Genomic DNA, 54,742 nt, shown 5'->3' with positions numbered 1-54,742 from the left:
TCACGCGAGCCTCAAGCTCTTGTATTCTCTGCTGCTCTGGGGTCATCGCCTTACCTTTAGGCGTTTGACCGCTTTGCTCACTGTTTAACTGCTGAACCCATTTTCGGAGGGTATTGTCATGGACATCTACGGCTCGGCTTGCTTCCGCATAACTGTAGCCTTGTTCAAGCACCAAACTCACAGCATCTCGTTTAAACTCCGGACTGAATGACCGACGTTGTCTTCTTCTTACCATTGAACACCTCTTTGTTAAGGGTAATACTACCACTTAAAAGAGTGTTCGGGTTTAGTCTGCCACTACACTGCTTCCATATACAGGAGTGAATATAAAGAATAATGAGACATCTAATGAGGTATCGAATGACAGGTCACCTACTTTATTTTTTATATGACTCAATGAATCCTCAATAGTTTTGTCATATCCACCCCTCTTTTCGTCATACAAGATGAGTATTGGGTAAACCAATTTAATATTATGCTTTTTTGACAATTCAGAAATTTTTAAATCAGGGTTCGCTTTTATGTCAGCTAATATTGGCACTAAAGAAGAACTCCCTTTAGCTAAATCATTTGTCCTCTCTGAAATTGCGATTAAATTTCTGTTGAGATAATCATCTGAAATGGCTTTCTGAAGGTTAGTTATGGCGCCATTAGGACCGGTTGTAGCAGAGCCAAATTGAGAAAAAAACTTAACTTCACCAAACCACAATTCCGTTGTTCCGTTATTATCAATAAGATGGTATGCATCGTACCCTTTTGTTTCACCATTCTCTAATACTTGATATAAGTGACCTCTAGCAATCACAGGTGGAGCTCCGTAGAAAATATAGAGCATGCAATAGAGAACAACCTCCCCATAAAAACCATACTTTAGTTTTTGCTCATCTGTAGCATCATCGTTAAATTTCAGCTTTCTTGTCAGCGCTCTTCTATGCAAAGTATCGAAATCGTAATCGGATAATTCATATTCGTTGAAGGCATATTCAATTACCGCATTATAGATAAGTAATGCAAGCTTATCGTTATTATCTGATGTATAACATGAGTCTTCTTCTGTTGATATCTTCGTATTAGAAAAGTTGAGGTTAGTGTTCGGGAGCTTATACTTAAGCAGTATTGTATTTTTTATAAGATCCCTTAAAGACTGCCTCATTGTTAACTATTCCTAAAAATTGTTCTAATCATAATGGTTTATGTACACTTTAAGTCGAAAGCGAACTTACTAAACCCTTTGTATAACGCCCTAAGGAGGCCCGACCCGAAGGGGCAAGCCTGCCTTTGTTTGTTAAATGTTTACCCGGCAACTGCATTGATAATTGCACCAATAATCACACCAGCAAGGCCGACAGCACCACTAATCCACCACCTAGAATCTCGCTTATGATCTAGTTCGCTTGAATGTAAATTTATGGCGGTTTCAATTAATGTTGAAATATCTGAGTTGGTTAGCGGTGTTCGTGAAAATCTCTTCTTTTGTTCATCATTTAGCTGTAAATATTCCTCTCTGGATATTTTTTCCTCTTTATCTACATCGTATAGCTTCTGATAATTCCGACGCCAAACGAGAGAGGCTCGTTCTTCCTTGCTATCCAATCTAAAAAATTCTGGGTGCTGCTGAAAGACCTTCTTCCAATGAGGTATTTTCTCAGCTTTTCCCTCAATTCGATCAGCCCAGCCAGAAAAGTCCAATTTATAGAACTTGTACGTTGCCATAACTTGGATGGCTGCGATTACATCAGAGAGCCGTTTATCATTTTCTGTATATGGGTTTTTCATTTTTGGCACAATCCTTTTTGTGCATTTAACACTTTATTATACGAATTCGTTTGTAACACTTTATTGTTCTTGATGTTTTTTTACAAGTGTCTATTTTCCAGATATTGAGAGGATTAGCGGACCATCAGGCCGCTATATCCAGTATATTTCAGACATAATAGGTATTTTTATCAGTAATTTGTCACCGCTTTTTGCGAATAATGATATTTTTTTAAAGTTAGTGCTTACTTTTGGTTAAGTTTTTTAGGCACAAAAAAGCCGGCAGAAGCCGGCTTTCTTATATCACGAAAAGTGTGATTAGTAACGATAGTGTTCAGGCTTATAAGGGCCTTCAACTTCTACGTTGATGTAAGCTGCTTGCTTGTCGGTTAGCGTGGTTAGGCTTGCGCCGATACGCTCTAGGTGGAGCTTAGCAACTTTTTCATCGAGGTGTTTCGGTAGGATGTAAACATCGTTGTCGTACTTGTCACCGTTTTTCCAAAGTTCGATTTGCGCTAGAACCTGGTTAGTGAACGAGTTTGACATAACGAAGCTTGGGTGGCCTGTAGCACAGCCAAGGTTTACCAAACGACCTTTGGCCAACAGCGTAATACGCTTACCGTCTGGGAATACGACTTGGTCAACTTGGTCTTTAATGTTGATCCACTCGTAGTTTTCCAGGCTGGCGATATTGATTTCGTTATCGAAGTGACCGATGTTACAAACGATAGCCTGATCTTTCATGCGCTCCATGTGCTCATGACGGATAATGTCGTAGTTACCGGTTGCTGTAACAAAGATATCAGCTTGTTCAACAACGTTTGGATTCTGTAAATCAACGACGCGGTAGCCTTCCATCGCTGCTTGTAATGCACAGATTGGATCAATTTCTGTAACCCAAACTGTAGCGCCAAGACCACGAAGTGATTGCGCCGAACCTTTACCTACGTCGCCGTAACCACAAACGATAGCCACTTTACCGGCGATCATAACGTCTGTTGCACGCTTGATACCGTCAACCAGCGACTCACGGCAGCCGTACAGGTTATCGAACTTAGACTTAGTTACTGAGTCGTTTACGTTGATCGCTGGGAATGGTAGTTCACCGTTTTTCTTCATCTGGTACAAACGAGCAACACCAGTGGTGGTTTCTTCAGTCACGCCCTGAATCTCAGCCAGTGTACGTGAGTAGAAAGTGTCGTCTTCAGCAAGTTTTGCTTTGATTGACTTGAATAGCGCAACTTCTTCTTCGCTGCCCGGGTTATCCAATACGCTGATGTCTTTTTCAGCGCGAGTACCCAAGATTAGAAGCATGGTCGCGTCGCCGCCGTCATCAAGAATCATGTTTGGAGAACCACCGTCGCCCCATGTCATGATGCGATGCGTGTAGTCCCAGTACTCGTCCAATGTTTCGCCTTTATATGCGAAAACTGGAATACCCTGATCAGCCATTGCTGCTGCGGCGTGATCCTGTGTTGAGTAGATATTACAAGAAACCCAACGAACCTCGGCGCCAAGGGCGATTAGCGTTTCCATTAACATGGCCGTTTGAATCGTCATGTGTAATGAACCTGCAATGCGTGCGCCTTTCAGTGGCTGTTCGCCTTCGTATTCTTCGCGAATCTGGATCAAACCAGGCATTTCGCTTTTTGCCATTTCGATTTCTTTGTGACCCCAGGAAGCGAGGTTAATATCTTTTACAATATAATCTGTCATGTTGTTCCCAATAATTGGTTACGATGAATTTACAAACTAAAAAACGGTTTAAAGGCCAGCAGCATCACGAAGCGCGTCAGCTCTATCGGTGCGCTCCCAGGTGAAAGTATCTTCAGTTCTACCGAAGTGACCATAAGCTGCTGTGGCTTTGTAAATAGGGTGTAGTAGATCAAGCATTTTGATCAGACCGCGTGGACGTAGATCGAAATGTTCGCGAACCAGCTGTACCAGTCTATCTTCACTGATTTTTCCAGTACCGAACGTATTCACGCTGATCGAGGTCGGTTCAGCAACACCGATAGCGTAAGAGATCTGGATCTCGCATCGATCAGCCAAACCAGCTGCAACGATATTTTTCGCCACATAACGACCAGCGTAGGCTGCACTGCGGTCGACTTTTGAGGGATCTTTACCGGAGAATGCACCGCCACCGTGACGTGCCATACCGCCATAGGTATCAACGATGATTTTACGACCTGTCAGGCCGCAGTCGCCCATTGGACCGCCGATAACGAACTTGCCGGTTGGGTTAACGAAATACTTGGTATCGCCTGTTACCCACTCAGAAGGTAGCACAGGTTTGATGATTTCTTCGATAACCGCTTCCTTCAACACTGACTGGCTGATATCCGGGGTGTGCTGAGTCGATAAAACAACCGCATCAATACCTACTGGCTTATCGTTTTCGTAGCGGAAGGTCAGCTGGCTTTTGGCGTCTGGACGTAACCAGCTCAAAGTACCATTTTTTCGTAACTGTGCCTGGCGCTCTACCAGTCGGTGAGCGTAAGTGACAGGAGCCGGCATTAACACATCGGTTTCATTACTGGCATAGCCGAACATTAGCCCCTGATCACCAGCGCCTTGCGCGTCTGGATCATCACGGTCAACACCCTGAGCAATATCCGGGCTCTGCTTACCGATGGCGTTTAACACTGCACAGGAGCTAAAGTCGAAGCCCATGTCGGAACTGGTGTAGCCAACGTCTTGAATGGTTTTGCGGGCGATATCTTCAATATCAACCCATGCCTTGGTCGCAACTTCACCAGCAATCAGAACCATGCCGGTTTTCACTAAAGTCTCGACTGCAACACGCGCATTGGTATCCTGTTTCAGGATGGCGTCGAGCACAGCATCGGAAATTTGGTCAGCGATTTTATCTGGATGGCCTTCTGAGACTGACTCAGAGGTAAAGACTGAATAATTGCTCATTGTGTAACTTATACCTTAATCTGTGTGATATACACTAAAATATAGACCGTCAGGTCGTCCTCGACGGTCAAAAAGTAATCGAATTTTACATCTTTTGGACGTCTAAAACACCTATTTTTACATCTTTCGTTGTGAAAAACACATGAATATAAATAAAAGGGCTTGTTGAGCTTTCATAATAGATGTTTCTGTTAAGCTTAAAATAGCTTTATTGGGATTGAGAAACTGTTTTTAAAGTATGTGTTTTGATGAATGCTATTTTAGCTTACCCAGTGCTGGGGCTGTTTTCCTCCCCAACGTTGTTATTAAAAGCAATCAATAGCACTACTATTAATTGCTTTTAATGCCTAGTTGGACAAAAAAATAGCTCCCAGCAGAAACACTTTATGAAAGCTCAACAAACCAATCATAGTTTTAATATTACAAGTATCCGTTTATGATGCAGTAAGCAATCTATTTCAATCAATTTGCAGGACGAAAATCTATTCATGGGTCGAGCACCAATACGTAAAAAACACAATTTCGATGATGGTGAACCGTTAGCACCGTGGCGCGAGAAAATACACGAAATTATTTTTGAGGCAGATACCGGCTGGGGTAAAGCCTTCGATGTGGTCCTGATTATCAGCATTTTTGCCAGTGTTGTCGCTGTGATGCTGGATAGTGTGGATTCGATATCGGCTCAGTATCAAACCGTTTTGTGGCTGGCGGAGTGGAGCTTTACCATACTTTTCACAATCGAGTATATCTTGCGATTAATTTGCGTTCGCCGGCCTATGCTTTACGCAAGAAGCTTTTATGGCGTCGTCGATCTGCTATCGGTTTTACCGACCTACCTGGCTCTGTTCTTAACCGATGCCAAGTATTTCCTGGTGATTCGAATTCTGCGTGTCCTACGAATCTTCAGGATCTTTAAACTGGCCAGTTATATTGGCGAAGCCAGTCTGATGATGAAAGCGTTGCGCAATAGTCATGCCAAGATCAGCGTTTTTCTCTATACCGTTATACTGCTGGTCGTGATTTTTGGCTCATTGATTTACGTCATCGAAGGCGCAGAAAACGGCTTTACCAGTATTCCGACATCAATCTACTGGGCAATTGTCACTTTAACCACCGTCGGTTATGGCGACATTTCACCACAGTCGCCACTCGGTCAGTTTTTAGCTTCCTGCATCATGGTTATGGGTTACGGATTAATTGCCGTACCAACGGGTATTTACAGTGCAGAGATCACGCGTCAGGCGATCAATGAACATAGAACAAAAGAAGTCACTAACAACGCCTGTCCGGTTTGTGCCTATGAAGGACACGATGCCGATGCAGAATTTTGTAAGAAGTGTGGGGCAGAGCTTTAAGTTATTGCTCTGCCTCAGGAAAGGGATGTTACTTTTCGGTATAAAAAGAGACGCCTTCCAGATATAGCTGTCCGTAGATTTGGGCTTTGTCGGTTTTCATGGTTTCTGATGACAAGTGCAGTTCTTCCAGGTTGCGCTGGGTGATATTCAAAGAACCCTCGAGGATTTCCAGAGCATTTTCCATGCTGTAGGTCATTTGGTGGATCTTGGCCATATCCTGAGCTTTGAGTTCCTCAGCTTTAAGGAGCTTCTCCAGTTCAGTATTATACTTCTTCAGCACCGAGATGGCTTCTTCTACCGTATTGACGTCTTCGCCCTTGTAGTGGCGTATTTCAGATGCCGATACTGTTGCTACGATTAGAAAACTTAGCGCGATAAAGCCGAGTTTTAATAATTTCATGTTTGCTGTGTCCTTTTGGTAAACAATAATCATTCACATTATAAGACGAAAGTTGTCAAGGTTGAATGATTTATATCAATGAATGCTGGGTTGGCTGCTAAATATAGTAAACGCTAGTGGTCATAACTTTAGACATCGCTTTCATGCCAAGTTTGATTGGTGCAGGGAGTTCTGCTGCACCATTATCGATAGCGGTAGTGGCGTGCTTGAGTTCTTCGGTGTGCATTTGTGACAGAATGGCTTTGCTTCTGTAGTCCTGCTCTGGCAGCTTTTCCAGGTGACTTTCCAGGTGCTTACAGACCTGGTTTTCGGTCTCTGCGACGAAGCCCAGGCTCCATTTATCACCAACCAGACCGGCGGTGGCACCGATGGCAAAAGAACCAGCATACCAGATCGGGTTTAGGTAGCTCTCGTGGCTATTGAGTTCGATTAAGCGCTCGCTGCACCAGGCGAGATGATCAACTTCTTCCTGTGCGGCCTGCTCCATTTCTTTACGAATATCAGGTAATTTGGCGGTGAGTGCCTGACCCTGATAAAGTGCCTGTGCACAGACTTCACCAGTATGGTTGATACGCATCAGGTTGGCAGCATGCTTCTGTTCATCATCCGTTAATTCCTGCTCGGCTATGCCGTCAGACGGGCTCTTGCGAGGTGCGGAATCGTAGATACCTTGAGTTGTTTTTAGTGCTGAATCCGCTACCATACAGAGTTGGTCGAAAAAGCTATACTGGCGCATATAAAATAACCTGATTGCGTTTTTGGTTATTTTAGCGCTAATTGATAAAAATAGAAATAATGGAGATGCTGCGCAGTTTATGGGAAGTAAAACAGAACAGAATGATCTAAAAATTCTCATCGAGTCAAAAAATCCGATATTGGTGATTGAAACGCACGAAGAGCCACGAGCTGTCGGTTTAATCAATCAAGTCGCGATGTCGCTCAATCAGCCGGTGTTCGGCTGGCATGTAACCGAAGGGTTACGTCGCTTTGAAGTGGATGGCGACAACTTTGCTGCATTAAAAGATACCCAGGATCCGGCCAAGTGCTTGCAGCACATTAAGCGCATGGAGCGCCGTGGTATTTATGTTTTATGTGACTTTCATCCTTTTATCGGTCAGGATCACCCGCAAACGACTCGTTTGTTACGGGATATTGCACTGGATTACCCGGACAATCGACAGACTCTTGTCCTGATCAGCCATAAAATGGAACTGCCGGAAGAATTGAAGCGCTTATCACGCTCTTTTTCCTTGAGCCTGCCTGACTCGGCAGAGTTGGAGTCGATCATTCGAAAAGAAGCCGCGCGTTGGGGTATGGAAAACCCGGGAAGGAAGGTGCGCACCGACAAGAAAGTGATGAGACGGCTGATTAAGAACTTAAACGGTTTGACCCGAGCGGATGCCGCACAGATGATCCGTAATCTGATTTATGATGATGGTGCCATTACCGAAACCGAAGTCGAAAAAGTTAATCAGGCTCGTTATGAGCTGCTCGATCTGGATGGAGCGGTGCACTACGAGTATGAAACGGCTCACTTTGCCGAAGTGGGCGGTATGGAGAATCTGAAACGATGGTTGGAGTTACGTCGTAAAGTATTCTTAAGCGATTCGGATATCGGCTTAGATCGCCCTAAAGGCATTCTAATGATGGGAGTGCAGGGCAGTGGTAAGTCACTGGCAGCGAAAGCCGTGGCAGGTATGTGGCAGTTACCCTTATTGAGACTGGACTTTGGTGCGCTGTACAACAAGTGGCATGGGGAAAGTGAAAAGAATTTGCGAGAAGCGTTAAAGTTATCACAAACCATGTCGCCATGTGTTTTATGGTTGGATGAGTTAGAGAAAGGCCTCAGCACATCGGATAGCGATGGCGGTACTTCGAAGCGAATGCTGGGAACATTGCTTACCTTTATGCAGGAAAATGATGCTTCGGTATTTTTTGTGGCGACAGCCAATGATATCAGTGCCCTGCCACCGGAGCTGATCCGCAAAGGGCGTTTCGATGAATTGTTCTTTGTTGATTTGCCGGATGCTAAGGCGCGACAGGATATTTTTCGCATCCATTTAGAGAAGCGGAAACAGTCGGGCTTAAACTTTGATTTAACCGCTTTGGCGCAAAAAGCTGATGGATTCAGTGGCGCGGAGATTGAACAGGCGGTGGTGGCCGGTTTGTATGCCGCCCATTATCGCGAGTGTGACTTAAGTACGGAGATGATTCTGGACGAGCTCTCTCAGACCAAACCTTTGTCGGTGGTGATGGCTGAAAAAGTTTCGTCATTACGCGCTTGGGCTGACCAACGAGCCGTCAGGGCAAATTAGAGGAGTGATACCATGAAATTGATTTATTCTACCGCGTCACCTTATGCAAGGGCGGCACGCATGGCGATAAGGGAGCTGGGATTAACAAAGACAGTTGATGAAGTTGAACACCATCCTTTTGATAATCCGCGGGAGCTTATCGATGCCAATCCGCTGTGCAAAGTCCCCTGCCTGATAGACGATGAAGGCATGTCTATTTTTGATAGTCAGGTAATCTGTGAGTACCTCGATCAGTTCGCCGACGATTCTTCTCGCTTGTTTAAGGATATTGATAATAGCTGGCAGCTAAAAACTCTGTATTCTCTGACAAGAGGGTTATTGGATACCGCAGTGGCATTGCAGCAGGATAAAATGCGTGGCGAGGGACAATCCGAGTTCTGGCAGGAGCGTTTTAACAAGGCGCTGGACCGGGGATTGGCTTACTTGCAGACGCATCTGGCAAGCTACCCGAAGCGTTTTGAAATCTTAGCCATTAATACCGTAGCGTTAGTTAATTATATGGAGTTTCGTCACCCAGAATATCGAGTGCTGGAGAAGTTCACGAAACTGCAATTATTGTATGAGGAACAACAGAACCGTTCAAGCGTTGCTCAAACGGTTCCCAAGTAGTTTCCAGCAGGCTTGGCAGACTATTTTTTCTGCCAGGCGCCTCGGATTTTAATGTAATGCCCTGACTGGGTGCGATCGATATTACGACGTGCAGCAATAGCCTCGATCTCTGCGATGGTTTTATTGTTTTTCTTGGCCTGTTGCGCGTAAATATCACGACGTTTGTCATTCACGCTTTCAACCAACGCTTTGACCTCGTCCGTGGCTTTGGCCTGCGCGACAATACCAACGTAACCTGTGTCGAGCTCACCAACGATCCCCTGATCTTTGAGCTGTCCTAAGTTGGCAGCAAAGACCTGGGCTGTTAGTAGTAATCCTGTGGTTAAAGTCAGTAAATATTGAGTTAGAGTCTTCATATTACTCTCCTGATTTTAGGGTGTCCTAAAATATGTCTTTCCGTTTATTCGATGGTGTTTAAAACAGTCCAGATTCTTCGGTCAGAGCTTGGTCTAACGCTTTTTCAACCTTGACTACAACTTCATGCTTAATGGTGAAGTCACCAATAATATGAATTGGTTTTTCAGGCGCTTCCAGTTTTACAGTACACCCGCTTACAGCCAGTAGAGCAATACAGGAAGCACACAACGTAATGTTTTTTGGCTTGGTCATTACCAATTCCTTATGTTCGTAGCAATACCTTACAGTGTAAGACAATAACATGAATTATGGCTGAATGTTGAGCATTTGTTTTTGTTCCAGATCATCCAGTATCGGTTTTGTCATATCACCGCTAATCAGCATTGAATAGAGTAGCTCAGGCAGTTGGCCGCGTAAGGTCAGATCCAGCTTTATAGGGAAACCATTGTACAGTTCCGGGTTGGAACCGAGCACATGCAACTCGACGACATAGTCGCCTGCCAAGTTATAGTCGAGCGTACCGGAAAATTCCTGGTAGTGGAAATTCTCTAATGCCTGGAAGGCAATATTCGCTTGCTCCCCTTTATCCGATTTGAGTTGAATAACACCTTCTTCCAATGCATTAAACTTGCCGGCGGTAATTTGTTGGCCTTCCGTACTGAGCGTTAATGGCAAGGTAAAATCAAAGTGTCCGGTGAGTGTGAGTTTTTCGCTATCTAAGGCTTCTAACAGAGCTCCCACATCAATGGATTTCAAATATACGGTAAAAGGTGGCACGTCACTGTCGTTGATGGCGAGCCTGGGGATTTCAATACTACCATCGAGCAACTGCCCCTTGAGATTAATAATGACCAGGCTATTGATGGTGTGCGGCATTAAAAAGCTGACATCGGTAATAGCGATATCGGTTGCCAGCTCTATACTATCGACGTGATTTCTTGTGGTACCTCCCAGTTTAGAGCTTGGGGATAACGTATCTTCAATGGTCCAATTCCTGACATAAAACTCATCGTAATTAAGGTTAAAATTATCGAGTTGAATTGTTCCATCAAACAGCAGGCCAATCGGATCACCATCCAGTGAATCAATTTCGACTTGCCCGGAGTTAAAGCTAAGTTCTGGATAATGTTTTAAAATATTGAGCCAACTTGTGATGGTAGAAACCGGTAGCGAGGACTGGTCGACTTTTAACCTGTGTTGTGACTTTTCCAGATCAAAAGAATAATCAAAGGGGACTTTGGATTTGTCATGTTTTAGAACACCGTTAGCGATGAACATTTGCTGTTTCTTTTGCCAGTGTAAATCCCCTGATATATTTGAAACGCCGAGCTGCTCGCTGTTATAACGAGCATTATCAAAATGGAGTTTCCCTTTGGGATTTTTGCTCAAGACATAATCAAAGTTGCCGGTGATTGAGTCTAGCTGCAGCGGCTGTTGCTGCAGGGCGAGGCTAGAGACCGAGTAGCTGCCCTGTAGCTTGCCTTTGGACAGCTGCTGATTTTTTGTGAGCTGCAGCTTGGTTGACAAACCTGTAGCCTTGAACTGTTCGTTGCTAAAATTTAAAGTGCCGTTGAGATTTGGTTGGCTTTTAACGAGCCATTTATGATGACTCTGTGCAGGTTTTTTGAAATCAAGCAGCGATGATCCAGCTAACGACCATTGGCTTGGGCTGAGCGACCCCGTCGAGTTATTGCCCTGATAGCTTATTTTTCCTAATCCGAGCTGACCCTCTTGTGTGATAATCGATAGCTTAGATGAGCCTAAGCTCAGGTCACTATCCAGATCCAGTGTTATGGCGTTGGTTGCTGCCGTATGTTCGGGTGAATCATAACTGCCCGATAAGTTTTTAATCGATAATTGAGCAGTCAGTTCTGCCGATTGTGCTTGATGGGTTAATGCCTGTTTCAGGTCGAGTCTAAGCTGCGATAATTGAATATCCGTGTTTATAGCAGGGTTATCAAGCTGTAGGCCAAGTTGTCCCTGTAGCATCTGCAGCGTGGACTTAGATGCAGAAAAACTCAATTGACTCGGTGTGAGTGGTTGTATGGTTAACTGATAGGTAGACTCGAACTCGTCGATATTGGTTTTAAGATGATAGTTCGTCAGAAGCGTTTGTAGGGTTTTCTTCAGCTCGAAGTCGTCACTGAGTATTTCTGTTGATAAGGTCGTCGTTGGCTCCAGCTCTAACATGATTAGCTCGTCTGAAAAATCGGCAATGCCATCTAAAGTCAATTTGACTGGGCCAATACCAGGTTGTGGGTAGTAGTCCTGTGGATTGATCATACCATCAGCGTTAAGTGTCCAACGCTTGCTGTTGTTGGGCCTTGCCATCAGGGTTAGCTGGTTCTCATTGTGCACAATCGTGGCATTAAGACTCGAAAGCGTTTCCTCATGCCTTTCTGCGCTGGCTTTGATGTTAAACGTTTGGTTGAGAAACTGAACGATGGTTGTTACTTCCGCAGAGTGTTCAGCTTCGGTAACTTGAATTGCTTGCGCAACGATGGGTTGCAGCGCCAGATCCTCAATCGTTAATCGTTCAATGCTGACTTCAGCAACGGGTAGCTGTGGCAATGGAATCGATGGCAGTCTTTCTGACTCTGCAGTGGGACTGGTTTTATCAGGCCATTGCAGGGTTGCCGACTCAGCATGAATAGCAGTTAAGCGTCTTTGCCACAGAGAATAACCAAGCTCAACACCAGTCAGCTTAACTCGGTATTGTGGGCTATCGCCGATAGTCAGGGTTACACGGTCAATGTTAGTCGAGGTCAGGCCGGGATGTTCGAGCTCCAGAGTTTCAAGCTGGATCGATGGCGGTAAGAATTTTTTTACCTGGTTCGGAACCCAGGAAGGAGCTGTCCAATAAGCAACGCTGAGCACTAGCATGAGTACGGCAAGTATCCATAATAAAATTTTGGCGATTGTTTTTAATGAACTTTTCTTTTGCACGATGCCACCAGTAAGTCCTTGTTATGTCTCGGCAAGTGTAACATGCTCAGTGTAGCGGATTAGACTGAATCTGTAATGAATCGTTTCAAGTTTTGTCATTCACCACGGGCACTTCCTGCGGTCGCCCGAGTAGGCGGTAACCATCAATATAGCAGTCTGTAGTCACTGTTGTTTTTTGTGATAAAGAAATTTATAAGAGATTTCACATCACAGGTGGCAGAAGGGATGCTAATAGGAGTGACGAGGCCTTTTCTGGGGAAGTATAAAAAAATACCGCTCAGTTGAGCGGCATTTTGCAGGTCGGATTAATTAAAGTCTATTATGATTGTTCACGTGTAATCGCACGATGACCAATATCGGTACGGTAATAGACCTTGTCCCAGCTGATTTTTTCAACCGCCTGGTAGGCTTTTTTTTGCGCTTCGGTAACGTTATCACCCAGTGAAACGACGCAAAGGACGCGCCCACCGTTTGTCACAATAGCGCCATCTTTCTCTGCGGTACCCGCATGGAAGACTTTACCGATAGTGTTAATGTCATTAACCGCATCTAAGCCTGAAATGACATCGCCTTTTGGGTAGCTGTCGGGATAACCGCCGGCAGCCATCACCACGCCGATAGCAGCGCGTGGGTCCCAGTCTGCTGTAGCGGTATCTAGCTTACCGTCGATAGCTGTCAGGCAAAGCTTCACTAGATCTGAGTTCAAACGACTCATGATCGGTTGCGTTTCTGGATCACCAAAGCGGCAGTTGTATTCCAGCACTTTTGGCACACCGTCACTATCGATCATCACTCCAGCATAGAGGAAGCCCGTGTAAGGGTGACCTTCTGTAGCCATGCCTTCAACTGTAGGAACAATCACTTGCTCCATAATACGGTCATGCATTTCTGGTGTGACGACAGGGGCTGGTGAATAAGCACCCATACCGCCGGTGTTTGGGCCTGTGTCACCATTATCACGCGCTTTGTGATCTTGTGATGAGGCGAGTGGAAGAATGTTTTTACCGTCAACCATCACGATAAAGCTGGCTTCTTCGCCCTGTAAGAACTCTTCGATCACCACGCGATGACCGGCATCACCAAACTTATTACCAGCAAGCATATCATCAATCGCCGCATCGGCTTCGGCTTCAGTTTGCGCAATAATGACACCTTTACCCGCAGCAAGACCGTCGGCCTTGACTACGATCGGTGTTCCCATTTCACGCACATAAGCTTTTGCTGGTTCGATTTCAGTAAAGTTCTGATAAGCCGCCGTTGGAATATTGTGGCGTGCTAAAAAGTCTTTGGTAAAAGCTTTTGAGCCTTCAAGTTGTGCCGCACCTTTGGTTGGGCCAAAGCATTTTAATCCGGCGTTGTTGAATGAATCGACCACACCGATGACTAAAGGTGCTTCTGGACCAACGATCGTCAGTTCAATCTGATTGTCTTTAGCGAAAGCAATCAACTCGTCGATAGCTTCGACACCAATGGCAACATTCTCAACCTTGTTTTCCAAGGCCGTACCCGCGTTACCCGGCGCTACAAAGACCTTGGTGACTTTATCTGACTGGGCGGCTTTCCACGCCAGCGCGTGTTCGCGACCGCCACTACCGATAATTAATACGTTCATTATCTCAATCCTTACCTTGTGGTATTAATGACGGAAATGACGCATGCCGGTGAAGACCATGGCCATATCGTTTTCATTCGCTGCTTCGATGACTTCGTCATCACGAATCGAACCACCCGGCTGAATCACTGCAGTGATCCCAGCTTCGGCTGCTGCATCAATACCATCACGGAACGGGAAGAAGGCATCTGATGCCATCACGGAACCACGAACCTCAAGGTTCTCGTCCGCTGCTTTAATGCCGGCAATTTTAGCACTGTAAACGCGGCTCATTTGACCGGCGCCCACGCCAATCGTCTGGCCTTTTTTGCAATAAACGATGGCGTTCGACTTCACAAATTTTGCTACTTTCCAGCTGAACAGCAGGTCACGCATTTCTTCCTCAGTTGGCTGACGTTTGGTTACGATACGTAAATCATCTTCAAACACCATGCCCAGGTCGCGATCTTGAATTAAAAGGCCGCCGTTAACGCGTTTGTAGTCGTAAGAAGGGGGCGACTGTTCCCATTGACCGCATTCTAGTAAACGGACATTTTTCTTCGAAGCAACGATAGTTTTTGCTTCATTACTAATGCTTGGCGCGATAATGACTTCTACAAACTGACGATCGACAATCGCTTTCGCTGTATCAGCATCCAGTTCGCGATTAAAGGCGATAATGCCACCAAATGCCGATGTTGGATCGGTGGCAAAGGCTAAATCGTAAGCCTGGCCGATGGTGTCAGCAATGGCAACACCGCAAGGGTTGGCGTGCTTGACAATAACACAGGCAGGTTCCTCGAAGCTTTTCACACATTCAAGGGCTGCGTCAGTATCGGCAATGTTGTTGTATGACAGCTCTTTACCTTGAAGCTGTGTCGATGTCGACACGCTGGCTTCTTTCGGATCATGCTCAACGTAAAAGGCAGAATTTTGATGTGGGTTCTCGCCGTAACGCATATCCTGTGCTTTTTTATACTGCACAGAATAGGTCGGAGGGAAGTCGCTGTCATCGTCAAAAGCCTGCACGCCAAGGTAGTTTGAAATCGCAGCGTCGTAACGCGCGGTATGTGCAAAGGCTTTCGCTGCTAGACGGAAACGTGTGTCTTTATTGACGGCGCCTTTGTCTTCGATTTGCTCCGCCACTTGTGCGAAGTCTTCATTTTCGACGACGATCGTTACGTCCTGGTGGTTTTTTGCCGCAGAACGGACCATGGTTGGGCCACCGATGTCGATGTTTTCAATCGCGTCTTCCAGTGAGCAATCGTTACGCGCGATAGTGCTTTCGAACGGATAAAGATTGACCACGACCATATCAATACCAATGATATCGTGCTCTTCCATCACTGTGTCGTCCATACCACGACGACCCAGGATGGCGCCATGAACTTTCGGGTGAAGGGTTTTTACGCGGCCGTCCATCATTTCAGGAAAGCCGGTGTAATCGGCAACATCGGTAACGCTAATGTCGTTATCACGTAACAGTTTAGCAGTACCACCAGTGGATAAAATTTCGATACCCTTACTCGCTAGAGTTTGGGCAAATTCAACTACTCCAGTCTTGTCTGAAACGCTGATCAGGGCGCGTTTCACCGGACGATAGTTAGGCATGTTGTAGCTCCTTAAAAATTAAGGGTTCTGATAAAAAGAACCCTTATTTTAATTCGAAAGGTTTACAGTAAGTTGTAACGTTTTAACTTTTTACGCAAAGTTCCGCGGTTTAATCCAAGGACCTTGGCCGCTTTCGTTTGGTTGTTACGAGTGTGCTCCATAATGGCACGCAGGAGAGGTTCTTCGACTTGAGTTAACACCAAATCGTAAACATCATTCAATGGCTGACCTTGCATCTGCTTGAGGTACTGTTGCATCGAAATTGCAACGTGTTCACGCAAAGTAGGGTTTGATTGGAAACTGGCAGAGTCAGTCTGCGCACTTGCTTGGTTGTTAGTTGTCGTGTCAAAAATAGTCATGCTGCTATAGCCTGTTGCTTTTGTTCAAAATAACGGTTTAAAACGTCTATTTGCTCTGCACCGTCATCAATACGGTTGAAGGTGCTGCGGAACGCTTTGCCATCCGCCTGTTCCTGCAGGTACCAGGAAACATGCTTCCGCGCAATTTTGGGCCCCATGTGATCCCCATAGAACTGATGGAGGCCTTTGACGTGACGAATCATTACGTCCTGGACTTCATCAATACTCGGCGGATCAAGAAGCTCGCCCGTTCGCAAATAGTGCCAAATTTCTCGGAATATCCAGGGGTTCCCCTGGGCCCCTCGACCAATCATCAATGCGTCAGCCTGAGTATGTTGTAAGACATACTGAGCTTTTTGCGGACTGGTTATATCCCCATTTGCAATCACAGGAATCGAAATCGCCTGCTTGATTGCGGCAATAGTGTCGTACTCCGCGAAGCCCTGGTATTTACAGGCACGTGTTCTGCCGTGGACGGCGAGTGCTTGAATACCGTTGTCTTCAGCAATTCTTGCAATGTCGACACCATTACGGTTGTCAGGGTTCCACCCTGTTCTTATTTTTAATGTCACTGGAACATCGACAGCGTTGACGACGGCTTTCACAATGTCCTCGACCAGGTCGGGATACTGCAGTAAAGCGGAGCCAGCTGCTTTTTTACAAACTTTCTTGGCCGGGCAGCCCATATTGATATCAATGATTTCGGCACCGTTTTCTACATTATGTAGAGCGGCCTGTGCCATCATCTCAGGTTCTGCACCAGCAATTTGAACCGAACGAATGCCAGGCTCCCCCCTATGGTCGCTACGCATTAAGCTTTTCTTGGTGTTCCAAAGCTTAGGGTTCGATGCGATCATTTCTGAAACTGTCATGCCGGCACCAAGCTCTTTACACAATAAACGGAAAGGACGATCCGTCACGCCAGCCATAGGCGCAAGAATCAGTGGATTGTCCAGTTGGTACTGTGCGATTTGCATGGTTTTGAATTCAGTTTCTTCGGGAGTGAGAGATATAGTCTCCTAGCACGGGCTTATTGCACGACCGGTGTCGCAAAGCCGCCGTGAACTCCTGTATAACTTAAGTTGGGTTCAAATTAAGGTCGCCGATCATACACCTTTTGCCACAGCTTTTGAATGAAAATTGTTTAAAAAACCATCAATTTTTAGCTTGACAAATGGATACAGTGGACGAATATGAGTTGTGATCGCTGTTATTTAACTAATTCTACCTGATAGCCGCTGTAATCGCTGATTTCATTATTGAAAGTGAAGGCGATATGCACTGACTGGCCCGGTTTAATAAGATCGTTATGATTGAGCTCCGGTAGGTAGTGCTGTGGCTTGTAGACTGGGCTCGCGAATTGGTTGCCTTTGATGTCGCTTAAGATAACCTTGATTTGAGGGTATGGTTGTTCAAAGTCAGCGGTATTTTTTAATACCATGCTCACTTCTTTCTGTCCTGTGCGGGTAATGGTGACTTCAATGGCGTTAACGCGGTATTGCTCCAGATCCTGACGTGGTGCAATCTGGCACCCAAACATGGAACATGAAAATTGGTAAATTGGACGCCAGCCAGTATCCTGTGACAGCACAGCTTTATTAGGCCACAGGTAGAAAAACCAAAAAGCTAAGTAAATGAGAAGCACAGTGGCGAAACCATAAAAAGCCCACTTCAGTGTACCCATATGATCTCGAGTTTTATCAGGTGCTTCATCGACTTCAAGCTCGTAATGATCTGATTTATCAATCTCGGTTAATTCGGGAATTTTCTGTGAAACGACCTGTTCTTCCGCTTCTTCTACCGTTTCAGACATTTGAGCTTTCTGACTTTCTTTTTCCAGTGAAACCAATGAATCCGTGGCCAAAAACAAGGAATGACAGTTACCACAGCGAACATGCCCCGAGGCGACCTCAAGGTGTTCTTTACGCAGTTTAAACACTGACTTGCAATGCGGACAGTTCGTTAAAAATGTTTCGCTCATAAAGTTTCAGATCAAAAGCTAAGCCAATAACAAAATAGTATAGTAATTATTAAGAGTGTTTTTTCCCTGAAAGTCGTGCCCAGTCTTCTTCGGTAGCTACCGGGTCCATATCAAACCATTGACTGTAAAGTGTTTTTAATTCTTGTGCCTGACTTTCAAGAAGCCCCGATAATACCAGATTTCCATCCGGTTGCACGGCATTTGCAATGGATTCTGCCAACTGGCGCAAGGGTTCGGCTAAAATATTGGCTACCAGTATATCAGCCTGGGGTAAATCAACGTGTTCGGGTAGCCCCAGAACCAGTCGCTCACTGTTGATTTCGTTACGCTCCAGGTTCTGTTTGGTCGCTTCGATAGCCTGCGGATCGATATCGACCGCGTAAACTTTTTCTGCTCCTAAAAGCAGCGCTGCGATAGCTAAAATACCCGAACCACAGCCGTAATCGATAATGGTCTTGCCTGTCAGTTCGGCGCTATCGAGCCACTGTAAGCATAGTGATGTCGTTGGATGAGTTCCGGTACCGAAAGCCAGTCCAGGATCGAGTCTGATGTTCACCGCATCAGGTTCAGGCGCTTCGCACCAGCTTGGCACGATCCAGACCTTGTCGCCAAACTGCATCGGCTTAAAATTATCCATCCAGCTGCGTTCCCAGTCTTGATCGCGAATGATTTCCCACTCATAACTGTCACCAAAATACTGGTAGAAGTCGCTATGTTGCAACAAGGTGTCTATTTGTTGAGTATCAGTATCCGCATTGAACAGGGCTAACACAATTAAGTGTTCCCACAAAGGCGTCTCACCCGGAAGTGGCTCCAGGATTGGCTTATCTTCCGCATCAAGAAAAGTCACCGCCAGCGCGCCGAGCTCCATCAAATGATCGCTCAAGGTGTCTGCATCGGAATGTTTGTAGTCGAATTTAAGCTGAATCCAGGCCATTAGAGTCGTGGTTTTACAATTTGGGGCTATTATAAGGGGAAAGGAGGGGAACTACTAATTTGGATTTCATTTGGTTAGTGGTTTCGCTTTTCTGCGAGTTACTTTTCTTACGTGCCTAAGAAAAGTAACCAAAAGAAGGGCATCCCAAGATTAAGACCTCGCTTTGCTCGGTTTCCTTCATAGTAACCAAGTCACTTAACGTACCGTGACATACATTCCATCCTTGGCCTGTATGTCACTATTCAAAACGTCCTGTTTTGAATTACTATGACTCGCTGACTCTTCAGCTCAATCTTATGGAATATAGGGTGCTAAGCTGTTAGCTTGATAAATAAAAGTACTTTCTAACTTAGAAAAGGGCTACATAGTGATGAATAAACCACCAACAGATTTAAAAGTATTGAAAACAATATATAAGAATTACTATGATGAGTTTATCAAATATGAGAAGAGTAAATCATCTAGATCCTCTTGGAACTATATACCGATTGATATTGATTCATTAGCTACTGAGCTTAAAACAGATCCAGACCTTTTATTTGGACGTTTATATTATTACTTAGATAAGAAGCATAGGTATGAACAAGACGATGGAAGTATTGTGTACCTTTTTTTCGAAAAAGGTAGGAGATGACTGTAATGCTATAAACTTTACGATGCTGGCCGGTGTTTTAGCGGACTTGCAACAAAGTCATTTTAGGTTTTGGCTACCAATGACATTCTCAACAATTGCTATAACAACTTCTATTTTAGGTTTGATTTATTAGGGAACAAAAAGCCGGCATTTGCCGGCTTTTTGTTTACTTTTAACAGTAACTTACTCTTTCTCACCAAACATATGTTCCTCCAAGTAGTGGATGTTAGTTCCACCTTTTTGGAAGTTGGCGTCGGCGAGAATGCGTTTTTGTAGCGGTATGTTGGTTTTAATACCGTCGATAACGATTTCTTCAAGCGCCATTTGCATACGTTGGATAGCTACTTCACGGGTTTCACCGTAGGTAATCAACTTACCGATCATTGAGTCATAGTAAGGCGGTACCTTGTACGACGCGTAGATATGTGAGTCGATGCGGATTCCTGGCCCACCTGGTGCATGGAAGCGTTCGATCGTTCCTGGCGATGGGATGAAGGTATCGGGGTCTTCGGCGTTAATACGGCATTCAATAGCATGACCTTTCAGCTCAATATCTTCCTGCTTGAAGGATAATGGCTGGTTGCTGGCGATACGCAGCTGCTCTTTAATGATGTCCACGCCTGAAATCAGTTCTGATACCGGGTGCTCTACCTGAACACGGGTGTTCATTTCGATAAAGTAGAACTCGCCTTTCTCGTACAAGAATTCGAAGGTACCTGCGCCGCGGTAGCCTAATTGTTTACAGGCTTGCACACAGCGTTCACCAATATGCTTGCGCATCTGGTCGGTAATACCCGGTGCTGGGGCTTCTTCTACTACTTTCTGGTGGCGACGCTGCATCGAGCAGTCTCGTTCACCAAGGTGAATGGCGTTACCGTGGCTATCGGCAAGAACCTGAATTTCAACGTGACGTGGTGTCTCCAGGAATTTTTCCATGTACACCATGTCATTGCCGAATACGGAACCTGCTTCTGACTTGGTTAAAGATATCGCTTTTAACAGCTCTTCTTCCTTACGTACCACACGCATACCACGACCACCGCCACCGCCGGCAGCCTTGATGATTACGGGGTAACCGATACGTTTTGCCATTGCCAGGTTTTCTTTCTCATTATCACCTAGAGGACCGTCAGAACCGGGAACGCAAGGTACGCCTGCTTTTTTCATTGCCGCAATGGCGGAAACTTTATCGCCCATCAGGTTGATTACTTCCGCGCTTGGGCCGATGAAAGTAAAGCCACTTTGTTCAACCTGCTCAGCAAAGTCAGCATTTTCCGCCAGGAAACCGTAGCCCGGATGGATACCTACTGCATCAGTAATTTCTGCAGCAGAAATAATCGCTGGAATATTGAGGTAGCTTTCTGTCGCTGATGCCGGTCCGATACAGACCGACTCATCAGCAAGACGCACATGCATCAAATCTTCGTCAGCTGTCGAGTGAACGGCAACGGTTTTGATCCCAAGTTCACGACAGGCGCGAAGAATTCGCAAGGCGATCTCGCCACGATTGGCTATGACCACTTTTTCTAACATAATTTTACCTACTCGCAGTTGGGAATTTATTCAATGATGAACATTGGCTCGTCATATTCGACAGGCTCACCGTTTCTCACCAGAATCGCTTTGACGGTACCGGCAACATCGGCTTCAATCTGGTTCATCATTTTCATTGCTTCAACGATGCAGAGTACGTCACCAACGTTTACCTGCTGGCCGACTTCGACGAAATCTTTAGCGCCAGGTGATGGAGCGGCATAGAAGGTGCCGACCATTGGTGAACGAACCTGATGACCGCTCACCTCTGCTTCTGCTGGTGCTGCTGACTCGGCTGCAGGGGCTTCTGCAGGCGCCGGTGCTGGTGCTGCATGAGGTTGTGCCGGAGCCGCCATATATTGAGCTGGTGCCGGAGCTGGGTTACTGGATGAGCGAGAAATACGGACCGACTCTTCGCCCTCCTGAATTTCAAGCTCTGCCACACCTGAGTCTTCAACCAGCTCAATAAGTTTCTTAATCTTGCGTAAATCCATAGTTTTTACCTACGTTAATCGTTAATTTTCTGAATGATGTTAATGGCTGCATCGAGTGCATAGCGATAACTGTCTGCACCAAATCCTGCTACCACAGCTTTGGCGACATCACTGAAATAAGAATGATGGCGGAAAGGCTCACGGCGATGAGGGTTGGAGAGATGCACTTCGATAAATGGAATGTCTACGGCCAGTAGAGCATCGCGAATAGCGACGCTGGTATGGGTATAAGCCGCAGGATTAATAACAATTAGTGACACATTGTCTGATTTTGACTGCTGAATAATATTAATGAGTTCACTTTCAGCGTTGCTTTGTTTCGTTTCAAAGTCAATTCCTGCCTTTCTCACTTGTTGTTGGGCGGCAGAATTGATGGCATCCAGAGTTAGATCACCGTAAATGCCGGTTTCTCGCTGACCAAGCAAGTTTAAATTTGGGCCGTGCAGCAGTAGTATTTTTGACATATTGTCGCTAAGAGCCTATAAAGTTAGTATAAAAGTTACCAAAATCTGGCAACTTCCTTAGTTTGCTGTTTTGTTGAGTATCAAGGAGCTCTAAGGCTCTAAAATCAACGTTGGCGTATTTTACAGTAAGTTACCAACAAATAACTACTTTTTGCAAGCGTGGTCGGACTTGATTGATAAATTCATCAAACGGTTCTCAATAGAGCCGTTCTCATTTTACATTTGTTTAAAATCTGATAGCTTTAAACAAGATAAGATATGCGAGGTAATCAGTTAGCCATTAATTGATAGTTGTTATTGTGAAAATAATAAAAAGCATTTAGTAGGAAGGAGACACCATGTCCGATGATTTGAAACTGCTCTACCTCGAAGACGATCAAAATCAAGCAGATGCGTTGCTCGCCATTTTGCAAGACTCAGGTTATGAGTGCACGCATCGTGAGAATGCTGAATCGTTTTTGGAAACATTGAAAACCGACGACTTTGATGTGCTCATTTTGGACTGGGAGTTGCCAGATATGTCTGGGATCGAAGCATTAGAAAAAGTTCGAGCATTTATGAATTGGAGTGGTCCCGTACTTTTTGTTACGAATCGCGATGCTGAGCAAGATATTGTTGCTGCCCTAGAAAAGGGTGCGGATGACTATATGGTCAAGCCATTCAGGCGCTCTGAATTATTGGCTCGATTAAGTGCTTTGGTTCGTCGAGCTGGTTTATTGGATGAACAGGACAAAATTGATGTTGGCCCCTTTACGATCGAACAACAACACCGCCGTGTGTTAGTGAATGGAGACGCGGTGACTCTAACCACGAAAGAGTTTGAGCTAGCGCTATTGTTATTTAAAAATGTCGGGCGCTTATTTTCTCGAAAATATTTATTGAAGCACATTTGGGGGATTGAGTCGGAAATTAGTACTCGGACCGTTGATGCCCATATCAGCTCGTTACGTAGAAAACTGAATATACGTGCCGATAGTGGTTATCGAATTAAAACCGTTTATCAGCATGGTTATCGTTTAGAGCAGCTTGTCGATTCTGAGGTAATGGCATAAACGCTAATACATATATCAATTACGCGGAAACTTCTATAAAACCAAGTTTTTCTCAACCGAAGGATTTGTGATGAAACGCATTTTTTCTTTTTTGATGGCTTGTCTTGCCGTATTCTTCTTAATGGCCTTTTTGGCGCCACAGTCTGTCGCAGAGGACTGGCTTTATACTGTCAGGAAGGGCGACACTATCTGGGGCTTGTCTCATAAGTATTTAAAGGAACCAATGCGCTTCAAGGACATTCAGCAATACAACGGTGTGGAATATGATCGCCAGATCCCGCCCGGGGTTACCTTGAAATTTCCCATGGAGTATCTGAAGTTCGCTCCAGCTGAAGTAGAAGTTAAAACCATAAACGGTACAGCACACTATATTCGTCGCGGGGTGAAAAAACCTTTAGCATTGAATGTTAAGTTAGTGTTGGATGATATTTTATTGACGGCGCCGGACTCCAGCGTTGCCTTGTTGTTTGCCGATGGCTCGGAGTTATTGCTGGGGGAAAATTCAGAATTAATATTCGACGTGCAAACCAAATGGGGTGAGACCGGTATGGTCGATAGCCGAATGCGTTTAATGAAAGGTTCGGCTGAAGGTCGAGTGAAAACCCTGATTGGCCCTGGTGCTCATTTTGAAGTACAGACCCCTTCTGCGGTAGCCACTGTCAGGGGGACAGCCTTCCGCGTAAGATTGGATGGGGCGGATTCTAACGTGGTATTTAATGAAGTTGATGAAGGGACTGTTGGGGTCCAGTTGCACGAAGACCAGAAACTGGTAAAACAGGGGTTTGGTCTGAAAACGTCAGCCAGTTCCCCCGCCCTTGAGCCTAGAGCCTTGTTGCCGGCGCCGACATTCGTCAATGCCCAGTCAAATTATCCCGGGTTACCAGTCACCCTGACTTGGCAGCCAATTGATGGTGCTAAGCACTACCTGGTCGAGCTATTTAAAGATGCGGCTATGACTCGGTTATTGGATAAGTCAACGGTGAGACAACATCAGTTTACGCTGTCATCGGTTGAGCTGGGCGAGTATAGCGTTCGTGTGCGGGCGGTGGACGCCGAGGGGTTGCAGGGCTTGAATAATTCTATTCGTTTTACAGTAACACCAGTCCCGATGAGTCCTGTTACCAAGACCCCCCCCCAGCAATTACTTGCAGGCAAGGCTATATTAATGACGTGGCAACCTGCCGAAAAAGCCCTGCATTACCGGTGGCGTTTGTTAGAGAGTGATGCCGAGACCGTGATTAAAGAAAAAGAAACCAGTGAGACCTCGGTTAGGTTGGTAGAAGGCTTAGCCGCTGGAGAGTACTTCTGGCAGGTCGCTGCGGGGAATGATAATGGTTTTGGTCGTTATTCTAAACCTACTCGTATCCGTTCTGTGCTTCCGTCTCCGCCAGTTATCGAGCCCGTTGAAAAAGAGCTGGAGTCGGATCAAAGTTTATTACTGCAATGGTCAGAGGTACCACTGGCTAAACAGTATCATTGGCAGGTTTCTTCTTCTGCCAACTTCGATTCTGTGGTTGCAGAAGGGCACTCATTAACCACCAGAGCCGTACTGAATAGTTTGCCACAACGAGAACTGTATATCCGGGTTGCGGCTGTCGGTCCTTATAATGATGAGCGTTATTCAGAGAGCTTGAGGCTGGAAGTCGTAGAGCCTGATAATGGTAAAACTGCATTTAGTCTTGGCTCAGTGCTATTATTCGTACTTTTATTATAGGGTAGTTTTGAGTGGTTGAGAGGCGAAGGTTTTTTACGAAAGGTGGCTTGGTTTTTGCCACCTTTCTTGCTGTTATAGTTTTTGCCTTGTCCTACTTTAAGGTTCTTGAGCCTGTTGAGCTATTAATCTATGACCGCCTGTTAAGGGCCCAGCCTACCGAGTACGCTTCGGATGTGGTGGTTGTCGCCATGGATGAAAAGAGTTTACGCGCTTACGGCTCCCTCCCGTGGAAACGACAAGTCCATGCTGAAGCGATTACTCGTCTGACAGAGGCTGGAGTTCGTGCTATCGGTTATGACGTCTTGTTTGATAAACCCAGAGACGATGGTGATACCGAGCTGACACAGGCTGTCAGGCAGAGCGGTCAGGTGGTGTTCCCCGTGGTTATTGATGAACTGAAGCAAGACGGTCAGTTGATTGAGTTACAGCCATATCCAGAACTATCTCAGGCCAGTGCAGAGCTGGGCCTGGTCCATTTTGAACTTAGTAACGATAATATCGCGCGTAGCGTTTATCTTAAAGCAGGTTTAGGAGAGCCCTATTGGCGGACGTTTGCGGCAGAAGTACTGGAGGTAGCAAACGGCGATCCTACTTACGAGTTACCATTCAAACCAAGAGAAAAAGCTGAATACTCCTATAATTTATCGAATATTGAGAAGACACATTATGCGTTAATCCCGTACAAAAAAAACAAAGACTACTTTCCCAAGATCAGTTTTGTGGACTTGGTCAATGGAGCGTTTGACCCCAAAGCTCTCGAAGGCAAGGTCGTTTTTGTTGGGGTGACCGCGACAGCAGCACGGAATGCAGATTTCTTGCCAGTGCCTGTTAATCGTGATGGACAGATTATGTCGGGAGTGGAAATCAACGCGACCCTCTATGAAGCGCTGGAAGGGAACACTATTATCCGTCCGGTAAATCAATTAGCCGTGAGTGGTATATCGGGTGTGCTGGTCCTGTTATTGTTCATGTTGATCCCCCGTTCATTACCACGTCACAACGTTTTGCTTCTTGCCGTTATGGCGTTGGGCCTACTGTTTATCAGCTGGTTTATCCTGCACAGGTATAATTTTTGGTTGCCTTTGGCTACTCCAGGTGTCGTTATGATTCTTGGCTACCTGCTATGGGTATGGCGAGTCGTTGTGACGAATATGGCCTTTTTCAGAAAAACAGTACGTCGATTGCAACTTGAAGTAAGTAATAGCTTTGAGCCGGATGTTAAGTCCTCCCATGAACAGCACTTCAAATTCTGGCAACGGTTACACATTATTCGTGACTGGAGCAAAGCTACGAAAAATATAGTCGACAGTGAACGTAGCTTGCCTTTGACAATAGATAATGAGCGCTGGTTATTAGAGTTGGAGAATCTGAGTCAGGAGGAGCAGCGTTTATTTTATCGACTCTACCGACAGTCGACGATGAAAAAGCAGAGTGACACCTTAAAGCAAGGCAGTGTCATTGAAGCTAAAGTTGCGCAGGTACAGACCGCCATCACCAAAATCAACTTCCTGCGGCGGTTTGTTGAAAAGACCATGGACAAGATGTCGGATGGTGTCATGCTGCTGGATACTTCAGGTGTGGTTTTTTACGCAAATCTCGAAGCCAGAAAGTATCTGAATATTGGAGAAGGGCAAGACGCATTTGATATTTTTAAGCAGTTAAACCTACAGTTTAATGCAAGTTGGGCTGATGAGATTAAAGCATTGCTTCTCGACGGCGTAGGAAGAGAGGTTCAGGCGCTTAACCGTACCAAGCATTACTTTAAGATTGGTCTTTCGCTATTGGACAATATTGATGGCCAGGATTTCATTATCGTCAACCTGACAGATATAACCTCGGTTAAGCGCGAGCAGCAGCGCCAACTCGAAATGATTGATTTTATTTCGCACGATTTGCGCTCTCCGATGACGTCCGTTTTAGCATTAATCAGCCGCTACCGGACGAAGCCGGAAGAAGTCTCTGTGTCAGAACTGAACTCCGAGATCGAGCGTTTAACCAAGAGTAGTCTATCACTTGCTGAACACTTCCTGATGCTGTCTCGGGCAGAAAGTGACTCGGAAATGCCGCTTTATCCGGTAGAGCTGCTGAACAGTATTGATAATGCTTTGGTTGTCGCGAGGCCTCTGGCTGATGAAAAAAGCATTACTTTGCGCTTCGAATTTGCAAAATATTATGATACCTGGATTCAGGCTAATGAAGACTTATTGGAGCGAGTCATACTGAATTTATTAACCAATGCCATTAAGTACTCGCCTGCAGAGAGTCAGGTTGATATTCGAATAGAACAAAGTAATCACGGAGTGAAGGTTCTGGTGTCGGACCAGGGAGAGGGAATTGATAAAGAACAAATGAATACTATCTTCAAACCCTTTTCCAGAATTCGTCGTCATGAGATGGAAAAAATCAAGGGGATAGGACTGGGTCTTCGCTTTGTTAAAGCGGCAATGGAGCGTTTTGGTGGGACCGTCGGGGTGGAAAGCCAGATTGGCAAAGGAAGTTGTTTTATTTTATCTTTTCCAGCCGAATCGCTGGTGGATGATTGATGTTTTCGCATTACATAAACTAATCAAATCAATGAGAAAAGATCGTTTTCTTTATCTTTTGTAGGGGCATAGAATGACCTTCTTCCGAATTGAATTCACCTTGGAGGCAAGGCATGTACAAAAATATTCAGCAACATTTCGCGATGATTGGTTTAGTTTGTGCCATTGTCTTGTGGGCTGCTTCTTTCGTCGCCATGAAATACGCAATTGCAGAACTGGGTCCGATATTGACAGTATTTTTGCGTATGATTCTAGCGGCAGGGGTTTTGATTTTTTTCTTGCCGAAAATGGCGAAAAAGCAACAGTACCAAAAAGGTGACTGGTGGCTACTGCTCTTGTTGGCGCTGTGTGAGCCTTGCCTGTACTTTATCTTTGAGAGCTATGCGCTGACTTACACCACGGCATCAGAGGCGGGTATGGTGACGTCCTTGCAGCCGATTATTGTCGCAGTTGCAGCTTTTTATTTTCTAAAAGAAAAGTTAAATAGCCGTTTAATCGTAGGCTGCTTAATAGCGGTCGCTGGTGTTATCTGGCTAACGGTCAGTGGTGAGAGCAACGAGCATGCAAGTAACCCTATGTTGGGGAATGCGCTGGAGTTTGGTGCCATCAGTGCCGCTGCGGCTTATTGCTTGTTGGCCCGTAAATTATCACAACGTTATTCGCCGGTCTTTTTGACATTACTACAAATGATCATGGGTACTCTGTTCTTTCTGCCATTTTTACTGGTACAGGATACGGTTATTCCGACAGACATTTCGGCGGAAGGCGTTATGGCCATTTTATTCCTGGCATTTGGTGTTAATATTTTCGCCTTCACCTGTTATAACTTCGCTTTTAAAACGATGCCGGCAAGTCAGGTCGGCAGCATGATGAATCTATTGCCGATCGGAACTCTGTTCTTCGGCTGGTTGGTGCTGGATGAGCAGTTAAGTGGCATGCAGTATTTGGCGGCTGGTTTGGTTCTTTTTGGGGTTATCTGGTCACAAACCAAGCCTCGCAGCACTGTCTTCATTGAACATTATGTGGTACGTAAATCGATGCGTGAGAGAGCCAAGCAAAGGCTGAAAAGAAGGTTTAGGATGTCAAAAGCGAACCCTTAGTTTTGATAGACGTTTTGAGATAAAAAGCCCTGAGTTTGCAGGGCTTTTTTATATGCCTTATCGATTGAAGGCTGCTTTGATTCGTTTTTCGAAGGCGTCGGATTCTTCAAATCCGGTCGCCCTGAATTGGCTTAGTTCGTTGCCGTTCAAGTCAAAAAACATAATACTGGGAAGACCTAGAACGTTATAGGCTCGCATCAATTCAACGTCGACGGGATCATTGTCAGTGACATCGGCCTGCAGTAACACCGTATTATTTAAGGCCGCGATAACTTGAGGATCGGTAAAAACTTTCTCTTCAAATTCATAACAGGAGGCGCACCACTGGGCAAAAAAGTCGAGCATAACGGTCTTGCCCTGTGCATTGGCCGCGGTTACTTCCTGCTGTAAATCGGTAAGGCTTTTTATTCGTTTAAACTCAAGGTGGCTCGACTGAGCGGATTGCTCGTTCATCATCGCCATGGCATTGGCTGTGCCAATATGCCCCAGAGGTTGCAACAAGTTACGCTGACCCTGCGCGCCGCCAACAATTAACAGCGCACCGTACAGTATTGCGACTATACCCAGGCTACGAATAAAGGTCTTCCAGCCATGGTGGCCCAGTTTATTATTCAGCAAATAAAAGCCCGGTATTATCGCCAGTAACCCCCAGCCATACATATATAACGAGGCAGGTAACAGGTGTTTGACCAAATATAAGGCTACGCCAAGCATGGCAACACCAAAGGCCGCCTTGATACCGTTCATCCATGGGCCGGCTTTTGGTAAGAATTTACCACCGGTGACACCGATAATGATCAGTGGAATACCCATACCGACTCCGAGGCCATACAAGGAAACACCGCCGAGTACGACATCGCCGGACTGAGCGATCACCAGCAGAATGGCGATCAGCGGCACCGTGACGCAGGGCGAGACGATCAACGCTGAAATGGCACCCATGATTGCGGTACCGATATAGGAGCCTTTCTTTTGCTGGTTACTTTTCTCAGAAAGCTTGGCCTGTAAGCTCGCTGGTAACTGCAGCTCATAAAAGCCGAACATGGACAAAGATAATAAGGCGAAGATAACGGCAGCCGTGATAACTACCCCGGGACTTTGGAAATAGCCTGAGATTGACTGACCCGCAAGAGCTACGACGATACCCAGAATAGTATAAACAATGGCCATTGCCTGGGTATATGTAAGCGATAAGAAGAAGGCTTTACGCGTGGTGATATTGTCGCCCTGGCCAGCAATAATCCCCGAAATGATGGGAATCATCGGGAAAACGCATGGTGTGAAAGTTAAAGCTAATCCAAGCAGCAAGAAGTAGAAGAAGTTAGATATCAGACTCTCTTCTGTCAGGTGCTCGGTATGCTTCTGTTGCTCGCTGACAAATGCTGGGTGCGTGGACTCCACCTCTTTAGCACGCTGCCCCTGGAAAGTACTTGGACTACTTTCACTGGAAGATGGTGAGGTTGTCCCGCCGACTTTGTAAGATAAAGTAACTTCCTTGGTGGTGGGCGGGTAACATAAGCGATCTTCGGCACAACCCTGATAACCGACCACTAAAGTGAAGTCGCCAGTGGCCTGTAGAATTTCAGCAGAGGCTTCTAGAAAATGGTAGTGAACCTGAGTCAGACCAAGATAAGGATCATCTTTTTCTTTACCTTCGGGAATGTAAATCTCACCCAGGTTGGCATCGGGGCTGGATACATGGAGACGTTCCGAATACATGTAATAGCCATCAGCGATCTCAAACTTGATCAACGCCTTATCATCGACCAGATCGACCTGTAGCTGGAAGGCTTCGTCGACTTTCAGTAACTCTTCCTGCTCGCCCATAATGTCATTAAGATCTATGGTGTTAGTCGCGAGGGAGCCTGAGTTCATAAAGAACAGTAAAAGTACGGTTACTGACAGCTTCACTAGATTTTTCATAAGTAGTAATTGATTCATTGATTACAAATCCACCGATATAATACCAGTTTGTAGGCCAAAATCTGAGTATTTACAATGACTTTACAAAGTGTCATTGAGCCAGCTTAAATAAGCGGTTGAGGCCTGTTCTATACTGCAGCTAATGAGCTCATAGACTTCATAGGGATGCTCTTCGTCTAGCAACTCACCTAAATCAGCCATTAAATCCGCCTCGGTTTTGATAACCATTAAGACTTCTGGATCTTTTTCGGTTTTGTCCTGCCACTGATAGACACTGGTTATTGCTGGGATGATATTGACGCAGGCAGCAAGCGATTGTTTCACCATTTTTTCGGCTAACTGCTCCGCGGTGGTAACGTCAGGCACAGTGCATAGCGCAACCTGAAATTCACGGTTTGAAGAAGATGAGCGACCAAATGCCATGATGGGTTCCTTTTCTGAACTTGTTATTCATTCAACTGTCCCCATTATAAAGGTATCATCGACAGAGTTCAGTCCCGTGTGAATGACACCGGACAACAATTTCCAACAATCAGGCACATTTTATGTGGTTTCGAAATTTTCTTATTATATTTATCCTGCTAGCCATTGCAGAAGTTTATGTCTTAATCGGTGTCGGTGGTGTTATCGGTGTTGCGCCGACTATCGGCCTGATTTTATTGACTGGTGTCATCGGCGTTTCCATGCTGAAAAAACAAGGGTTCAGTGTTTTCACGCGCCTGCAGGAAAAAATGCAACAAGGCCAACCGCCGGCGCAGGAAATGGTCGAAGGGATCTTATTGATTATTGCGGGAGCCTTTTTGGTGACTCCCGGTTTTGTCACGGACACCCTTGGTTTTTTATGGCTGATACCGCAGACAAGAGAGTATTTTGCGAAGCTGTTGATTAATAAGGGTATGTTTAAAGTACAGGCGATGGGTTCCGGTGACTTTCATGCCGGTACTCGAGATCCGTTTGGGCACTCTCAAACGCCACAGGATGACAATACCATTGACGGTGAGTACGAGCGTACCGACGATAAAGCTGATAAACGGCTCGAAAAATAGCAAAAAAGTGAAAAATTTAGCACTTGATCCCCTTGAGTGCTAAAAAAGTGTCCCCATATCTTCCCCAAACAATTTTTCATAGTAAGTAAAACACTTTCTATCAGGAGAAAAAAACATGAGCTTACGTCCATTACATGACCGCGTCATTGTGCGTCGTTTAGAAGAAGAAACAACAACTGCTGGCGGCATCGTCATCCCAGACAACGCTAAAGAAAAACCAAGCCGTGGCGAAATCATCGCTGTTGGTAACGGTAAGCCGTTGGAATCTGGTGATGTGCGTGCCCTAGATGTAAAAGTCGGTGATAACGTTTTGTTCGGTAAATTCGCCGGTACAGAAGTTAAAGCCGATGGCGAAGAGCTTCTAGTATTACGCGAAGACGACATTATGGCTGTAATTGAAGGCTAATAAGAACACATTTAACGAATTTAGAGGAATTTAATCATGGCAAAAGACGTACGTTTTGGTGATGAAGCCCGTAAAGGTATGCTGAAAGGCGTAAATACGCTGGCAAATGCAGTACGCGTTACATTAGGTCCTAAAGGTCGTAACGTGGTTCTAGATAAGTCATTCGGCGCTCCAAACATCACAAAAGATGGTGTTTCTGTAGCAAAAGAAATCGAGCTTGAAGATAAGTTCGAAAACATGGGCGCGCAAATGGTCAAAGAAGTGGCGTCACAAACTAACGATATTGCTGGTGACGGTACCACAACAGCGACTGTATTAGCGCAATCGATCGTAAGCGAAGGTTTAAAATCAGTAGCTGCCGGCATGAACCCAATGGATCTGAAGCGCGGTATCGACAAGGCGGTTGTTGCAGCGGTTGAAGAACTGAAGAACATTTCGGTTCCATGTGAAGATCACAAAGCGATTTCACAGGTTGGTACCATCTCCGCTAACTCTGACGAGAACGTCGGTAAAATCATTGCTGAAGCAATGCAAAAAGTAGGCAAAGAAGGCGTTATCACTGTTGAAGAAGGTTCAGGCCTGCACAACGAGCTGGACGTGGTTGAAGGTATGCAGTTCGATCGTGGTTACCTGTCTCCATACTTCGTAACCGATTCTGAAAACATGGTCGCAGATCTGGAAAACCCATACCTGCTATTGGTTGACAAGAAAATCTCAAACATCCGTGAATTGCTTCCAACGTTAGAAGCGGTAGCTAAATCAAGCCGCCCGTTATTGATCGTAGCTGAAGACGTTGAAGGTGAAGCCTTAGCGACTCTAGTTGTGAACAACATGCGCGGTATTGTTAAAGTAGCAGCGGTAAAAGCTCCCGGTTTCGGTGACCGCCGTAAAGCTATGCTGGAAGATATCGCTATCTTAACCGGTGCGACAGTAATCTCTGAAGACCTTGGCATGAGCCTGGAGAACACTGAGCTTACTCAGCTGGGTGAAGCGAAGCGTGTCCAAATTAGCAAAGATAACACGACAGTGATCGACGGTGCTGGTGACAAAGGTCAAATCGATGCTCGCGTGAAGCAGATTCGTGCGCAGATGGAAGAAACATCTTCTGACTACGACAAAGAAAAGCTTCAGGAGCGTGTCGCGAAACTCGCTGGCGGTGTTGCCGTCATCAAAGTTGGCGCAGCGACAGAAGTTGAAATGAAAGAAAAGAAAGACCGTGTTGACGATGCATTGCACGCAACTCGTGCCGCAGTAGAAGAAGGCGTTGTTGCTGGTGGTGGTACTGCTCTGGTACGCGTACTTTCAAAACTGGAAGACCTGCGCGCCGATAACGAAGAGCAGAATGTAGGTATTAAAATTGCGCTACGCGCAATGGAAGCACCACTACGTCAAATCGTTTCTAACGCTGGTGCAGAGCCTGCAGTGATCGTTGCTAAGGTTAAAGAAGGCAAAGATAATTTCGGCTATAACGCAGCAACAGGTGAGTTCGGTGACGTGATGGAAATGGGTATCCTTGACCCAGCGAAAGTAACGCGTAGTGCGCTACAGAATGCATCATCTATCGCAGCCTTGATGATCACAACAGAAGCGATGGTATCTGAGCTACCTAAAGACGATGAACCAGCTGCCCCAGATATGGGCGGTATGGGTGGTATGGGTGGCATGCCAGGTATGATGTAATTTAACTTGCCTTCTTGTCCGCTGGCGTTGTTATGAAGTTTAGCTGCGTGTGCTCACTTACTATTAGTAAGCTTCGCTACTCGCAAACTCCATGCCTAGCCAGCGAACAAAAATACGAAGTTAAAATTTAACTTGTTATTTTGCTTCACTTCTTTGTTAATTTGGTTTTTTCGTTGGGTCATTTGCTTGTTGCAAACTCCCTCACTTAAAAATCAAGTTGCCTCGAACTGAAGCAAACTAACTGCGTTAAATACTATTAAAGAGCCTCGCGAAAGCGGGGCTTTTTTGTTGAAATAAAAACAATAGGTTACAGTTGAATGGTTTGTGAGCAGTTGGCCTGCAGGCCTTGTTAAACAAGTGTTTAAATAAAAAATTGACTCATTGGACCTCTATAGGTAAGGTAGGGTTAGATTCAAAATTAAGTAAGGAGTTTTTCTTGCAAACATTTTTGAATTTCCTCGATGCAAATACTCTCTGGTCTTAGAGTAGTCTTAACTGAGAGAGGCAAAACAGGTAAACGGAAGAGGTTATGAGAAGTATCTCGTTTTAGCAGAAGCTGAAACAAGCCTCGATTTGCGGAACCAGCCGTAGATTTTGACGCTATAGTTATTTGGTCAGTTAAGTGAAAAATGAACCCGAATAGCTCCTAAATTGAATAAAGCCCTGCTGACGAGCGGGGCTTTTTTATGATGGAAATAATAAATCAAAATGATAATATAACTCCGCTTATTTACTAGGGAACACAATGAGAATATTAATTATAATTTTTGCATCTATTATTTTATCGGCCTGTGTGGAGATTAAAGCGCCTGAGCGTTTGGTTTCTGATACCTACCGTACAGGAAAAGAGATCTATCATGACATTGCTGATTCAGATGAGGAGCAGCATTTTGTGCATGAGATCGTCGTAGCAGAAGGAGCCGAGCTCGATTCTGAGAAAAGGCGGTGTGTTGATGAGTTAGTTGCAACGACTCGTGCAAAATACAATCTCGAAGGCTATAAAGTCGCTAAGATGGTGCACACGGAAGGCAGTACGGAAACGGTTTACTGTGAAATTAAGGCGGCAGTACTCTAAGCGGCTTTTGAAGAGAGTTGCCTTCGCGGCATTGAACGTATAGACACTAACAGGATGGGTTCCGGCTATTGTCTAACCCATCCTATCGGCTGGGATTTTGGCTTGTTATTGGTAGAGTAATGCTGAGTATTTATGATGGAAGAGAGCTTATGGATACGATAATTAAAATCATTGCTGGGATTATTATTGGAAGTTGCGCAACATGGTTTTTATTAGAGTCTCAGCTCACTCCTCAGGAAGTACAGAAAAAGCATACCGGCTCACCACAAGTAATCAGTAATGCTACTGATTACTTGCGGCAAGACTCTAAAGGAATAAGAGAGCAAGAACTGGAGGCAAAGGTAGTGGAGCTGACCGAGGAGTTACAAGAATCCAGACAGGAGCTTGCAAAAGCCGAGAAGACAAAAAAGGCTGTCATCAATAGACTGCAACGTCAGCAGGAAGCTAATGTGTCTCAACAGCAAGGTGAGCCTGAAGCTGGGAAAAAGAATGAAAAGTATTTAGCTGAAGCTCCTGAAAGTCATCGCAGGCTTATTGAACCTCCAAAAGGTCAAATGAAAACATCATTTGACTTCCACAAAGATTTTGTTGATGAGGAGATGGATATAAGCTGGGCTCTTGAGAAAGAGCAGCAAATTACCAGTTATATCCAGCATCATAAGCGTGGTTCGGAGGTTTCACTAAAGCGGGTTAAGTGCAAAAAGACCATATGTGAGATTTATGGAGAAACCTACAGTCAGAAAGGTGAAGCCTGGAGTCAGATTACGGAAGGTATGAGGGGGCAGCCCTGGTGGGATTTTTTAGGCTCGAGTTCAAGTACCAGTGGCAGTGCTGTGAATAGTGGTCAGTACCTGTTTGCCTCAATTCTCTATAAGAATTTTTAGTATAAATTGAAGTAGTGTTTGTACAGAACCGACGGATCACCAGAAGAGCACGGGAAGAGATGAGTTCTGTCTTGCTATGTTTAACCGGAGGAAATTGGGCTGTTTTCTTGGTCGGGCTTCTGTAATCAAATAAACATGGTATGATGAAATTCTCCTTAACCTGTAAATAAAAGACCTCATGAGTGACGTAAAGAAGCTAATTGAGAACAACCGTAATTGGGCAGCTAAAACTGTCGATGAACAACCCGATTTCTTTAATGAACTTTCAGAGCAGCAGGCACCAAAATACTTCTGGATCGGCTGTTCCGACAGTCGAGTTCCGGCGAACCAGATTACAGGCTTGATGCCAGGCGAAGTTTTCGTTCACCGCAACGTGGCTAATGTGGTTTCCAGCACAGATCTGAACTGTTTATCGGTGATGCAGTTCGCCGTTGAGGTGTTAAAAGTAGAACATATTATCGTCTGCGGCCACTACGGGTGTGGTGGTGTCAATGCAGCGCTGGGTAATCAACAGTTTGGCCTAATCGACAGCTGGCTCTCTAATATCAAGGATGTGTATATTAAAAATGAAGCCAAATTTAAACCCATCAAAAATGACGAAGAACGCTCGAACCTGATGTGTGAATTAAACGTTATGGAGCAGGTGCAGAATGTGTGTAACACTACCATTGTGCAAAATGCCTGGGTCCGGGGACAGAAGCTGAGTGTTCACGGCTGGTGTTACAGTTTAAAAAATGGTCATATCAAGGACTTGGAAGTGACCAAGGACAGCACTGCCGGTAACCATAAGGTTTACCAATACGACAAGTAAGTAGGAAAGAGCAAGGCTGTCAGCATGGAGTCTGGCAGCCATTTTAAGGAGGGAATAATGGCGAGTTCTTACAGCCAGCGACAAATTCAGCACCAATATCGCTTAATGTCGCCTTTAGGAACCTATCCAAAATCCACTATCTCGGTGGATGAGGCTACGCTCTTCGTTGATGATGATGTGGTGGTGTTATCGACGACCGATGATATGGATGAAGTCGAAACCTTGTTCAAAGCGTCTATTTTAATCTCAAGCCAACAAGCCAGCGACTATATTCGCTTTTATGCATTTCCTTATTTACACCTAATTGATACTAAGCAAGGGGCGTCGGTTGATTTAGGGACGATAAAGGAAGAAATTCAGCGGAAACAGGAAGATCTCTTTTGTGTTAAAGGGGATACGGTCCCGGAATTTGACTGGTATGAAAATGCTAGAGGAGCATCTTTGCCGCCGATTTTAGGTGGGGCGTTATATAACTGGTTTCAGTTCGACGTGGAAAAAAACATAGTAAGAGAGTTATTTAACCAGTTGCGGCAGCACCGTTGCGGACGGCTGAGGAGTGCTTTGGCTGCACTGGTCAGCAGCAATCAAATGAGTTGCCACTTTCAATTCCATCAGCAGGCGGTGGGGTTGTTGCTGGATGCGCTGAGGCTGGCTCAGGAAGTAGATAATTTACGTTTAGACAGTGCGCAGTTAAAAACCGTATTAATTCAACTTGGCGACAGTGCCGACGATTATTTGATCTCGCGGCATCAGATGAGTCAAAAGATTGGCCCAATAGACTTTCATCGTTTGTTCGTACAAACCTGCACACAATTCAGGAAGTTCCTATTGGACCATTAGGACAACTGTTATCGAGTAACCCAAACTTCGACTCGCTGATTTTTGGCTTGACCGTTAGTGGTTGCGTTGGATGCTATGGCACCGCGGCTGCCGTAGCCTTGGGTGTAAAAAGGGTTAATGCCGCTTTGTTCTAACCTAGCCGTGATTCGATCGGCCAATTGCTCGGATAGTTCTTTATCTTTTGCCTTATCGCCGCTATCTGCACTAAAGCCAAACACGAATAAGTTTTTCAAACGATGGTTTTTGACGTAATCCGACAGGCGCTCTATATCGCGCTGGCCTTTATTATCCAGTTTCAGATTCTGATCGAAATGGAAGGTGATCGATAGGCGTTTTAATCCTCGGATCATGTTCAGGTAGCGTGGTGGATAATTACGGTTAAAGCGGACGGTTGCATCATTAACCTTGAGCGAAATCAGGTTATTCTCTTCTACCGTAGTTTGTGCCTTATTCTTCAGTACGAAATCCATGAACTTTCGAGCATGCGGGTTGTTGTTATTGCTCGGATAATAAAGATACAGGCGGCGACTTAATACATAATCCTCAGTGCTTACCGTAAAACGATTAGGTTTAAAAGATAGAGCGACACCCGGCTCCGATATGGCAATGGCTTTTGATTCATTAACATAAGGCAGGGCGACAAAACCTATCGCGCCGAAAGTCGAGCTGACCTGCTGTGATAGCTCACCTGAGGATTCGTACCGCTTTGCGAATTCGGACAACTTGACGTTATGACGTTTTAATACCAGGGATTTGAAGGTGTCGTAGGTACCTGAGTTGTCATCTCGAGCAAAGACACTAATAGGCAGGTTATCACCGCCCAGCTCTTTCCAGTTAGTGATTTCGCCAGAGAATATTTTTGCCAACTCTTTGGTCGTTAATTGTTTGATGTTGAGTTGCGGGTGTACGATCACAGCTAAGCCATCCACCGCTACCGTATATTCATTTTGAATAGCACGTAAATCACCGTAATGACTTTTAAGTTTCTGCCGCTCTTTGTCTTTAATGCGGCGAGAGGACATGGCGATGTCGGTATTTTGCTGAGCTAATGTTTTAAAACCTGTTGATGAACCATGCGCCTTGATATCAACGGCATGTACTGTTCCATCGGGCATATAACCAACGACTGTTTTCTCGACAGTATGGGTTTTGATTATCTGGGTTTTCGTGGCACCTTGCTCCTTTAAAAATTCTGCGGCCAGGGCAGGCGCCAGCTTCTCACCGATGGTGTTAGAGCCTTTCATAGTGAACAGGACTTTGGCTGAGTCCAGCGTTTCGGAGTCTTGTTGGCTGAGCGTGATTTGTTGGGCGTTAGATGTGATTGCGACAAGCCATAAAAAAAATGTCGCGAGGGTGCGACTGAATATTCTGGGAAGCATCTATGGTTACCTCGGTAAGGTATGTTTTTATTCGGGCAATGTAGGCGCCAATTATAAGGAGTGCTTTGGCGCCCAGTGTGACACTTTTGTGACAGCTTGTTTAACTTATGATAGTTAGAAATATACTCTGAAAACAGTTGCTTGGACGAGCGACCCTCAACTGACCAAGGCGAAGTTTGCATTCAGTATGGCTTTAGTAACTCCATCTTCTCTTAGCTGGATAGACAGGTTGATACGGGCGCGCTTTTTACGCTTAAACGAGGCAACGAACTTATCAAAAAGCTGATGATCATCCAGAGCACACTCTGCGATAAGGTCGCCATTGATAGGTTTTTTGTACTGAATATCGGCTTTAGCTAGAACCACAGAGCCTTTTAGCTGGTTGTTGGCCGCTATGCTACTGACCAGGGACCAGCCAGCGATGGTACCGACGGTATAAATACTGCCGGCGAAAGCTGTGTTATGGATATTCTTGTTGGTCTCAAACGGTGCTGTGACCCGAATAGACTGCTGTGTTAACTCGGCAATATGAATACCGAGTGCTTTGGTAATAGGGATCTCTTGGTGAACTAAGGTTTCAAGCTGCTGCGCATTCATAATGGTTATAGGGCTGGAGATTCGAATTGCTTCACTGTATCAATTTTTTTAAAAAAGTTAACCCTTTTTAGGTATGACCACGTTTATAGCAGTATACCGAATCAAACATTCAAGTATGGAGAGGGTTATGGAAAAGCAGAACAACAAGCAGTCATGTAAATACGGTGTTATCGCAGGGCTGGTGATTGTAGGTTTAGCAGCCTGCCAAAATCATAGCGAGCAGGATAAACAGAGAGAACAGTTCAGCGTTGAACAGCAAAAAACTGAACAGCGACAGAAAAATGTCCAGCTGAGAGCACAGCAGAAGAGAGCTGCTGAGGAAGTGGAGCAGGTTGTGGTTACTGGTTCACGGATCAGTTCAGCAGACATGGCTGCTAGCCCGCAGGTTCAGGGTTTTATCGCACCTGCCCCTCGGGAGCCGGTCAATCGCGAGCAGTATCAAACGATTGAGCCCTCGGATATCCACTCAACGCTGGAGCAGCCTGTATCAACATTTAGTATTGATGTGGATACTGGCTCCTATTCCAATGTGCGTCGTATGCTGAACGATGGTTTCCTGCCACCGAAAGATTCGGTACGGCTGGAAGAGTTTGTGAATTACTTTAATTACGACTATCCGGCGCCTGACAGTCAGGATATGCCGTTCTCGGTGTCAACCGAAGCGATGAAGGCTCCTTGGAACGCCGATGCTAAGTTAGTACAAATCGGTATTAAAGGCTATGAAGAAGTCAATACCGAGTTGCCGCCGTCTAATCTGGTGTTTCTGGTTGATGTTTCGGGGTCAATGCAAAGTCCGGATAAGTTGGGGCTGGTTAAGAAAGCCTTAAAGTTGTTGGCAAAAGGTAGCCGTGAGCAGGATACCATATCGCTAGTGGTCTATGCCGGTGCTTCTGGCGTGGTGCTCGAACCGACTGCGGCGAATGATCGGGTTAAGATCGAACAGGCATTGGATAGTCTTGCTGCTGGTGGCTCGACGAATGGTGGCGCAGGGATCGAGCTGGCTTATAAAATGGCGGAAAAAGCCTTTATCAAGGATGGCATAAATCGCGTGATTCTAGCGACGGATGGTGACTTTAATGTAGGCACGGTGAACCGTGAACAATTGATCGATATGGTCGAGCGTAAACGAAAAACCGGGATTAGCTTCAGCGCCTTAGGTTTCGGTTCAGGAAATTATAACGAGCATCTGATGGAGCAGTTGGCGGATAAAGGGAATGGGAATTACGGTTATATTGATAACCTGCAGGAAGCCAAAAAATTACTGGTGGATCAGCGTGCCGGTACCCTGATGACCATTGCGAAGGATGTAAAGATCCAGGTGGAGTTTAATCCGGCAGTGATTGCCGAATACCGCTTGCTGGGTTATCAGAACCGCATGCTGGAGCGTGAGGATTTTAATAATGACAAGGTTGATGCGGGTGAAATCGGTGCCGGCCATACGGTAACGGCCTTGTATGAAGTGGTGCTGCAGGACTCGGATGGTAAGCGGCTGGAACCATTACGCTATGCTCAAAAGGAACCTGATGCTGGCAACGCCAAGTTAGACGAAGCGGCGATGATTAGTTTGCGTTATAAGCTGCCACAAGAAGATAAGAGTACTCTCTACCGTGATTACCTGACAGCAAATACTTTAGAGGCTGCCAATGGCGGCGATAACATTCGCTTTGCCGCCAGCGTCGCCGGCTTTGCCGAGTTGCTTCGAGGTGGTCAGTTCCTTAAAAAATGGAGCTGGGATGATGCCAAAAGGTTAGCTCAGAACTCCAAAGGCAGTGATCGAGGCGGATATCGGGGTGAACTGATTCAGTTGATTGGTATGGCCCAGCTGTTGGACAAAAGTGCGACCGCTGGTCGTTAGTCGCTGGAGAGAAATTGTGTTTAAGGCTCTTGCACAAACTGATGGCAACCGTCAGTATAAGGCTGTTAATGACAGTTTATATGTGAAGGCCCGATCGGTGAAAGAAGACGCAAGTCATAGTGCAGCCATGGAACAAAGCGCCGTCAGTGATGAAGCACTGATGGCGGGTTTTGCGTCTGGTAATGTACGAGCTTTTGAGCAGCTTTACGGTCGACACAAGAATCCATTACTGCGCTTTTTTATACGTCAGGTTTCTCGTCGCGAAGAAGCCGAAGAGTTATTTCAGGATACCTGGCAGCGTTTGATCAAACACAGCAGACACTATAAGAGCAGCGCTAAGTTTACTACTTATTTATACCACATAGCGCGAACGCGCCTCATTGATCATTATCGGAGCTTAGGTCGCCAGCAGGAGTTCACACAGGATGTGGAGGGATGGGAAGACGGTAACAGTGGCCATCAAGCTTTAGAACCAGAGCAGATAATGACGCAGTCAGAGAATAAAAAACAACTGTTATTGGCTGTCGAACAATTACCCGTACTGCAGCGAGAAGTGGTGATTCTGAAGCTGGAAACGGCAATGACGATTAACGACATTGCTGAAGTAGTGCAGGAAAAGCCGGAAGCGGTGAAAAGTCGACTGCGCTATGGATTAGACAAGTTAAAGCACTATTTGCGTGAACTTGACCCGGCAGCGGTTGAGGGGGCGTCATGAGTAAGACGATGAGTGAGAAAGAGCTAGAGCGAAAGTTGAGTCAAGCCTACAAAGAATCCGGTGGTGAAACGACGTCACCAGAGCTGGACAGTTCTATTATGGCGATGGCACAGCAAGAGGTGGATGCACGAGAAGGCCGCCGCTCGGATAAAAGCTGGTGGCAGCGTCTACGCATGCCCGTTTCAATCACGGCAGCGTTGGTGGTGACCGTTGGAATTGCGCGCTTTATGGTGGAACTGGGTTATTATCACCCTGACTCCATTGCTGATAGCGAGAATCAAGCACAGACAGCAACTTACTCTAGCGAAGTGACTCTGCAGGATGATGCTGTGGTCTTACAGGCACCGCCTGTCCCTGAAAAACCGGCTCCGGCAGCAAAGAGCCCGGAGCAAAGTATTGAGAAGATACGGGCTACTGGCTCAGAGATTGCGGCGGAAGAAAAGCGTCTGGTACGCGAGCGTCAGCAACAGGAGCGCCAGTTTGCTGAAACTGAAATGGTGAAGCGGCAGCAGAAAAAGCTGCAAACAGAACAGACACAAGTGACTCTATCCGTAGGTGACGGCCTAAAAGAAGAGGTGGTAGCTGTGGAGGCATCTGCTGATTCCGCAGAGGGTTTATCAAAGGAAGAGTTAGAGAGCCGTGATGTTGAAACGATAGAGGTCACTGGTTCTCGAGTGGAACGGGTTAGTGCCGAACCTGTTGCAGAAGATGATATAAATCAAGTGGTTGAGCCCGAAGAGACGAGCCAAAGTGGCACGCAAGAAGTGCTGCCGGCACCAGCACTCAGTGCTGAAGAGTGGTTGGAACAGATAAAAGTCGCATTAGAGGAAGAAGATTTCGAAGCGGCTAAAGCAAAATGGTTAGATTTTAGACGGGCCTATCCCGACTATCCCGTCAATAAGTCATTGGTTGAGCAGCTTGAGGGGCTATAAACCTTGCAAATCTGCTTTATAAAGAGCAACTGGCCCTAGTTTTTCTGAGTTTACTCGAGTAAAATGGCGAGCCTAAAATTTGACCCAGGTCATTGCAAGGCTGTTTCACGCCTGTGAAACGGGCCTTTTAGTGTCTGGGATGTCTTGTTTAATAATAAGTTCCGCGTAAGCGGGTAAATATTGTAGTGGAGAGAAGAGCATGTCATTGTTCCGCAAATTGGCTTTGATTGTTGCCTCCTTCTCAGCGTTATTGCTGAGCGGCTGTGGTGACGATATAAAGTACAACATGCGTGAAGGTGTGACCGAGATCAGTAGAGAAGTCTACGATCTACACATGATCGTCATTTGGGTCTGTGTAGTTATCGGTGTTATCACTTTCGGCGCTATGTTCTATTCGATGTTCGCGCATCGTAAAAGTAAAAACCCTAATCCAGCGAAGTTTTCTCACAGCACTGTTGTTGAGATTATCTGGACGGTGATTCCTTTTATTATTCTTATCGCACTTGCTGTTCCAGCTGTAGGTCTTTTAATCAAAATGGAAGATGCCAGTGATTCTGAGCTGACCGTTATGGTAAAAGGTTATCAGTGGAAATGGGAATACAAGTACATCGATGGCGATGATAACTTAGGTAACGATGTAAGTTTCTTCTCTAACCTTGATCAGAAGTCACGTGACTTGTCTGTAAACTCTGGCTCAGGCTTCTCTGGTATCGAAATTACTGATGAGAACTACCTGCTAGAAGTTGATAACCCACTTGTATTGCCTGTCGGCAAGAAAGTTCGTTTCCTGGTAACGGCTGACGACGTTATCCATTCGTTCTGGGTACCGGATTTCTCAGTGAAAAAAGATGCGGTTCCAGGCTTCATTAATGAAGTATGGACTAAAGTCGACGAGCCTGGCATCTACCGTGGCGTCTGTGCAGAGCTTTGTGGTAAAGACCACGGCTTTATGCCTATCGTGGTAAAAGTGCTTCCACAAGCAGAATACGATGCCTGGTATGCGGAAAAAGTGGCTGAAGCTGAAGCGGGTCCAGACTTGAACGAGCGCACCATGGGCCAGCTAATGGCTGAAGGTGAAGCGGCTTATAACAAGTACTGTTCTTCATGTCACATGCCTAACGGTGAAGGTAATGGTCCATTCCCATCGCTAGTCGGTACTGCGGTAACAACAGGTCCTATCGAAAAACACATTGATGTTGTGCTAAACGGTGTCTCAGGTACTGCGATGCAGGCCTTTGGTAACCAGCTAACTGAAGCTGAAATTGCGGCCATTATTACTTACGAGCGTAACGCCTGGAGTAATGACATGGGTGATAAAGTTCAGCCTCAAGAAATTCACGACATTAAAAATGGTGGAGGGGAGTAATCATGGCTGACCATAAACCAACAGGTATTTCTCGCTGGTTGTTTACGACCAACCACAAGGACATCGGTACTATGTACCTGGTGTTCTCGTTCATCATGTTCTTGATTGGTGGTGGCATGGCAATGGTTATCCGTGCCGAGCTTTTCCAACCAGGCTTGCAATTTGTTGAACCGAACTTCTTTAACCAGATGACAACATTGCACGGTTTAATCATGGTATTTGGTGCCGTGATGCCAGCAACAGTCGGTTTGGCTAACTGGTTGATTCCAATGATGATTGGTGCGCCTGATATGGCGTTACCTCGTATGAACAACTGGAGCTTCTGGATCTTACCGGCAGCCTTCGGCTTGTTGCTATCGTCATTATTTATGGAAGGTGGTGCGCCTAACTTCGGCTGGACATTCTATGCGCCTCTTTCAACAACCTACGGCCCTCCATCGACGGATTTCTTCATCTTTGGTGTGCACTTAATGGGTATCTCATCGATCATGGGTGCGATTAACGTTATCGTGACGGTATTCAACATGCGTGCACCGGGTATGACATTGATGAAAATGCCATTGTTCGTCTGGACCTGGTTAATTACTGCATTCTTGCTTGTGATGGTTATGCCAGTACTGGCCGGTGCGGTAACCATGATGTTGACTGACCGTCACTTCGGCACCTCGTTCTTCGATGCCGCTGGTGGTGGTGACCCAGTATTGTTCCAGCACGTGTTCTGGTTCTTCGGTCACCCAGAAGTATACATCATGATCTTACCGGCGTTTGGTATCGCTTCTGCGATTATCCCAACATTCGCTCGTAAGAAATTGTTTGGTTACTCTTCAATGGTGTACGCGACAGCGTCGATTGCCTTCCTATCGTTCATCGTATGGGCGCACCACATGTTTACCGTGGGTATGCCGGTACAGGGTGAGCTATTCTTCATGATTGCAACCATGTTGATTGCGGTGCCAACCGGTGTGAAGGTCTTTAACTGGATCGCGACCATGTGGCAAGGCTCGATCACTTATGAAACACCAATGCTTTATGCTCTGGCATTCGTGATTCTATTTACGATCGGTGGTTTCTCAGGCGTAATGTTGGCGATGACTCCGGTTGACTGGCAGTATCACGATACGTACTTCGTTGTAGCACACTTCCACTATGTACTATTCCCTGGTGCCATCTTCGGTACTATGGCGGCGGTTTACTACTGGTTGCCTAAGTGGACAGGTCGTATGTATGACGAGAAGTTGGCGAAAGTACACTTCTGGTTATCGATTATTTTCGTTAACTTGACGTTCTTCCCAATGCACTTCTCAGGTCTTGCAGGTATGCAACGTCGTGTACCTGACTATGCGATCATGTACTCTGACTTCAACATGTTGTCGAGTATCGGTGCATTTGGCCTTGGTTTGATGCAGCTTCTATTCGCCTGGATCCTGATTAAGGCATGTATCCTTAAGAAAGGTGAAAAAGCGACTGACCAGGTTTGGGAAGGTGCAGAAGGTCTTGAGTTTACTCACATGCCTTCACCAGCGCCGTATCACACGTTTGATACGCCACCAAAGATCGATTAATTGAGACTTAACTACTTAAGTTGCAAAGACGTAACCGAGGTTTAAAGCGATGAGCCAAGAGCAAACACAAAATGATAACAAAGTGATGACTAAGAAATTAGTCGTAGTGGTTGTTATCATGATTGCTTTTGGCTTTGCGATGGTTCCTTTGTACGACGTTTTTTGCCAGATAACTGGCCTTAATGGCAAGTCGAATGGTCTTGCCGTCTACGAAGAGCAGGAAGCGGACATGAGCCGTGAAATTACTGTTCAGTTTATGACGATTAATAAGACCGATATGCCTTGGGAGTTCCGCCCAGTGCAGACGCAAATTAAGGTTCACCCTGGCAAAGAGTATGAAGTGCTTTTTGCAGTTAAAAATCGTACGGGTGATGAGATGGTCGGACAGGCGATCCCAAGTTTTTCGCCTAACCTGACCGCTCAGTATTTTAATAAAACTGAGTGTTTCTGCTTTAACCAGCAGACTCTGGCCGCAGGGGAAAGTGAAGAAATGCCAATGCGTTTCTTTATCGATAAAGATATACCGGCGCGCTACGATACCATCACGTTAGCTTATACGTTGCACAACGTGACCCCGGACGATGAATCATTAGCAGCCGCACAATAGCCGGCGACGTCTTTAACGGAGACATAAATATGAGTGAACAACAGAATACAGAATACGAAAAGTATTATGTACCAGAGCAGAGCAAGCTGCCGTTTATCGGTTCGATTGGTCTGTTATTAACTGCATTCGGCGCAGGCCATGCGGTCCAAGGCGGCTCGTTGTCTTGGGTACTTTATATCGGCCTTGCCGTATTGGTTTATATGCTGTCAACCTGGTGGTCCAGCACGATTCGCGAATCTCGTGATGGTTTATATAGTGCACAGATGAGCCGCTCATTCCGCCAGGGTATGATTTGGTTTATTACGTCGGAAGTGATGTTCTTCGCGGCTTTCTTCGGTGCATTGTTCTATGTCCGTGTGTTGGTTATGGAATGGTTAGGTGGTAGTAGTAACAATGCTGCAACCCATGACTTCCTGTACCCTGACTGGATCCCGGGCTGGCCAATGACGACAACTCCTGGTGAGTTGAACGGTGGTTATCCAACGTGGGAAGCGATGGGTGCATGGGGCTTGCCTGCGATAAACACGGCAATCCTTCTGTTCTCGTCTTTCACCTTAACCATTGCGCACCATGCTTTGATCGAAAAGAACCGTCAAACGTTGATTCTATTCACAGCAATCACGGCGCTACTGGGTGCTATCTTCTTGATGTTACAGGTGGAAGAGTATATCCACGCTTATCAAGAAATGGGACTAACATTAGGTAGTGGTATCTATGGTTCAACCTTCTTTATGTTGACCGGTTTCCACGGCTTACACGTAACCGTTGGTACGATATTCTTGATCGTGATGACTCTTCGTTGTGCGAAAGGTCACTTTACACCAAAAGATCACTTCGCCTATGAAGCGGGTGCCTGGTACTGGCACTTCGTTGACGTGGTGTGGGTATTCCTGTTTATCTTTGTTTACATTCTGTAATCGGGATAGAGGGAGCTCTGACTATAAAAAACCGCCTTCGGGCGGTTTTTTTGTGGCTGTGGTTTTGCTTTGCGCGGGCTTAGCTCCACGGTAACCGTTGCGGCTAATGTTAAGGGGAATATGGGTGCTAGATTTATAGGAGGGTTTATCCAACGGGGTAGCGTAACCGGGGCTGCCCCTTGGATGTATCACTCAAAAGTCATTCAGCCCAGCGACGGAGTAAGTTATTGTAGCTTTTACTGAGCCTGTCGTACTGTCCAGTTTTACCACGTTGTTCAAACTCTTCAGACATGGAACATTTCAAATCGAACAGGATTTCCCGTTGCTGACTGTCGCGAATATGGCTTTGGATCCAGCCAACCATGGCGAGACGTTCACCGTTGCGGACTGGATTAACCCGGTGCAGGTAATGGCTGGGGTAGAGTAGCAACTCGCCACGCCCCAGCTTCCAGCTACGCTCACCGGTAGTATCTTCAAGAACCAGTTCGCCGCCTTCAAATTGCTCAACATCGGTCAGCCCCAAGGTAAAAGAAATATCGGTGCGGGCGTGTCCCATCAGGGCATCGTCCATGTGTAAACCATACTCCATACCGGTCTGGTATTGATTGACCATGACATTGGTAAATGTTTTGGGCAAAGCGGCACTATTAAGCAGGGGATTCTGTTGCAGATGCTCAAGAAGCAACCTCAGTGCGGTGGGCTGACCACCTTGGAGCCGCAATTGGCGGTTCAGCTTTACGGCTTGAGCTGCTCTTCCTGCGGTTTCGACGCCGTCGGTGAAATCTTCATTTTGAATGGCTTCGATCAGCGCGCCGAGGGTACCTGAATCAATGGCGTTTTCTAAATGTAATATCATGGATAAAAGCAAACCTTGGTCAATTTAATATTGAGAATTATTCGCATTTATGGAATCATAGCCAGTATATCAACTTTCTGAAAGTAAGGTAATTCAATGTTTGAAAAACGCAAGGTATGGGCCGGCGTCGGCTCAGCATTAATCGCGACCAGTGTTGCGACTCAGGCTAGTGATAACCTGACGGTAACGCCAGTAACAACGACTGCAGTGAGTTTTTCGGCTATGGGAGAAGGTGAAGGCGGCGAAGGTGAGGGCGAAGGTAGCGTTAAGGCTGACTTACGTACCGATAATGCGGCATACCTTGCTCGCCTGGGCTTAATCCGTGGCCATTTGTGGGTTGGCATTAAATTATATCGTGAAGGTCATCTGGCGATGGCAAAGACGCATATGAAGCATCCTGAAGATGAACTGTATGCCGGATTAGGACCAGTGTTCAAAGCTCGCGGTGTTGGTGGTTTTGCCGAAGAATTGAGCCAACTGGCTGATGCGGTAAATAATGAGAAAGGCGATGAAGCAGTCGAAACAGCCTACGCAACGCTACTGGAAGCGATTACAGCCAGTGAAAAGATGGCGGATAAGTCAGCACGAGAAGCGCTGCTTAGCATTAGCCAGATGATCCGTACGGCAGCTGATGAGTATGCTATTGGCGTTAAAGCAGGTGAGATTAAGAATGTGCATGAGTATCAGGATGCTTATGGTTTTACCGAGATTGCAATCGAACGCTTGGAAAGCTTGAGCGATGAGCAGCAAACTGAGGCTGCGGCAGATATTGAAACGACCAAAAAGTTACTATTGGATTTACGTAGCTTATGGCCTACGGTTGCCCCAAAAGGAACAGTAGACGGTGACGCTACCCATTTATACGGCGCTGCAGCACGTATTGAGTTATCGGCGTTGAATTAAAATACGCTTGGAAGAAGAAAGCCGCTGATTGGCGGCTTTTTTGATCTCAGGAGGATAGTAACTGTCGAGTTTGTTCGATAATAAAGTCGTCCATCCAACTTTGTAGTCGGTAGTTTTTGATATAGCCGCAGTGGCCGCCCTGTTCGGTTAAGTAGCGATGAATGTGCGGATGATCTGGCAGAGTATAGAGTCCCTGGTAGTCAATAATGGGATCATCTTTGCTCATTAAAATAGTGGTTGGCGTTTGTATCTTTTGTAGTCGGTCTCCACAGATATTATAACCATCGAAATAGTCATTGATCGATTGATATTCACCATAATATTTAACCAACTTTTCGGTTAAGTCACGCATCGAATCCGTTTGAAGATCCTCTTCCAGATCGTATATGTCTGGAAAAAGCTCCTGCTTTTTGCGGATGGAGCGTTTCCACTTATACATGAAGTATTTCATGTAAAGTGGGAAGCTGGTCTCCAGCTTGATTAAAATATCGGCCGGATCAAGTGCTGGGCAGATAGCAATGGTTTTGGTGAGATTAATCCCTGCTTCTTGTGCACGGTTGGCTACACGCAGTGCAAAGTTTCCACCAAGTGAAAAACCACACAGTAACAGCTTCTCTGGCTGGTGTTGTTGCTGTAGCGTTTTGACGGCCTCCACTACTTCATCAAGGCGGTTAGAATGGAAGAGTTCAGGATTAAGATGATGACTGTTGCCATGATCACGAAGGTTAAGTCGTACTACCGTAAAGCCTTGTTGATAAAGCGTCTGAGCTGATGATAGTAAGTACAAAGACTGGTGACTTCCTTCCCAGCCATGAATGAGGATGGCAAGCGGTGCATTGTTATCGGGTTTTACTTGGTAATGGTTTAACGCAACAAAGCTTTGGAGTTTTACTCCATCGTCACACTCAATAATCTTTTCTTCACTGTGCTGAATCAGCTGCTGAGCTCGTCGTTTAACGCTATTACGGCGCAGCTTAACAGTGGCTAAAAGTGATTGAACGTGAGTGTTACGGCACCATCGAGGAGCAGGATAAGAAATGTTTTGCACAGAGTATAGTGACATCGGATAATGTTTATGGCTGTAGATAGTTCACTGTAGGCCAAATGGTCATAAATTACAAATAACAGGCTCCAGGTTATATCCCGTCCTTGATGCCATGAATAAAGGATTCAAGATCAAAATAGACTTCACTGTCAGCCAGTGTTTTAGAGATGCGCAAAGGCTTGCCTTGCTCATCGTGTGGGTGCTTGGTTAAGTCAATCGCTATAGGCTTTATTCGCTTTTTGTTGGTATCGGTTACAAGCTCAATAACTGGCTCAAGTTTACTATTTTCATTAACGGATAAAACGATACCTACTTGACCATTACTGAGTTCAACCAAGCTGCCAACTGGGTACACGCCTACCATCTGAATAAACTGTTTGATCAGGTATGAGTCGTAGAGGCTACCTTGGACTTTGTAGAGTCTAGATAAGGCACGTGATGGCGGAATGCCTTTGCGATAACAGCGATCACTGATCATGGCATCATAGCTGTCGACAATGGCTATAATACGATCAAAGTCTGAAAGTAGTTCAGGACTAACTTTGCGAGGATATCCTAGACCATTCATTCTTTCATGATGATTATAAGCAGCGGTGCAGACCTGTTCATCAATACCACCATGGTTACGTAAGAATACATAACCAATAACCGTATGCTCTTTCACGATCTGATATTCGGCTTGAGTCAACGAGCCTTCCTTATTGAGAATATGTTGAGGCACTTTCATTTTGCCGACATCGTGTAATATCCCGCACAATCCCAGTAACTCTAGCTCTTTCCTTGGTAGTTGTAGATATTTACCAAAAGCGATAGACAATATACCGACACGAAGACAATGTTCAGAAGTGTATTCATCTTTATTTTTAATTTTGGATAACCAGAACATAGCTGTTTCGTCACTAAGAATGCTATCAACGCAGCTAGAAACGAGTTGCTTGGAACTTTCGATATCAATTTTACTATCGCGCTGTACTGCACGCATAAGGTCATTGATATGTTTATGGGATTTATCAAATACATTTTTAGCGCGAGGCAACTCTTCTCGTAAGCTGGCACTGGTTTGCTTAGGTGTTAGGTCCGGTTTTATGTATATGGGTTTGCGTTTTTTATCAAGAAGCTGTTGGGCGTATATTGTTATATAGGAATGGTGATCGATATACACATGCTGACAGTATTTCCGTAACATTTTCACTTCTTTGTCAGTCTTAATGGTGATTTCTTGGAATATCACGGGGAGATCTGTCCAGGGCCGATCGAGCTCTACGACCGTCATGCCTTTGCATAGTTTTGATACAGGGATTTTTTTCTTCTCAATTTTATGGGAGGTCATAGCTTTTTGTGAGACAGTTTGTACTGTCTTTGGTTTTGATGTTAGACCTAGAAATTGGAATAAAGAAGCAAACATGATCCCTATTTGACCCTCCATTAATTATCTTAGACTAATCCTTATTTTTTGCAATAAACATATTATGGGTGAACGGTAATAACGCTTAGGGGAAGCTGAATACTGTAAAACCTTTAAACGCATACATAGTGTCAAAATTAAGTTGATAGAGTGTATTGGCTGCCAGAGACAATAGGGTTATCCATGGTTAACTTCTCTGTAGTACATAAAAATGACTACAGGAATTGTTTCAAGGTATTGTGCTGGTGAATAATGAGTAATAAATTTACTCCAGACAGAAGCTTTACTAAATACAAATGGATCGGTTGTGGTTAGATTAGGCCGCAACGCTGCGCACAAGGTGTTCTAAATCAAAGTTTACCTGGTTATCGGCAAGGGTCTGTTTAACTTTCAATGGGTTGCCCTGTGCATCTTTAGGGCCTTTGGCTAAATTAATAGCAATAGGCTTAATGGGTTTGCGGTATTTGTTGGTAATCAGTTCGACAACGGGTGACAGTTTATTGTCCGGATTGGCAGATAATACGATCCCAACCTGCCCATTATTCAGTTCGACCAAGCTGCCAATAGGGTATATACCGACCATTTGAATAAACTCGTGGATTAACTCTTCATCGTATTGTGAGCCCTGACCTTTGTATAGCTCGGAGATGGCCTTGGATGGAGGTATGGCATTGCGGTAACAGCGGTCGCTGATCATGGCATCGTAACTGTCCAGGATCGCAATGATTCGATCATACTTGGAAAGCTTCTCCGTACTGATTTGGCGCGGATAGCCTTTGGAATTCATCTGTTCATGATGATTGTAGGCGGTACTGCAGATTTGCTCGCTAATACCGCCATGCTCATGCAGATAGACATAACCTAACATGGCATGTTCTTTAACCAGTTTGAATTCATCCTTGGAGAGCGGGCCGGACTTATTAAGAATATGCTGAGGAACTTTCATCTTGCCAACGTCGTGCAGCATGCCACACAATCCGAGCTGCTCTAATTCGTAACGGGGAAGCTGCAGGTATTTGCCAAACGCGATGGCCAGAATTGCCACGCGAACGCTATGCTCGGCAGTGTACTTGTCACGGTGTTTAATCTTGGACAACCAGAATAAAGCAGTTTCGTTGTTTAAGATACTATCAACGCAGCTGGCGACCAGCTGTTTTGACCCTTCGATATCAATTTTGCTGTCGCGCAGAACATCTTCCAGTAGCTTGTTGATATGCTCCTGAGAGCGCTCAAAGGTTTTTCGTGCTCTTGGCAGTTCTTCCTGAAGCTTTTGACTGGCCTCTTCTGGATTTACCTTGTGCTGCGCGTAGTCCGCTTTTTGCTGCCGATTGAGAAACTGCTTGGTGTAAATGTTGGTATAAGAGTGGTGATCGATATATACGTGCTGGCAGTACTGCTGCAGTAACTGGATTTCTTTACCGGTTGATATGGTTATTTCCTGAAACATGACAGGAACTTCGGTCCAAGGCCGATCAAGCTCGACAACAGTCATGCCCTTGGCAAGCTTGGATACGGGGATTTTTTTCTTTTCGACTTTATGACGGGCCACAGTGGATGGTGAAGTCGTCTTCACGACTTCTTTCTTGGAAGATCTGCCAATCAGGCTTAATAATGAGTCAAACACCATCCATTCTCCTCATTTCTTATTATTCATATTAATCCTTTTTGGATATTTTGCAAGAATCTATGAACAATAAGGACTTAAAGCGGATCTAATAAGTATGAGCCACCATAACGAGGCTACGGAGGATTAAATGTTATGAAGCGAGAAATTGGTAGCGTAAACATCACTAGCCAAAGTGAAAAACTGCTGGTAAGGTATTCGCTGTGAGTGCCTAAATCTTATTGATATATAACAAATTAAGGCAACATATTTGAACCTATGATAGAACAATATGCACCTATTCTAGTCTTCATCCTAATAGGCTTACTATTTGGAGCTGGCTTGTTATTGGTTGGTTACTTCGCTGGCCCAACCAAGCCGAGTGAGGCCAAAAATAAGCCCTTTGAGTGCGGTTTTGACGCCTTTGAAGATTCCAGAATGAAGTTTGATGTGCGGTTCTATTTAGTAGCAATCCTCTTTATTATTTTCGATCTCGAAATCGCCTTTCTATTTCCTTGGGCCGTGGTGCTTGATGACATAGGCTGGTTCGGCTTGCTCTCTATGAGTGTATTTTTATTACTATTATTAGTCGGCTTTGCTTATGAATGGAAAAAAGGCGCATTAGAGTGGGAGTAAGATGGTATGGGACTAGAGGAAAAACTCAATAGCGATGGATTTGTCACGACCAGTGTTCAGGATCTGCTGGACTGGGCACGCACGGGCTCCATGTGGCCGGTCACCTTTGGCTTAGCCTGTTGTGCTATTGAGATGATGCATGCCGGTGCCGCGCGCTACGATATGGATCGCTTCGGTGTGATTTTTCGTCCGAGCCCACGGCAATCCGATGTCATGATTGTGGCAGGCACTTTGACCAATAAAATGGCACCAGCCCTACGCCGGGTTTACGATCAGATGCCGGATCCCAAATGGGTTATTTCAATGGGCTCCTGCGCCAATGGCGGCGGCTATTATCATTATTCCTATTCGGTCGTTCGTGGTTGCGATAGAATTATCCCCGTCGATATTTACGTTCCCGGTTGCCCGCCAACGGCCGAGGCATTACTGTACGGTATCATCCAGCTACAAAACAAAATTAAACGCCAAACCGTCATTGCGCGCGACTCCAGACGACAACATAAAAACAATGAAAAGAGCAGCGAGGTGACGAGTGCCTGAAGCTCTGATGAAGCAACTAGGTGAAATCTTTGAAGACGCTCTCGTTGCTTGTGAAGAGGGTTTCGGGGAAGTCATGATCGAAGTTAGCAAAGACGATCTGCTCGACGTGATGAAGCAGCTGCGCGACCACGATGATTTGGCTTTTGAGCAGTTGATAGATTTAACTGTGGTGGATTACCTTACTTATGGGCAGGATGAGTGGGCAACCACTGAAGCAACGAGCGTTGGCTTTGGGCGAGGTCGTGAAGAGTCGCAGGCGGTGAAACAGGCTTGGCAGCGGGAGCGTTTTGCGGTGGTTTATCATTTACTGTCCATTGCTCATAACCGTCGGTTACGGGTGAAATGCTTTGTTAAAGAAAATCGACCAACCATTCCTTCGGTTATTGGCATCTGGGCCAGCGCTAACTGGTATGAACGTGAAGCATTCGACTTGTTTGGTATCTTGTTTACCGGACACCCTGATTTGCGCCGTATCATGACCGAT

General features: G+C 45.5%; 53 protein-coding genes (1 of these 53 running past the window's edge). 26 read left to right on the top strand and 27 right to left on the bottom strand.

Annotation, left to right across the window (positions count from 1 at the left end):
* The 5 genes from H7708_RS08800 to metK form a co-directional block, all read right to left on the bottom strand.
* On the bottom strand, positions 1-235 hold a 235-nt coding region (locus H7708_RS08800), incomplete at its 3' end, for a transposase (protein WP_223670260.1).
* Positions 236-286: 51 nt separating this feature from the next.
* Positions 287-1,153 (bottom strand): HamA C-terminal domain-containing protein, encoded by an 867-nt coding sequence (locus H7708_RS08795; RefSeq protein ID WP_223670258.1) that lies wholly within the window; start codon positions 1,151-1,153, stop codon positions 287-289.
* Positions 1,154-1,293: 140 nt separating this feature from the next.
* Positions 1,294-1,776: a hypothetical protein gene (locus H7708_RS08790; protein ID WP_223670256.1), complete on the bottom strand. Its 483-nt coding sequence runs from the start codon at positions 1,774-1,776 to the stop codon at positions 1,294-1,296.
* A 297-nt stretch (positions 1,777-2,073) separates the two neighbouring features.
* A complete protein-coding gene (gene ahcY / locus H7708_RS08785) occupies positions 2,074-3,471 on the bottom strand; it encodes an adenosylhomocysteinase (RefSeq protein WP_223670255.1) in 1,398 nt (465 codons plus the stop codon).
* Between the two features lie 48 nt (positions 3,472-3,519).
* Positions 3,520-4,680, bottom strand: coding sequence for a methionine adenosyltransferase (gene metK / locus H7708_RS08780; protein ID WP_223670253.1), 1,161 nt, complete (start codon positions 4,678-4,680; stop codon positions 3,520-3,522).
* A gap of 488 nt (positions 4,681-5,168) precedes the next feature.
* Between metK and H7708_RS08775 the strand changes: the two genes are divergently transcribed.
* Positions 5,169-6,035 (top strand): ion transporter, encoded by an 867-nt coding sequence (locus H7708_RS08775; protein WP_223670252.1) that lies wholly within the window; start codon positions 5,169-5,171, stop codon positions 6,033-6,035.
* 28 nt (positions 6,036-6,063) lie between these two features.
* On the opposite strand, the gene H7708_RS08770 is transcribed toward H7708_RS08775, so the two are convergent.
* On the bottom strand, positions 6,064-6,435 hold the full coding sequence (locus H7708_RS08770; RefSeq protein ID WP_223670251.1) for a DUF6746 family protein: 372 nt from the start codon (positions 6,433-6,435) through the stop codon (positions 6,064-6,066).
* A 97-nt stretch (positions 6,436-6,532) separates the two neighbouring features.
* The gene (coq7, locus tag H7708_RS08765; protein WP_223670249.1) at positions 6,533-7,171 is read right to left on the bottom strand and encodes a 2-polyprenyl-3-methyl-6-methoxy-1,4-benzoquinone monooxygenase; all 639 of its coding nucleotides are present in this window, start codon (positions 7,169-7,171) and stop codon (positions 6,533-6,535) included.
* A gap of 79 nt (positions 7,172-7,250) precedes the next feature.
* On the opposite strand from coq7, the gene H7708_RS08760 reads away from it, so the two are divergent.
* Positions 7,251-8,750 carry an AAA family ATPase gene (locus tag H7708_RS08760; RefSeq protein ID WP_223670248.1) on the top strand — a complete coding sequence of 500 codons (1,500 nt, stop codon included), beginning with the start codon at positions 7,251-7,253 and terminating at the stop codon, positions 8,748-8,750.
* A 12-nt stretch (positions 8,751-8,762) separates the two neighbouring features.
* The gene (locus tag H7708_RS08755; protein ID WP_223670246.1) at positions 8,763-9,359 is read left to right on the top strand and encodes a glutathione S-transferase; all 597 of its coding nucleotides are present in this window, start codon (positions 8,763-8,765) and stop codon (positions 9,357-9,359) included.
* Between the two features lie 20 nt (positions 9,360-9,379).
* On the opposite strand, the gene H7708_RS08750 is transcribed toward H7708_RS08755, so the two are convergent.
* From H7708_RS08750 to prmA, 9 genes are all read right to left on the bottom strand, one after another.
* Positions 9,380-9,715: a YdbL family protein gene (locus H7708_RS08750; protein ID WP_223670244.1), complete on the bottom strand. Its 336-nt coding sequence runs from the start codon at positions 9,713-9,715 to the stop codon at positions 9,380-9,382.
* Positions 9,716-9,773: 58 nt separating this feature from the next.
* Complete coding sequence (locus H7708_RS08745; RefSeq protein ID WP_223670243.1) at positions 9,774-9,968, bottom strand: YnbE family lipoprotein; 195 nt, start codon at positions 9,966-9,968, stop codon at positions 9,774-9,776.
* 54 nt (positions 9,969-10,022) lie between these two features.
* Complete coding sequence (locus H7708_RS13480; protein WP_223670241.1) at positions 10,023-12,662, bottom strand: intermembrane phospholipid transport protein YdbH family protein; 2,640 nt, start codon at positions 12,660-12,662, stop codon at positions 10,023-10,025.
* Positions 12,663-12,981: 319 nt separating this feature from the next.
* Positions 12,982-14,274: a phosphoribosylamine--glycine ligase gene (gene purD, locus H7708_RS08735; RefSeq protein WP_223670239.1), complete on the bottom strand. Its 1,293-nt coding sequence runs from the start codon at positions 14,272-14,274 to the stop codon at positions 12,982-12,984.
* 24 nt (positions 14,275-14,298) lie between these two features.
* Positions 14,299-15,864 carry a bifunctional phosphoribosylaminoimidazolecarboxamide formyltransferase/IMP cyclohydrolase gene (gene purH, locus H7708_RS08730; RefSeq protein ID WP_223670237.1) on the bottom strand — a complete coding sequence of 522 codons (1,566 nt, stop codon included), beginning with the start codon at positions 15,862-15,864 and terminating at the stop codon, positions 14,299-14,301.
* Positions 15,865-15,926: 62 nt separating this feature from the next.
* A complete protein-coding gene (fis, locus tag H7708_RS08725; protein WP_407929737.1) occupies positions 15,927-16,217 on the bottom strand; it encodes a DNA-binding transcriptional regulator Fis in 291 nt (96 codons plus the stop codon).
* Positions 16,218-16,219: 2 nt separating this feature from the next.
* Positions 16,220-17,200: a tRNA dihydrouridine synthase DusB gene (gene dusB, locus H7708_RS08720; protein ID WP_223670235.1), complete on the bottom strand. Its 981-nt coding sequence runs from the start codon at positions 17,198-17,200 to the stop codon at positions 16,220-16,222.
* A 233-nt stretch (positions 17,201-17,433) separates the two neighbouring features.
* Positions 17,434-18,204, bottom strand: coding sequence for a zinc-ribbon and DUF3426 domain-containing protein (locus H7708_RS08715; RefSeq protein WP_223670233.1), 771 nt, complete (start codon positions 18,202-18,204; stop codon positions 17,434-17,436).
* A 49-nt stretch (positions 18,205-18,253) separates the two neighbouring features.
* The gene (gene prmA, locus H7708_RS08710; protein ID WP_223670231.1) at positions 18,254-19,141 is read right to left on the bottom strand and encodes a 50S ribosomal protein L11 methyltransferase; all 888 of its coding nucleotides are present in this window, start codon (positions 19,139-19,141) and stop codon (positions 18,254-18,256) included.
* 370 nt (positions 19,142-19,511) lie between these two features.
* Between prmA and H7708_RS08705 the strand changes: the two genes are divergently transcribed.
* Positions 19,512-19,775 (top strand): hypothetical protein, encoded by a 264-nt coding sequence (locus H7708_RS08705; RefSeq protein WP_223670229.1) that lies wholly within the window; start codon positions 19,512-19,514, stop codon positions 19,773-19,775.
* A gap of 183 nt (positions 19,776-19,958) precedes the next feature.
* On the opposite strand, the gene accC is transcribed toward H7708_RS08705, so the two are convergent.
* Genes accC through aroQ form a run of 3 tightly spaced genes read right to left on the bottom strand, consistent with a single transcriptional unit; the run spans position 19,959 to position 22,266 of the window.
* Complete coding sequence (gene accC / locus H7708_RS08700) at positions 19,959-21,308, bottom strand: acetyl-CoA carboxylase biotin carboxylase subunit (RefSeq protein ID WP_223670228.1); 1,350 nt, start codon at positions 21,306-21,308, stop codon at positions 19,959-19,961.
* Positions 21,309-21,334: 26 nt separating this feature from the next.
* Complete coding sequence (accB, locus tag H7708_RS08695) at positions 21,335-21,802, bottom strand: acetyl-CoA carboxylase biotin carboxyl carrier protein (RefSeq protein ID WP_223670226.1); 468 nt, start codon at positions 21,800-21,802, stop codon at positions 21,335-21,337.
* Positions 21,803-21,816: 14 nt separating this feature from the next.
* The gene (gene aroQ, locus H7708_RS08690) at positions 21,817-22,266 is read right to left on the bottom strand and encodes a type II 3-dehydroquinate dehydratase (RefSeq protein WP_223670224.1); all 450 of its coding nucleotides are present in this window, start codon (positions 22,264-22,266) and stop codon (positions 21,817-21,819) included.
* Between the two features lie 338 nt (positions 22,267-22,604).
* On the opposite strand from aroQ, the gene H7708_RS08685 reads away from it, so the two are divergent.
* The 4 genes from H7708_RS08685 (at position 22,605) to H7708_RS08670 (ending at position 28,675) form a co-directional block, all read left to right on the top strand.
* On the top strand, positions 22,605-23,318 hold the full coding sequence (locus H7708_RS08685) for a response regulator transcription factor (protein ID WP_223670222.1): 714 nt from the start codon (positions 22,605-22,607) through the stop codon (positions 23,316-23,318).
* A gap of 70 nt (positions 23,319-23,388) precedes the next feature.
* Positions 23,389-25,032: a FecR domain-containing protein gene (locus H7708_RS08680; RefSeq protein WP_223670220.1), complete on the top strand. Its 1,644-nt coding sequence runs from the start codon at positions 23,389-23,391 to the stop codon at positions 25,030-25,032.
* Positions 25,033-25,043: 11 nt separating this feature from the next.
* Positions 25,044-27,575 (top strand): CHASE2 and HATPase_c domain-containing protein, encoded by a 2,532-nt coding sequence (locus H7708_RS08675; protein ID WP_223670218.1) that lies wholly within the window; start codon positions 25,044-25,046, stop codon positions 27,573-27,575.
* 113 nt (positions 27,576-27,688) lie between these two features.
* Positions 27,689-28,675 (top strand): DMT family transporter, encoded by a 987-nt coding sequence (locus tag H7708_RS08670; protein ID WP_223670216.1) that lies wholly within the window; start codon positions 27,689-27,691, stop codon positions 28,673-28,675.
* Positions 28,676-28,732: 57 nt separating this feature from the next.
* Here H7708_RS08670 and H7708_RS08665 read toward each other — a convergent pair whose 3' ends face one another.
* Together H7708_RS08665 and cutA are read right to left on the bottom strand one after the other, a co-directional pair.
* Positions 28,733-30,598: a protein-disulfide reductase DsbD gene (locus H7708_RS08665; RefSeq protein ID WP_223670215.1), complete on the bottom strand. Its 1,866-nt coding sequence runs from the start codon at positions 30,596-30,598 to the stop codon at positions 28,733-28,735.
* An 81-nt stretch (positions 30,599-30,679) separates the two neighbouring features.
* Positions 30,680-31,021 carry a divalent-cation tolerance protein CutA gene (gene cutA, locus H7708_RS08660; protein ID WP_223670214.1) on the bottom strand — a complete coding sequence of 114 codons (342 nt, stop codon included), beginning with the start codon at positions 31,019-31,021 and terminating at the stop codon, positions 30,680-30,682.
* A gap of 122 nt (positions 31,022-31,143) precedes the next feature.
* Between cutA and H7708_RS08655 the strand changes: the two genes are divergently transcribed.
* The 7 genes from H7708_RS08655 (at position 31,144) to H7708_RS08625 (ending at position 37,340) form a co-directional block, all read left to right on the top strand.
* Positions 31,144-31,644 carry an FxsA family protein gene (locus H7708_RS08655; RefSeq protein ID WP_223670213.1) on the top strand — a complete coding sequence of 167 codons (501 nt, stop codon included), beginning with the start codon at positions 31,144-31,146 and terminating at the stop codon, positions 31,642-31,644.
* A 115-nt stretch (positions 31,645-31,759) separates the two neighbouring features.
* A complete protein-coding gene (groES, locus tag H7708_RS08650) occupies positions 31,760-32,050 on the top strand; it encodes a co-chaperone GroES (protein ID WP_223670211.1) in 291 nt (96 codons plus the stop codon).
* 33 nt (positions 32,051-32,083) lie between these two features.
* Complete coding sequence (gene groL, locus H7708_RS08645) at positions 32,084-33,730, top strand: chaperonin GroEL (protein ID WP_328798973.1); 1,647 nt, start codon at positions 32,084-32,086, stop codon at positions 33,728-33,730.
* A gap of 745 nt (positions 33,731-34,475) precedes the next feature.
* A complete protein-coding gene (locus tag H7708_RS08640) occupies positions 34,476-34,805 on the top strand; it encodes a hypothetical protein (protein ID WP_223670208.1) in 330 nt (109 codons plus the stop codon).
* A 149-nt stretch (positions 34,806-34,954) separates the two neighbouring features.
* Complete coding sequence (locus tag H7708_RS08635) at positions 34,955-35,689, top strand: hypothetical protein (RefSeq protein ID WP_223670206.1); 735 nt, start codon at positions 34,955-34,957, stop codon at positions 35,687-35,689.
* A gap of 178 nt (positions 35,690-35,867) precedes the next feature.
* Positions 35,868-36,500 (top strand): carbonate dehydratase, encoded by a 633-nt coding sequence (gene can, locus H7708_RS08630; RefSeq protein WP_223670204.1) that lies wholly within the window; start codon positions 35,868-35,870, stop codon positions 36,498-36,500.
* A gap of 57 nt (positions 36,501-36,557) precedes the next feature.
* Entirely contained in the window at positions 36,558-37,340 is a 783-nt protein-coding gene (locus H7708_RS08625) for a hypothetical protein (RefSeq protein WP_223670202.1), read from the top strand.
* A gap of 8 nt (positions 37,341-37,348) precedes the next feature.
* Here H7708_RS08625 and H7708_RS08620 read toward each other — a convergent pair whose 3' ends face one another.
* Positions 37,349-38,719 (bottom strand): substrate-binding domain-containing protein, encoded by a 1,371-nt coding sequence (locus H7708_RS08620; protein WP_223670200.1) that lies wholly within the window; start codon positions 38,717-38,719, stop codon positions 37,349-37,351.
* 156 nt (positions 38,720-38,875) lie between these two features.
* Complete coding sequence (locus tag H7708_RS08615) at positions 38,876-39,316, bottom strand: YiiD C-terminal domain-containing protein (RefSeq protein ID WP_223670198.1); 441 nt, start codon at positions 39,314-39,316, stop codon at positions 38,876-38,878.
* Between the two features lie 127 nt (positions 39,317-39,443).
* On the opposite strand from H7708_RS08615, the gene H7708_RS08610 reads away from it, so the two are divergent.
* The 7 genes from H7708_RS08610 to H7708_RS08580 all read left to right on the top strand — a co-directional run bounded on the left by H7708_RS08610 (position 39,444) and on the right by H7708_RS08580 (position 47,270).
* Positions 39,444-41,171, top strand: coding sequence for a vWA domain-containing protein (locus H7708_RS08610; protein WP_223670196.1), 1,728 nt, complete (start codon positions 39,444-39,446; stop codon positions 41,169-41,171).
* A gap of 16 nt (positions 41,172-41,187) precedes the next feature.
* Entirely contained in the window at positions 41,188-41,886 is a 699-nt protein-coding gene (locus H7708_RS08605; RefSeq protein WP_223670194.1) for a sigma-70 family RNA polymerase sigma factor, read from the top strand.
* The gene (locus H7708_RS08600) at positions 41,883-42,818 is read left to right on the top strand and encodes a hypothetical protein (RefSeq protein ID WP_223670193.1); all 936 of its coding nucleotides are present in this window, start codon (positions 41,883-41,885) and stop codon (positions 42,816-42,818) included. The genes H7708_RS08605 and H7708_RS08600 overlap by 4 nt, the downstream gene beginning before the upstream one ends.
* 199 nt (positions 42,819-43,017) lie before the next feature.
* Positions 43,018-44,184: a cytochrome c oxidase subunit II gene (gene coxB / locus H7708_RS08595; RefSeq protein ID WP_223670191.1), complete on the top strand. Its 1,167-nt coding sequence runs from the start codon at positions 43,018-43,020 to the stop codon at positions 44,182-44,184.
* A 2-nt stretch (positions 44,185-44,186) separates the two neighbouring features.
* Complete coding sequence (gene ctaD, locus H7708_RS08590; RefSeq protein ID WP_223670189.1) at positions 44,187-45,746, top strand: cytochrome c oxidase subunit I; 1,560 nt, start codon at positions 44,187-44,189, stop codon at positions 45,744-45,746.
* A gap of 49 nt (positions 45,747-45,795) precedes the next feature.
* Positions 45,796-46,353, top strand: coding sequence for a cytochrome c oxidase assembly protein (locus tag H7708_RS08585; protein WP_223670187.1), 558 nt, complete (start codon positions 45,796-45,798; stop codon positions 46,351-46,353).
* A 29-nt stretch (positions 46,354-46,382) separates the two neighbouring features.
* On the top strand, positions 46,383-47,270 hold the full coding sequence (locus H7708_RS08580) for a cytochrome c oxidase subunit 3 (RefSeq protein WP_223670185.1): 888 nt from the start codon (positions 46,383-46,385) through the stop codon (positions 47,268-47,270).
* Between the two features lie 199 nt (positions 47,271-47,469).
* Here the strand turns inward: H7708_RS08580 and H7708_RS08575 are convergent, their stop codons facing one another.
* Positions 47,470-48,126 carry a Fe2+-dependent dioxygenase gene (locus tag H7708_RS08575; protein ID WP_223670184.1) on the bottom strand — a complete coding sequence of 219 codons (657 nt, stop codon included), beginning with the start codon at positions 48,124-48,126 and terminating at the stop codon, positions 47,470-47,472.
* Positions 48,127-48,222: 96 nt separating this feature from the next.
* Between H7708_RS08575 and H7708_RS08570 the strand changes: the two genes are divergently transcribed.
* Positions 48,223-49,029, top strand: coding sequence for a hypothetical protein (locus tag H7708_RS08570; protein ID WP_223670182.1), 807 nt, complete (start codon positions 48,223-48,225; stop codon positions 49,027-49,029).
* A 46-nt stretch (positions 49,030-49,075) separates the two neighbouring features.
* Here the strand turns inward: H7708_RS08570 and H7708_RS08565 are convergent, their stop codons facing one another.
* The 3 genes from H7708_RS08565 to H7708_RS08555 all read right to left on the bottom strand — a co-directional run bounded on the left by H7708_RS08565 (position 49,076) and on the right by H7708_RS08555 (position 53,106).
* A complete protein-coding gene (locus H7708_RS08565) occupies positions 49,076-50,092 on the bottom strand; it encodes a YheT family hydrolase (protein ID WP_223670180.1) in 1,017 nt (338 codons plus the stop codon).
* Positions 50,093-50,165: 73 nt separating this feature from the next.
* On the bottom strand, positions 50,166-51,404 hold the full coding sequence (locus H7708_RS08560; protein WP_223670178.1) for an HD-GYP domain-containing protein: 1,239 nt from the start codon (positions 51,402-51,404) through the stop codon (positions 50,166-50,168).
* A 391-nt stretch (positions 51,405-51,795) separates the two neighbouring features.
* Entirely contained in the window at positions 51,796-53,106 is a 1,311-nt protein-coding gene (locus H7708_RS08555; protein WP_223670176.1) for an HD-GYP domain-containing protein, read from the bottom strand.
* A gap of 255 nt (positions 53,107-53,361) precedes the next feature.
* Here H7708_RS08555 and ndhC point away from each other — a divergent pair, with 255 nt between their 5' ends.
* The 3 genes in view from ndhC to H7708_RS08540 are tightly spaced (at most 7 nt apart) and all read left to right on the top strand, a layout consistent with a single transcriptional unit that may run on beyond the window.
* Entirely contained in the window at positions 53,362-53,718 is a 357-nt protein-coding gene (gene ndhC / locus H7708_RS08550) for an NADH-quinone oxidoreductase subunit A (protein WP_223670175.1), read from the top strand.
* Positions 53,719-53,724: 6 nt separating this feature from the next.
* Complete coding sequence (locus H7708_RS08545; RefSeq protein WP_223670173.1) at positions 53,725-54,258, top strand: NuoB/complex I 20 kDa subunit family protein; 534 nt, start codon at positions 53,725-53,727, stop codon at positions 54,256-54,258.
* Positions 54,259-54,265: 7 nt separating this feature from the next.
* Positions 54,266-54,742 carry the 5' portion of an NADH-quinone oxidoreductase subunit C gene (locus H7708_RS08540; protein WP_235727574.1) on the top strand. 201 nt of this gene lie beyond the right edge of the window, so only the first 477 of its 678 coding nucleotides appear in the window; the start codon lies at positions 54,266-54,268; the stop codon falls past the right edge of the window.

The sequence above is a fragment of the Kangiella shandongensis genome, from assembly GCF_020005365.1.
GTDB lineage: Bacteria > Pseudomonadota > Gammaproteobacteria > Enterobacterales > Kangiellaceae > Kangiella > Kangiella shandongensis.
This window is presented reverse-complemented; position numbering and strand designations above follow the sequence as displayed.

Excerpts from the sequence above, each read along its gene's own strand:
- H7708_RS08795 (WP_223670258.1), bottom strand. The coding sequence starts at position 1,153 with ATGAGGCAGTCTTTAAGGGATCTTATAAAAAATACAATACTGCTTAAG.
- H7708_RS08790 (WP_223670256.1), bottom strand. The coding sequence starts at position 1,776 with ATGAAAAACCCATATACAGAAAATGATAAACGGCTCTCTGATGTAATC.
- ahcY (WP_223670255.1), bottom strand. The coding sequence starts at position 3,471 with ATGACAGATTATATTGTAAAAGATATTAACCTCGCTTCCTGGGGTCAC.
- metK (WP_223670253.1), bottom strand. The coding sequence starts at position 4,680 with ATGAGCAATTATTCAGTCTTTACCTCTGAGTCAGTCTCAGAAGGCCAT.
- H7708_RS08775 (WP_223670252.1), top strand. The coding sequence starts at position 5,169 with ATGGGTCGAGCACCAATACGTAAAAAACACAATTTCGATGATGGTGAA.
- H7708_RS08770 (WP_223670251.1), bottom strand. The coding sequence starts at position 6,435 with ATGAAATTATTAAAACTCGGCTTTATCGCGCTAAGTTTTCTAATCGTA.
- coq7 (WP_223670249.1), bottom strand. The coding sequence starts at position 7,171 with ATGCGCCAGTATAGCTTTTTCGACCAACTCTGTATGGTAGCGGATTCA.
- H7708_RS08760 (WP_223670248.1), top strand. The coding sequence starts at position 7,251 with ATGGGAAGTAAAACAGAACAGAATGATCTAAAAATTCTCATCGAGTCA.
- H7708_RS08755 (WP_223670246.1), top strand. The coding sequence starts at position 8,763 with ATGAAATTGATTTATTCTACCGCGTCACCTTATGCAAGGGCGGCACGC.
- H7708_RS08750 (WP_223670244.1), bottom strand. The coding sequence starts at position 9,715 with ATGAAGACTCTAACTCAATATTTACTGACTTTAACCACAGGATTACTA.
- H7708_RS08745 (WP_223670243.1), bottom strand. The coding sequence starts at position 9,968 with ATGACCAAGCCAAAAAACATTACGTTGTGTGCTTCCTGTATTGCTCTA.
- purD (WP_223670239.1), bottom strand. The coding sequence starts at position 14,274 with ATGAACGTATTAATTATCGGTAGTGGCGGTCGCGAACACGCGCTGGCG.
- purH (WP_223670237.1), bottom strand. The coding sequence starts at position 15,864 with ATGCCTAACTATCGTCCGGTGAAACGCGCCCTGATCAGCGTTTCAGAC.
- dusB (WP_223670235.1), bottom strand. The coding sequence starts at position 17,200 with ATGCAAATCGCACAGTACCAACTGGACAATCCACTGATTCTTGCGCCT.
- H7708_RS08715 (WP_223670233.1), bottom strand. The coding sequence starts at position 18,204 with ATGAGCGAAACATTTTTAACGAACTGTCCGCATTGCAAGTCAGTGTTT.
- prmA (WP_223670231.1), bottom strand. The coding sequence starts at position 19,141 with ATGGCCTGGATTCAGCTTAAATTCGACTACAAACATTCCGATGCAGAC.
- H7708_RS08705 (WP_223670229.1), top strand. The coding sequence starts at position 19,512 with ATGAATAAACCACCAACAGATTTAAAAGTATTGAAAACAATATATAAG.
- accC (WP_223670228.1), bottom strand. The coding sequence starts at position 21,308 with ATGTTAGAAAAAGTGGTCATAGCCAATCGTGGCGAGATCGCCTTGCGA.
- accB (WP_223670226.1), bottom strand. The coding sequence starts at position 21,802 with ATGGATTTACGCAAGATTAAGAAACTTATTGAGCTGGTTGAAGACTCA.
- aroQ (WP_223670224.1), bottom strand. The coding sequence starts at position 22,266 with ATGTCAAAAATACTACTGCTGCACGGCCCAAATTTAAACTTGCTTGGT.
- H7708_RS08685 (WP_223670222.1), top strand. The coding sequence starts at position 22,605 with ATGTCCGATGATTTGAAACTGCTCTACCTCGAAGACGATCAAAATCAA.
- H7708_RS08680 (WP_223670220.1), top strand. The coding sequence starts at position 23,389 with ATGAAACGCATTTTTTCTTTTTTGATGGCTTGTCTTGCCGTATTCTTC.
- H7708_RS08670 (WP_223670216.1), top strand. The coding sequence starts at position 27,689 with ATGTACAAAAATATTCAGCAACATTTCGCGATGATTGGTTTAGTTTGT.
- H7708_RS08665 (WP_223670215.1), bottom strand. The coding sequence starts at position 30,598 with ATGAAAAATCTAGTGAAGCTGTCAGTAACCGTACTTTTACTGTTCTTT.
- cutA (WP_223670214.1), bottom strand. The coding sequence starts at position 31,021 with ATGGCATTTGGTCGCTCATCTTCTTCAAACCGTGAATTTCAGGTTGCG.
- H7708_RS08655 (WP_223670213.1), top strand. The coding sequence starts at position 31,144 with ATGTGGTTTCGAAATTTTCTTATTATATTTATCCTGCTAGCCATTGCA.
- groES (WP_223670211.1), top strand. The coding sequence starts at position 31,760 with ATGAGCTTACGTCCATTACATGACCGCGTCATTGTGCGTCGTTTAGAA.
- H7708_RS08640 (WP_223670208.1), top strand. The coding sequence starts at position 34,476 with ATGAGAATATTAATTATAATTTTTGCATCTATTATTTTATCGGCCTGT.
- H7708_RS08635 (WP_223670206.1), top strand. The coding sequence starts at position 34,955 with ATGGATACGATAATTAAAATCATTGCTGGGATTATTATTGGAAGTTGC.
- can (WP_223670204.1), top strand. The coding sequence starts at position 35,868 with ATGAGTGACGTAAAGAAGCTAATTGAGAACAACCGTAATTGGGCAGCT.
- H7708_RS08625 (WP_223670202.1), top strand. The coding sequence starts at position 36,558 with ATGGCGAGTTCTTACAGCCAGCGACAAATTCAGCACCAATATCGCTTA.
- H7708_RS08620 (WP_223670200.1), bottom strand. The coding sequence starts at position 38,719 with ATGCTTCCCAGAATATTCAGTCGCACCCTCGCGACATTTTTTTTATGG.
- H7708_RS08615 (WP_223670198.1), bottom strand. The coding sequence starts at position 39,316 with ATGAATGCGCAGCAGCTTGAAACCTTAGTTCACCAAGAGATCCCTATT.
- H7708_RS08610 (WP_223670196.1), top strand. The coding sequence starts at position 39,444 with ATGGAAAAGCAGAACAACAAGCAGTCATGTAAATACGGTGTTATCGCA.
- H7708_RS08600 (WP_223670193.1), top strand. The coding sequence starts at position 41,883 with ATGAGTAAGACGATGAGTGAGAAAGAGCTAGAGCGAAAGTTGAGTCAA.
- coxB (WP_223670191.1), top strand. The coding sequence starts at position 43,018 with ATGTCATTGTTCCGCAAATTGGCTTTGATTGTTGCCTCCTTCTCAGCG.
- ctaD (WP_223670189.1), top strand. The coding sequence starts at position 44,187 with ATGGCTGACCATAAACCAACAGGTATTTCTCGCTGGTTGTTTACGACC.
- H7708_RS08585 (WP_223670187.1), top strand. The coding sequence starts at position 45,796 with ATGAGCCAAGAGCAAACACAAAATGATAACAAAGTGATGACTAAGAAA.
- H7708_RS08580 (WP_223670185.1), top strand. The coding sequence starts at position 46,383 with ATGAGTGAACAACAGAATACAGAATACGAAAAGTATTATGTACCAGAG.
- H7708_RS08575 (WP_223670184.1), bottom strand. The coding sequence starts at position 48,126 with ATGATATTACATTTAGAAAACGCCATTGATTCAGGTACCCTCGGCGCG.
- H7708_RS08570 (WP_223670182.1), top strand. The coding sequence starts at position 48,223 with ATGTTTGAAAAACGCAAGGTATGGGCCGGCGTCGGCTCAGCATTAATC.
- H7708_RS08565 (WP_223670180.1), bottom strand. The coding sequence starts at position 50,092 with ATGTCACTATACTCTGTGCAAAACATTTCTTATCCTGCTCCTCGATGG.
- H7708_RS08560 (WP_223670178.1), bottom strand. The coding sequence starts at position 51,404 with ATGACCTCCCATAAAATTGAGAAGAAAAAAATCCCTGTATCAAAACTA.
- H7708_RS08555 (WP_223670176.1), bottom strand. The coding sequence starts at position 53,106 with ATGGTGTTTGACTCATTATTAAGCCTGATTGGCAGATCTTCCAAGAAA.
- ndhC (WP_223670175.1), top strand. The coding sequence starts at position 53,362 with ATGATAGAACAATATGCACCTATTCTAGTCTTCATCCTAATAGGCTTA.
- H7708_RS08545 (WP_223670173.1), top strand. The coding sequence starts at position 53,725 with ATGGGACTAGAGGAAAAACTCAATAGCGATGGATTTGTCACGACCAGT.